General features: G+C 73.5%; 57 protein-coding genes and 1 pseudogene (1 of these 58 cut by a window edge). 22 read left to right on the top strand and 36 right to left on the bottom strand.

Annotation, left to right across the window (positions count from 1 at the left end; translation table 11 throughout):
• On the top strand, window positions 1–549 hold the 3' portion of the coding sequence (locus E1165_RS03110; protein ID WP_132387528.1) for a hypothetical protein. 45 nt of this gene lie to the left of the window's left edge; the window shows 549 of its 594 coding nt (coding positions 46–594); the start codon falls outside the window, past its left edge; the stop codon is at window positions 547–549.
• Between the two features lie 103 nt (window positions 550–652).
• Here the strand turns inward: E1165_RS03110 and E1165_RS03105 are convergent, their stop codons facing one another.
• Window positions 653–1,690 carry an aminotransferase class V-fold PLP-dependent enzyme gene (locus tag E1165_RS03105; protein ID WP_132387480.1) on the bottom strand — a complete coding sequence of 346 codons (1,038 nt, stop codon included), beginning with the start codon at window positions 1,688–1,690 and terminating at the stop codon, window positions 653–655.
• Window positions 1,691–1,777: 87 nt separating this feature from the next.
• Complete coding sequence (gene dnaE, locus E1165_RS03100) at window positions 1,778–5,311, bottom strand: DNA polymerase III subunit alpha (protein WP_132387478.1); 3,534 nt, start codon at window positions 5,309–5,311, stop codon at window positions 1,778–1,780.
• A 261-nt stretch (window positions 5,312–5,572) separates the two neighbouring features.
• Here dnaE and E1165_RS03095 point away from each other — a divergent pair, with 261 nt between their 5' ends.
• The 8 genes from E1165_RS03095 to E1165_RS03060 all read left to right on the top strand — a co-directional run bounded on the left by E1165_RS03095 (window position 5,573) and on the right by E1165_RS03060 (window position 12,482).
• The gene (locus E1165_RS03095; protein ID WP_132387476.1) at window positions 5,573–6,112 is read left to right on the top strand and encodes an RNA polymerase sigma factor; all 540 of its coding nucleotides are present in this window, start codon (window positions 5,573–5,575) and stop codon (window positions 6,110–6,112) included.
• 165 nt (window positions 6,113–6,277) lie between these two features.
• Window positions 6,278–6,940 (top strand): hypothetical protein, encoded by a 663-nt coding sequence (locus E1165_RS03090; protein ID WP_132387474.1) that lies wholly within the window; start codon window positions 6,278–6,280, stop codon window positions 6,938–6,940.
• A 127-nt stretch (window positions 6,941–7,067) separates the two neighbouring features.
• Window positions 7,068–7,409 (top strand): PadR family transcriptional regulator, encoded by a 342-nt coding sequence (locus E1165_RS03085; protein WP_132387472.1) that lies wholly within the window; start codon window positions 7,068–7,070, stop codon window positions 7,407–7,409.
• Complete coding sequence (locus tag E1165_RS03080) at window positions 7,406–8,356, top strand: permease prefix domain 1-containing protein (protein ID WP_132387470.1); 951 nt, start codon at window positions 7,406–7,408, stop codon at window positions 8,354–8,356. Before E1165_RS03085 ends, E1165_RS03080 begins: the two co-directional genes overlap by 4 nt.
• Window positions 8,357–8,463: 107 nt before the next feature.
• On the top strand, window positions 8,464–9,750 hold the full coding sequence (locus E1165_RS03075; RefSeq protein WP_132387468.1) for a sensor histidine kinase: 1,287 nt from the start codon (window positions 8,464–8,466) through the stop codon (window positions 9,748–9,750).
• Entirely contained in the window at window positions 9,747–10,451 is a 705-nt protein-coding gene (locus E1165_RS03070; RefSeq protein ID WP_132387466.1) for a response regulator transcription factor, read from the top strand. The genes E1165_RS03075 and E1165_RS03070 overlap by 4 nt, the downstream gene beginning before the upstream one ends.
• Before the next feature lie 79 nt (window positions 10,452–10,530).
• Window positions 10,531–11,424, top strand: coding sequence for an ABC transporter ATP-binding protein (locus E1165_RS03065; RefSeq protein WP_132387464.1), 894 nt, complete (start codon window positions 10,531–10,533; stop codon window positions 11,422–11,424).
• Window positions 11,421–12,482, top strand: coding sequence for an ABC transporter permease (locus E1165_RS03060; protein ID WP_132387462.1), 1,062 nt, complete (start codon window positions 11,421–11,423; stop codon window positions 12,480–12,482). The genes E1165_RS03065 and E1165_RS03060 overlap by 4 nt, the downstream gene beginning before the upstream one ends.
• Window positions 12,483–12,526: 44 nt before the next feature.
• On the opposite strand, the gene E1165_RS03055 is transcribed toward E1165_RS03060, so the two are convergent.
• Entirely contained in the window at window positions 12,527–13,186 is a 660-nt protein-coding gene (locus tag E1165_RS03055) for a DUF402 domain-containing protein (protein ID WP_132387460.1), read from the bottom strand.
• Window positions 13,187–13,856: 670 nt separating this feature from the next.
• Between E1165_RS03055 and E1165_RS03050 the strand changes: the two genes are divergently transcribed.
• Window positions 13,857–14,624 carry a nucleotidyltransferase domain-containing protein gene (locus E1165_RS03050; RefSeq protein WP_132387458.1) on the top strand — a complete coding sequence of 256 codons (768 nt, stop codon included), beginning with the start codon at window positions 13,857–13,859 and terminating at the stop codon, window positions 14,622–14,624.
• A gap of 203 nt (window positions 14,625–14,827) precedes the next feature.
• On the opposite strand, the gene E1165_RS03045 is transcribed toward E1165_RS03050, so the two are convergent.
• The 7 genes from E1165_RS03045 to pgsA form a co-directional block, all read right to left on the bottom strand.
• On the bottom strand, window positions 14,828–15,577 hold the full coding sequence (locus tag E1165_RS03045) for a YebC/PmpR family DNA-binding transcriptional regulator (protein ID WP_132387456.1): 750 nt from the start codon (window positions 15,575–15,577) through the stop codon (window positions 14,828–14,830).
• Window positions 15,578–15,917: 340 nt separating this feature from the next.
• Entirely contained in the window at window positions 15,918–16,526 is a 609-nt protein-coding gene (gene pdxT, locus E1165_RS03040) for a pyridoxal 5'-phosphate synthase glutaminase subunit PdxT (protein WP_132387454.1), read from the bottom strand.
• An 87-nt stretch (window positions 16,527–16,613) separates the two neighbouring features.
• Window positions 16,614–17,531 (bottom strand): pyridoxal 5'-phosphate synthase lyase subunit PdxS, encoded by a 918-nt coding sequence (gene pdxS / locus E1165_RS03035; protein ID WP_132387452.1) that lies wholly within the window; start codon window positions 17,529–17,531, stop codon window positions 16,614–16,616.
• Window positions 17,532–17,683: 152 nt separating this feature from the next.
• Window positions 17,684–18,199 carry a hypothetical protein gene (locus tag E1165_RS03030; RefSeq protein WP_243704563.1) on the bottom strand — a complete coding sequence of 172 codons (516 nt, stop codon included), beginning with the start codon at window positions 18,197–18,199 and terminating at the stop codon, window positions 17,684–17,686.
• A 17-nt stretch (window positions 18,200–18,216) separates the two neighbouring features.
• Window positions 18,217–19,386 (bottom strand): glycosyltransferase family 4 protein, encoded by a 1,170-nt coding sequence (locus E1165_RS03025; RefSeq protein WP_132387448.1) that lies wholly within the window; start codon window positions 19,384–19,386, stop codon window positions 18,217–18,219.
• 3 nt (window positions 19,387–19,389) lie between these two features.
• Complete coding sequence (locus E1165_RS03020) at window positions 19,390–20,337, bottom strand: phosphatidylinositol mannoside acyltransferase (RefSeq protein ID WP_132387446.1); 948 nt, start codon at window positions 20,335–20,337, stop codon at window positions 19,390–19,392.
• Window positions 20,334–20,954 (bottom strand): phosphatidylinositol phosphate synthase, encoded by a 621-nt coding sequence (gene pgsA, locus E1165_RS03015; RefSeq protein ID WP_132387444.1) that lies wholly within the window; start codon window positions 20,952–20,954, stop codon window positions 20,334–20,336. Before pgsA ends, E1165_RS03020 begins: the two co-directional genes overlap by 4 nt.
• A 250-nt stretch (window positions 20,955–21,204) precedes the next feature.
• Between pgsA and E1165_RS03010 the strand changes: the two genes are divergently transcribed.
• Entirely contained in the window at window positions 21,205–23,367 is a 2,163-nt protein-coding gene (locus E1165_RS03010; protein WP_132387442.1) for an elongation factor G-like protein EF-G2, read from the top strand.
• A 58-nt stretch (window positions 23,368–23,425) separates the two neighbouring features.
• Here E1165_RS03010 and E1165_RS03005 read toward each other — a convergent pair whose 3' ends face one another.
• The 5 genes from E1165_RS03005 to thrS all read right to left on the bottom strand — a co-directional run bounded on the left by E1165_RS03005 (window position 23,426) and on the right by thrS (window position 29,281).
• Complete coding sequence (locus E1165_RS03005) at window positions 23,426–24,484, bottom strand: aldo/keto reductase (RefSeq protein WP_132387440.1); 1,059 nt, start codon at window positions 24,482–24,484, stop codon at window positions 23,426–23,428.
• A gap of 130 nt (window positions 24,485–24,614) precedes the next feature.
• Window positions 24,615–25,247: a hypothetical protein gene (locus E1165_RS03000; RefSeq protein WP_132387438.1), complete on the bottom strand. Its 633-nt coding sequence runs from the start codon at window positions 25,245–25,247 to the stop codon at window positions 24,615–24,617.
• A gap of 115 nt (window positions 25,248–25,362) precedes the next feature.
• Window positions 25,363–25,875, bottom strand: a complete 513-nt coding sequence (locus E1165_RS02995; protein WP_132387526.1) for an HIT domain-containing protein — start codon at window positions 25,873–25,875, stop codon at window positions 25,363–25,365.
• A gap of 72 nt (window positions 25,876–25,947) precedes the next feature.
• Window positions 25,948–26,994, bottom strand: coding sequence for a pectinesterase family protein (locus E1165_RS02990; protein ID WP_132387436.1), 1,047 nt, complete (start codon window positions 26,992–26,994; stop codon window positions 25,948–25,950).
• A gap of 280 nt (window positions 26,995–27,274) precedes the next feature.
• The gene (gene thrS, locus E1165_RS02985) at window positions 27,275–29,281 is read right to left on the bottom strand and encodes a threonine--tRNA ligase (RefSeq protein WP_132387434.1); all 2,007 of its coding nucleotides are present in this window, start codon (window positions 29,279–29,281) and stop codon (window positions 27,275–27,277) included.
• Window positions 29,282–29,477: 196 nt separating this feature from the next.
• Between thrS and E1165_RS02980 the strand changes: the two genes are divergently transcribed.
• Window positions 29,478–30,320, top strand: a complete 843-nt coding sequence (locus tag E1165_RS02980; protein WP_132387432.1) for a DUF1775 domain-containing protein — start codon at window positions 29,478–29,480, stop codon at window positions 30,318–30,320.
• 2 nt (window positions 30,321–30,322) lie between these two features.
• On the opposite strand, the gene E1165_RS02975 is transcribed toward E1165_RS02980, so the two are convergent.
• The gene (locus tag E1165_RS02975) at window positions 30,323–31,243 is read right to left on the bottom strand and encodes an ADP-ribosylglycohydrolase family protein (RefSeq protein ID WP_132387430.1); all 921 of its coding nucleotides are present in this window, start codon (window positions 31,241–31,243) and stop codon (window positions 30,323–30,325) included.
• Between the two features lie 73 nt (window positions 31,244–31,316).
• Between E1165_RS02975 and E1165_RS02970 the strand changes: the two genes are divergently transcribed.
• Together E1165_RS02970 and E1165_RS02965 are read left to right on the top strand one after the other, a co-directional pair.
• Complete coding sequence (locus E1165_RS02970; RefSeq protein ID WP_132387428.1) at window positions 31,317–32,006, top strand: response regulator transcription factor; 690 nt, start codon at window positions 31,317–31,319, stop codon at window positions 32,004–32,006.
• 29 nt (window positions 32,007–32,035) lie between these two features.
• A complete protein-coding gene (locus E1165_RS02965; protein ID WP_132387426.1) occupies window positions 32,036–33,430 on the top strand; it encodes a HAMP domain-containing sensor histidine kinase in 1,395 nt (464 codons plus the stop codon).
• 44 nt (window positions 33,431–33,474) lie between these two features.
• Here E1165_RS02965 and E1165_RS02960 read toward each other — a convergent pair whose 3' ends face one another.
• Together E1165_RS02960 and E1165_RS02955 are read right to left on the bottom strand one after the other, a co-directional pair.
• Window positions 33,475–34,500: an adenosine deaminase gene (locus E1165_RS02960; RefSeq protein WP_132387424.1), complete on the bottom strand. Its 1,026-nt coding sequence runs from the start codon at window positions 34,498–34,500 to the stop codon at window positions 33,475–33,477.
• Entirely contained in the window at window positions 34,497–35,291 is a 795-nt protein-coding gene (locus E1165_RS02955; RefSeq protein WP_132387422.1) for a trans-aconitate 2-methyltransferase, read from the bottom strand. The genes E1165_RS02960 and E1165_RS02955 overlap by 4 nt, the downstream gene beginning before the upstream one ends.
• Before the next feature lie 85 nt (window positions 35,292–35,376).
• On the opposite strand from E1165_RS02955, the gene E1165_RS02950 reads away from it, so the two are divergent.
• Window positions 35,377–36,360, top strand: coding sequence for an aldo/keto reductase (locus E1165_RS02950; protein WP_132387420.1), 984 nt, complete (start codon window positions 35,377–35,379; stop codon window positions 36,358–36,360).
• Window positions 36,361–36,449: 89 nt separating this feature from the next.
• Window positions 36,450–36,644: a hypothetical protein gene (locus E1165_RS02945; RefSeq protein ID WP_132387418.1), complete on the top strand. Its 195-nt coding sequence runs from the start codon at window positions 36,450–36,452 to the stop codon at window positions 36,642–36,644.
• A gap of 126 nt (window positions 36,645–36,770) precedes the next feature.
• Here E1165_RS02945 and E1165_RS02940 read toward each other — a convergent pair whose 3' ends face one another.
• From E1165_RS02940 to E1165_RS02910, 7 genes and pseudogenes are all read right to left on the bottom strand, one after another.
• Window positions 36,771–36,974 carry a cold-shock protein gene (locus tag E1165_RS02940; protein WP_007075740.1) on the bottom strand — a complete coding sequence of 68 codons (204 nt, stop codon included), beginning with the start codon at window positions 36,972–36,974 and terminating at the stop codon, window positions 36,771–36,773.
• Window positions 36,975–37,263: 289 nt separating this feature from the next.
• The gene (locus E1165_RS02935; protein ID WP_132387416.1) at window positions 37,264–37,536 is read right to left on the bottom strand and encodes a DUF4235 domain-containing protein; all 273 of its coding nucleotides are present in this window, start codon (window positions 37,534–37,536) and stop codon (window positions 37,264–37,266) included.
• Complete coding sequence (locus E1165_RS02930) at window positions 37,533–37,868, bottom strand: DUF3618 domain-containing protein (protein ID WP_132387414.1); 336 nt, start codon at window positions 37,866–37,868, stop codon at window positions 37,533–37,535. Before E1165_RS02930 ends, E1165_RS02935 begins: the two co-directional genes overlap by 4 nt.
• Window positions 37,865–38,299, bottom strand: coding sequence for a phage holin family protein (locus E1165_RS02925; protein WP_132387412.1), 435 nt, complete (start codon window positions 38,297–38,299; stop codon window positions 37,865–37,867). Before E1165_RS02925 ends, E1165_RS02930 begins: the two co-directional genes overlap by 4 nt.
• Before the next feature lie 297 nt (window positions 38,300–38,596).
• A pseudogene (locus E1165_RS02920) lies at window positions 38,597–39,787 on the bottom strand (mechanosensitive ion channel family protein); the annotation flags it as partial.
• Between the two features lie 77 nt (window positions 39,788–39,864).
• On the bottom strand, window positions 39,865–40,686 hold the full coding sequence (locus tag E1165_RS02915) for a DUF1206 domain-containing protein (protein ID WP_132387408.1): 822 nt from the start codon (window positions 40,684–40,686) through the stop codon (window positions 39,865–39,867).
• A 56-nt stretch (window positions 40,687–40,742) separates the two neighbouring features.
• Entirely contained in the window at window positions 40,743–41,108 is a 366-nt protein-coding gene (locus E1165_RS02910) for a hypothetical protein (protein ID WP_132387406.1), read from the bottom strand.
• Window positions 41,109–41,275: 167 nt separating this feature from the next.
• Between E1165_RS02910 and E1165_RS02905 the strand changes: the two genes are divergently transcribed.
• Window positions 41,276–41,563 (top strand): GNAT family N-acetyltransferase, encoded by a 288-nt coding sequence (locus E1165_RS02905; protein ID WP_132387404.1) that lies wholly within the window; start codon window positions 41,276–41,278, stop codon window positions 41,561–41,563.
• Window positions 41,564–41,568: 5 nt separating this feature from the next.
• On the opposite strand, the gene E1165_RS02900 is transcribed toward E1165_RS02905, so the two are convergent.
• Both E1165_RS02900 and E1165_RS30320 read right to left on the bottom strand, forming a co-directional pair.
• Window positions 41,569–43,116 (bottom strand): glycoside hydrolase family 3 protein, encoded by a 1,548-nt coding sequence (locus E1165_RS02900; protein ID WP_132387402.1) that lies wholly within the window; start codon window positions 43,114–43,116, stop codon window positions 41,569–41,571.
• Window positions 43,113–43,241 (bottom strand): hypothetical protein, encoded by a 129-nt coding sequence (locus E1165_RS30320; RefSeq protein ID WP_256370636.1) that lies wholly within the window; start codon window positions 43,239–43,241, stop codon window positions 43,113–43,115. The genes E1165_RS02900 and E1165_RS30320 overlap by 4 nt, the downstream gene beginning before the upstream one ends.
• A gap of 83 nt (window positions 43,242–43,324) precedes the next feature.
• Here E1165_RS30320 and E1165_RS30315 point away from each other — a divergent pair, with 83 nt between their 5' ends.
• The 4 genes from E1165_RS30315 to E1165_RS02885 all read left to right on the top strand — a co-directional run bounded on the left by E1165_RS30315 (window position 43,325) and on the right by E1165_RS02885 (window position 46,760).
• Complete coding sequence (locus tag E1165_RS30315) at window positions 43,325–43,450, top strand: hypothetical protein (protein ID WP_256370635.1); 126 nt, start codon at window positions 43,325–43,327, stop codon at window positions 43,448–43,450.
• A 78-nt stretch (window positions 43,451–43,528) separates the two neighbouring features.
• Entirely contained in the window at window positions 43,529–44,479 is a 951-nt protein-coding gene (locus tag E1165_RS02895) for a TIGR03557 family F420-dependent LLM class oxidoreductase (RefSeq protein WP_132387400.1), read from the top strand.
• Between the two features lie 76 nt (window positions 44,480–44,555).
• The gene (locus E1165_RS02890; RefSeq protein ID WP_132387398.1) at window positions 44,556–46,187 is read left to right on the top strand and encodes a RecQ family ATP-dependent DNA helicase; all 1,632 of its coding nucleotides are present in this window, start codon (window positions 44,556–44,558) and stop codon (window positions 46,185–46,187) included.
• A gap of 69 nt (window positions 46,188–46,256) precedes the next feature.
• Complete coding sequence (locus E1165_RS02885) at window positions 46,257–46,760, top strand: hypothetical protein (RefSeq protein ID WP_132387396.1); 504 nt, start codon at window positions 46,257–46,259, stop codon at window positions 46,758–46,760.
• A 62-nt stretch (window positions 46,761–46,822) separates the two neighbouring features.
• On the opposite strand, the gene E1165_RS02880 is transcribed toward E1165_RS02885, so the two are convergent.
• Together E1165_RS02880 and E1165_RS02875 are read right to left on the bottom strand one after the other, a co-directional pair.
• Window positions 46,823–47,587, bottom strand: a complete 765-nt coding sequence (locus E1165_RS02880) for an ABC transporter permease (protein WP_132387394.1) — start codon at window positions 47,585–47,587, stop codon at window positions 46,823–46,825.
• On the bottom strand, window positions 47,580–48,551 hold the full coding sequence (locus E1165_RS02875) for an ATP-binding cassette domain-containing protein (RefSeq protein WP_132387392.1): 972 nt from the start codon (window positions 48,549–48,551) through the stop codon (window positions 47,580–47,582). Before E1165_RS02875 ends, E1165_RS02880 begins: the two co-directional genes overlap by 8 nt.
• Window positions 48,552–48,652: 101 nt before the next feature.
• Between E1165_RS02875 and E1165_RS02870 the strand changes: the two genes are divergently transcribed.
• Entirely contained in the window at window positions 48,653–49,408 is a 756-nt protein-coding gene (locus E1165_RS02870; protein WP_132387390.1) for a TetR/AcrR family transcriptional regulator, read from the top strand.
• 14 nt (window positions 49,409–49,422) lie between these two features.
• On the opposite strand, the gene E1165_RS02865 is transcribed toward E1165_RS02870, so the two are convergent.
• From E1165_RS02865 to E1165_RS02835, 7 genes are all read right to left on the bottom strand, one after another.
• Entirely contained in the window at window positions 49,423–50,406 is a 984-nt protein-coding gene (locus E1165_RS02865) for a DNA topoisomerase IB (protein WP_132387388.1), read from the bottom strand.
• Window positions 50,390–51,331: a glycosyltransferase family 9 protein gene (locus tag E1165_RS02860; RefSeq protein ID WP_132387386.1), complete on the bottom strand. Its 942-nt coding sequence runs from the start codon at window positions 51,329–51,331 to the stop codon at window positions 50,390–50,392. Before E1165_RS02860 ends, E1165_RS02865 begins: the two co-directional genes overlap by 17 nt.
• Window positions 51,328–52,032 carry an SDR family oxidoreductase gene (locus tag E1165_RS02855; RefSeq protein ID WP_132387384.1) on the bottom strand — a complete coding sequence of 235 codons (705 nt, stop codon included), beginning with the start codon at window positions 52,030–52,032 and terminating at the stop codon, window positions 51,328–51,330. Before E1165_RS02855 ends, E1165_RS02860 begins: the two co-directional genes overlap by 4 nt.
• Complete coding sequence (locus tag E1165_RS02850; RefSeq protein WP_371687295.1) at window positions 52,029–53,504, bottom strand: PfkB family carbohydrate kinase; 1,476 nt, start codon at window positions 53,502–53,504, stop codon at window positions 52,029–52,031. The genes E1165_RS02855 and E1165_RS02850 overlap by 4 nt, the downstream gene beginning before the upstream one ends.
• A gap of 11 nt (window positions 53,505–53,515) precedes the next feature.
• The gene (locus E1165_RS02845) at window positions 53,516–54,241 is read right to left on the bottom strand and encodes an SIS domain-containing protein (protein WP_132387380.1); all 726 of its coding nucleotides are present in this window, start codon (window positions 54,239–54,241) and stop codon (window positions 53,516–53,518) included.
• Window positions 54,241–55,458: a glycosyltransferase gene (locus tag E1165_RS02840; protein ID WP_132387378.1), complete on the bottom strand. Its 1,218-nt coding sequence runs from the start codon at window positions 55,456–55,458 to the stop codon at window positions 54,241–54,243. Before E1165_RS02840 ends, E1165_RS02845 begins: the two co-directional genes overlap by 1 nt.
• Window positions 55,443–56,131 (bottom strand): glycosyltransferase (locus E1165_RS02835; RefSeq protein WP_132387376.1); only part of this gene is annotated, 689 nt, incomplete at its 5' end. The genes E1165_RS02840 and E1165_RS02835, both read right to left, overlap by 16 nt.

Here is a 56,131-nt window from a genome sequence, read left to right as displayed (position 1 = left end):
GCGTTCGCCGGCGGCCTGGCCGCCGGCCCGATGAACCACGGCACCACCGTCGAGACCGCCGACAGCAACCCCATCGCCTTCGTGCAGGCCGACAAGCCGGCCGTGGACACCGCCAAGCTGATCCCGCACGGTGCGCAGGGCAAGCAGTCGCGCATCGACCTCTCCGACGAGCAGGTCGCCAACGCCAAGGCGATCATCGCCGCGACCAAGAAGTCCGGCATGGACGAACGCGCCGCCGTGGTCGCGATCGCGACCTCGTTGCAGGAGTCGAAACTGGAGAACCTGGGCCACCTCGGTGACCGCAACGACCACGACTCGCAGGGCCTGTTCCAGCAACGCCCCTCCTCGGGCTGGGGCACCGTGGACCAGATCACCGACCCCGAGTACTCGACCACGGCGTTCCTCAAGGGCCTCAAGCAGGTCGACGGCTGGCAGGACATGCCGCTGACCCGGGCCGCCCAGACCGTCCAGGTCTCGGCCTACCCCGACCACTACGCCCAGTGGGAACAGCAGGCCGCCGACCTCGTCGCGCAGCACTGGAACAGCTGACCCACCGAACAACCGCTGGCCGGCACCCCACCAGGGGCGCCGGCCAGCGCCGTTCTCACCGGATCGGGCACGGCGGCCCCGCCGGTGCCGAACGGGGCCGCGCTCAGCTCGTCAACGCGTCCAGCGCCAGCTCGACGTCCGCCTCGGTGGTGTAGAGGTGGAACGAGGCGCGCACCCGACCGGCGCGCACCGCCGCGCGGACCCCGGCCCGCGCCAGTTTCTCCTGCGCCCCCGGCACCTCCACCGTGACGATGGCGCTGTCCCCGGGCGGCTGGCCCAGCCCGGCGAGGAAGCGGTTGGCCAGCGCCACGTCGTACGCCCGGATCGCCGACGGGCCGATCTCGGCGACCAGTTCCAGGGCGGGCGCGGTGCCGACCCAGCTGAACCAGGCCGGGGAGATGTCGAACCGGCGAGCGTCGTCGGCCAGCCGCAACGGCGGGCCGTAGTAGGAGGTGTGCGGGTCCGCGCCCGCGTACCAGCCGGCGGCGTCCGGGCGCATCCGCTCCCGCAGCGCCGGAGCCAGGTAGGCCAGCGCCGAACCGCGCGGCGCCATCAGCCACTTGTACGCCCCGACCGCGACCGCGTCGACCAGGCTGCCGTCGAAGGGCAGCCAGCCGCAGGCCTGGGTGGCGTCGACCACCACCAGCGCGTCGTGCGCGCGGGCGGCGGCGACGATCTTGTCGTACTCGGCGACCGTGCCGTCGGCGGACTGCACCAGGCTGAACGCGACCAGGTCGGTGCCGGTGTCGATCGCGTCGACCAGCCCGGCCAGCGGCACGGTACGCACCCGCACCCCGCGCGCCTCCTGCACCAGCCACGGGAACAGGTTCGAGGTGAACTCGATTTCCGGGACCACCACGGTCGCCCCGGCCGGCAGGGCCGCGGCGACCGGCGCGAGCAGCTGCGACACGGTGCTGCCGACCGTGACGTCCGCCGCCGGCACACCGACCAGGCCGGCGAAGGCCGCCCGGGACCGTTCGGTCGCCTCCCCCCACACCTCCCAGGAGGTGCGCCCCACCCGCCAGTCGGCGAGGGCGTCCTGCACCGCCGTCCAGACCGGCTCGGGCGGCAGCCCGTAGCTGGCGGTGTTGAGCCAGCCGGGCTCCGGCTGCCAGAGTTTCCGCGTGTCGTCCAGTTCCATGTCAGCGACGCTATCCGGGGCGCGGACCGCCTCGAACGGCCAATCCGGGCCCCGTGGCCCACCGCTCCGCCCGGCGGCCGGGACGGGTCAGCTGACGTTGGCCGGGCCGAGGACGCTCTTGAGGTCACCCATCAGCGCGGTGGTCGGCGCCACCCGGAACGGGCCGAGCCGCAGGGTGGTGGTCTTGCCGCCGTTGAGCAGCTTGACGTGCACCTCGGTGTCGCCCGGGTGCAGCACCAGGGTCTCCTTGAGCTTCTCCACCAGCGGTGGTGTGCAGCGGTGCACCGGGATGGTGAGGGTCACCGGCTTGTTCGCCGGGTTGCTGCTGACGTCCGGCATGGACATGTCCATCGCCATGATCCGTGGGGTGTCGTCGCGGCGGTCCACCCGCCCCTTGACCACCACGATCGCGTCCTCGGCGATGTACTGCCCGATCACCTCGTAGGTGTTGGGGAAGAACAGCGTCTCGACCCCACCGGCCAGATCCTCCAGCGTCGCCGAGGCCCAGGCCCGGCCCTGCTTGGTGACCCGGCGCTGCACCCCGGAGAGGATGCCGGCCAGGGTGACCACCGCCCCGTCCGGGATGGTGCCCTCCTCGGACAGGGCGGCGATGGTGCAGTCCGCCGCCGCGCCGAGCACGTGTTCCAGGCCGAAGAGCGGATGGTCGGAGACGTACAGGCCGAGCATCTCGCGCTCGAAGGCGAGCTTGTCCCGCTTGTCCCACTCGCTCTCGCCGATGGTGGGCATGACGGTGGTGCTGCCCCCGGTGTCGGCGTCGCCGAAGCCGGCGCCGAAGAGGTCGTACTGGCCGACGGCCTCCTTGCGTTTGACGTCGGCGAAGGCGTCGATGGCGTCGGCGTGCACGGCGAGCAGGCCCTTGCGGGTGTGGCCCAGCGAGTCGTAGGCGCCCGCCTTGATCAGGGATTCGATGGTCTTCTTGTTGCAGACCACCGCGTCGACCTTGGACAGGAAGTCGTAGAAGTCGGCGTACTCGCCCTTCTCCTCCCGACACCGCATGATCGCCGCCACCACGTTCGCGCCGACGTTGCGCACCGCCGCCAGACCGAACCGGATGTCCCGCCCGACCGGGGTGAACGGGCCGGCCGAGGTGTTGACGTCCGGCGGCAGGACCTGGATGCGCATCCGGCGGCACTCCGACAGGTAGAGCGCCATCTTGTCCTTGTCGTCACCGACCGAGGTGAGCAGCGCCGCCATGTACTCGGCCGGGTAGTGCGCCTTCAGGTAGGCAGTCCAGTACGACACGAGGCCGTACGCGGCGGAGTGCGCCTTGTTGAAGGCGTACCCGGCGAACGGCACCAGGACGTCCCACACCGCCTGGATCGCCTCGTCGGAGTAGCCACGCTCGCGGCAGCCGTCCCGGAACGGGATGAACTCCTTGTCGAGGATCTCCTTCTTCTTCTTGCCCATCGCCCGGCGCAGCAGGTCGGCCTGACCGAGGGTGTAGCCGGCGAGGATCTGGGCGGCCCGCTGCACCTGCTCCTGGTAGACGATCAGGCCGTGGGTGGGGGCGAGGATCTCCCGCAGCGGCTCCTCCAGCTCGGGGTGGATCGGGGTGATCTCCTGGAGGCCGTTCTTGCGCAGCGCGTAGTTGGTGTGCGAGTCCACGCCCATCGGGCCGGGCCGGTACAACGCCAGGACGGCGGAGATGTCCTCGAAGTTGTCCGGTTTCATCAGCCGCAGCAGCGAGCGCATCGGCCCGCCGTCGAGCTGGAACACGCCGAGGGTGTCGCCCCGGGCGAGCAACTCGTAGGCCGCCTTGTCGTCCAGCGGCAGGCCCAGCAGGTCCAGCTCCTTGCCGTGGTTGAGCCGGATGTTCTTGACCGCGTCGTCGATGATCGTCAGGTTGCGCAGGCCGAGGAAGTCCATCTTCAACAGCCCGAGCGACTCGCACGTCGGGTAGTCGAACTGGGTGATGATGACCCCGTCGGAGTCCCGGCGCATCAGCGGGATGTGCTCGATGATCGGCTCGGCGGACATGATGACGCCGGCGGCGTGCACGCCGGTCTGCCGGATCAGCCCCTCGATGCCCTTCGCGGTGTCGATCACCTTCTTGACGTCCGGGTCGGACTCGTACAGGCCACGGATCTCGCCGGCCTCGGCGTAGCGCGGGTGCTTCGGGTCGAAGATGCCCGACAGCGGGATGTCCTTGCCCATCACCGCCGGCGGCATCGCCTTGGTGATCCGGTCGCCCACCGCGTACGGGAAGCCGAGCACCCGGGCCGAGTCCTTGATGGCGGCCTTCGCCTTGATCGTGCCGAAGGTCGCGATCTGGGCGACCTTGTCCTCACCCCACTTGTCGGTGACGTACTTGATCACCTCACCGCGCCGGCGCTCGTCGAAGTCGATGTCGACATCCGGCATCGATACCCGCTCGGGGTTGAGGAACCGCTCGAAGATCAGCCCGTGCGGGATCGGGTCCAGGTCGGTGATGCCCAGCGCGTACGCGACCAGCGAGCCGGCCGCCGAACCACGCCCCGGCCCCACCGCGATGCCCTGGCTCTTCGCCCACTGGATGAAGTCGGCGACCACGAGGAAGTACGACGGGAAACCCATCTGGACGATGACGCCCAGCTCGTACTCGGCCTGGACGACGTGCCCCTCCGGAATGCCGTTCGGGAAGCGGCGGGCCAGCCCCTTGAAGGTCTCCTTGCGGAACCAGGACTCCTCGGTCTCCCCCTCCGGCACGGGGAACCGGGGCATCAGGTTGTGGAACTCGAACATCCCGGCCGGATCGACCTTCTCGGCCACCAGCAGGGTGTTGCGGCAGCCCCGCTGCCACAGCTCCGAGGAGTCGACCGCGCGCATCTGCTCGGCGCTCTTGACGAAGTAGCCGCCGCCCTCGAAGCGGAACCGGTTCGGGTCGGCGATGTTGCTGCCGGTCTGCACGCAGAGCAGCACGTCGTGCGCCTCGGCCTGCGCCTCGTGGGTGTAGTGCGAGTCGTTGGTGACCACCGGCGGGATGTCGAGCTTGCGGGCGATCTCGGTGAGCCCGTCGCGGACCCGGCGCTCGATCTCCAGGCCGTGGTCCATGATCTCCAGGAAGTAGTTCTCCCTGCCGAAGATGTCCTGGTACGCGGCGGCCACCTTGAGCGCCTCGTCGAACTGGCCCAGCCGCAGCCGGGTCTGCACCGCCCCCGAGGGACAGCCGGTGGTGGCCATGATGCCCTCGGCGTGCTCGGCGATCAGCTCCATGTCCATCCGGGGCCACTTGACGTAGTGGCCCTCCATCGAGGCGCGCGAGTTGAGGGTGAACAGGTTGTGCAGGCCCGTCTTGTTCGCCGCCCACATGGTCATGTGGGTGATCGCGCCGTTGCCGGAGACGTCGTCGCTCTTCTGTTCCGGCCGGCCCCACTTCACCCGCTGCTTGTGGAACCGCGACTCCGGCGCCACGTACGCCTCGACGCCGAGGATGGGTTTGACCCCGGCGGACATCGCCTGGTTGTAGAAGTCGTTCGCGCCGTGCATGTTGCCGTGGTCGGTGATCGCCACCGCCGGCATGCCGAGCCGGTTGGCCTCGGCGAAGAGGTCCTTGAGCCGGGCGGCCCCGTCGAGCATCGAGTACTCCGTGTGCACGTGCAGATGCGCGAACGAATCGCCCATGCGGAAGCGCCCCCCGGGGATCGGATCGTGGGTGGTCGAGGTCGGTCGGCCTACCCTATCCCCGGCCCGACGGGCGTCTCCAGCAGCCGCGCGGGGCGAGCCGCGGCCGGTGGTGCGGATCTCTCACGGTCGGTGTGGATCTTCCTGGTCGGCGGCCCGGCCGGCCGCCGCGAGTCGGCTGCCGGACTCGGATCCGCCCACCGTGGCGGTGTCGTCGTAGCCTGGACACCACCGCGGCATCGGCGAACACGGGACGGCGCAATGGCCCTGGGGTACGGCATCGACGACCTGGCCGGGGCGGCGGCGCGCGGCGAGCCGGGGGCGCTGGACGCGCTGCTGGTCGCAGTACGCCCGGAGGTGCTGCGGCTGTGCGGCCGGCTGCTGCCCAACCGGGAGGACGCCGAGGAGGCCTGCCAGGACGCGCTCCTCGCGCTGGCCCGGGGCATCACCCGGTTCGAGGGCCGGTCGTCGTTCCACACCTGGCTGTACCGGTTGACGGCCAACCGGGCCCGGTCGACGTACCGGGTGCTGCGCCGGCGGTGGCAGGTGGAGGCCGGCGGAGTGCCGCTGCCGGAACCGGCCGACCCCCGGCGGACCAGTGTGGTCGCCGGCACCCGGTTGGACCTGCTCGACGCGCTCGACGGCGTCCGTCCCGAGCTGGCCGAGGTGGTGGTCCTGCGCGACGTGCTCGGGCTGAGCTACCGGGAGATCGCCGACCTGCTCGACCTGCCCGAGGGCACCGTGAAGTCACGCATCCACGAGGCCCGCCGGCAGGTCCGGCACCGGTTGGCCGGCGACTGATCCGGCGTCCGGTTCGTCGGGCCGGCGGCCGACGGCCGACGCAGTGGGTGCGACCCCGCGACGGGCCGGGCCCACGCGAGAACGGTCGGCAACCCGACGAACCGCCACGGCCGACGCGGGGACCAACAGGGCAAGGGACACCCCACCGTCGAAGAGGAGACTCCCGTGCACCGTCTGCCGTACGTCATCGTCGCGGCCGTGCTGGCCCTCGCCGGGCCCGCTCCGGCCGCCGCCCGGATGGCATCGCCCGGCCATCCCCTGCCCGACCGCCCGGTCACGGCCACCGCCGCGCAGCCCGGCGGCGCCGACCCGACCGGCGGGGCCCGCCCCGACACCACCCGGGCCGTGGGTCACCCGGGGCCGGCCGCCGGCCGGGGGGCCGACGAGGTCGACCTGATGAGCGTCTGGGGCGCCGGCCCGTTCCGGATGGGCGCGCGCCTGGACCGCCTGTCGGCCGCCGGCCTGATCGACTGGACGGCGTCCGACTGCGCCGGCGTGGTCCGGGCCGGGGTCACCGGCGCCTGGGCGGGGGTCGTCCTGCTGGCCTTCCGGAACGGACGGCTGGTGGAGATCGGCACGGCCACCGCCCCGCCCCGCTCGCCCGCTGGCGCCGCCGTCGGGATGAGCTTCACGCGCCTGGAGGAGATCTACGGCCCCCGGGGTGCGCTCATCCACAACGACGCCGGGACCGCCAGCGCCTACCTGGTACGGGTGGGTTCCCGGGTGGAGCTGTTCACCGGCCACCCGATCCGTCCCGGAGTCGGCTACTTCCAGGTGGGGCCGGCGTCCTTCGTCGAGCGTGGCTTCCGGCGGGGTGACGCCTGCTGAGGAGGCGGTACGGGCGTCCGGAGCGATCCGGACGCCCGGCCCGTCACACTCGTCCCGATGCGCGGATAGCGCCACACAATGATGTCCCGCACTCCATTACTGTGTGCCGCACAGTATGGTGTGACACATGGTGAGTGACGACCTGCTCCGGACACACCTCCAGGAGCTACGACGGGGCACGGTGGTGGTGGCGAGCCTGATCGCCCTGCGCCGCCCCGACTACGGCTACGCGCTACTGCAACGTCTGACGGCGCACGGCTTCCCGGTCGACGCCAACACGCTCTACCCGCTGCTGCGCCGCCTGGAGGAGCAGGGGTTGCTGGCCAGCGCGTGGAACACCGAGGAGAGCCGGCCCCGCAAGTTCTACCGCACCAGCGACGACGGGGAGACGGTGCTGGGCCGCCTCCTCGACGACCTCGCCGCCGTGCAGACCTCCGTCACCGGGCTGATCGAAGGAGTGGAGCGATGACCTCCCTGACCGACCGTTACCTCGCCGCGACCCTGCGGACCGTGCCCGCGCCGCGCCGCGCCGAGATCGCCGACGAACTGCGCGCCTCGATCGCGGACATGATCGAGGGCCGGACCGCCGCCGGGCAGGACACCGCCGCCGCCGAGCGGGAGGTGCTCACCGAACTGGGCCACCCGGACCGGCTCGCCGCCGGGTACGCCGACCGCCCGCTCCAGCTCATCGGCCCGACGTACTACCTGGTCTGGGCGAGCCTGCTGCGGCGGCTGCTCACCGTCATCCCGGCCCTCGTGGCAGTGGCGGTCGGCGTGCTCAAGGCCACCCTGGAGGAGCAGCCGGACGAGGCGATCGGCGCGGGAATCGGCGCGGGAGTCCAGGCCGCCGTACAGATCACCTTCTGGGTGACGGTCGCCTTCGCGGTGCTGGAACGCACCCGTACGCCGCTGGACCTGCCGGCGTGGAGCGTCGACCAACTCCCGGAGGCGCCGGCCGAACGGGACGTGACGCTGAGCGACACCTGCGCCTCGATCGCCTTCCTGCTGATCATCCTCGCCTACCTGCCCTGGCAGCACTACCGGTCCTGGGTCACCGACGCCGACGGGGCCAACCTGCCGATCCTCGACCCCGCGCTCTGGACGTCCTGGCTGCCGGCGCTCGCCGCCGTGCTGGTCGCCAGCATCGTCGTCGAGATCGTGAAGTACCGCACCGGCCGGTGGACGTGGCCGCTGGTGGGCGTCAACGCCGTGCTCGACCTGGCCTTCGCGCTCCCGCTCGGTTACCTGCTGCTCACCGACCGGCTGCTCAACCCGGCCCTGGTGGACCGGTTCGAGTGGCTGCGCGAGGACGGGAACACGGAGATGCTGACCAACGTCTCGGTCGTGGTCGTCGCCGCCGTCACCATCTGGAGCATCGCCGAGAGCCTGGTCAAGGCCCGACGGCACCGCCGGTGACCGACGTCCGCCCCGGCCGGTCCCCGCGCCCGTCCGCCGACCGGTCCCGCCCGGTTCCCGACGGGCCGGCGCGGAGGCCGGCCGGCGAGGTGGGATCCTCGACCCCGATGAGCACCATGACCGGCGACGAGTGGCGCCGCCCCGGGCCCACCCCCGAGCAACAGCGGATCGACGTCTACGGCGGCCTCACGGTGACCGTGCTGGCCCTGTTCAGCCTCACCCTGGCGCGCAGCACCGGAACGTTCCTGCTGGGTCCGCCGCCGTCCGGCCCGGAGCAGGTCTTCTGGACCGTCGCGGTCACCCTGCCGTTGGTCTGGCGGCGGCGCTTCCCCGCCACGGTCATGCTCGTCGTCGCGGCCACCTTCATCGGTTCCCAGGCCCGGTCCGCCCCCGAAGTGCAGCTCTCCGCCTGGGCGTTGTTCGCCGCCCTCTACACCCTGGGTGCCTGGGGCCGCGACCGCCACACGGCACGGCGGCTGCGCGTCGGGGTGATCGCCGTGATGTTCGTCTGGCTCGGGATCTACCACGCGGTCAGCTACGGCAGCATCCCCGAGGACGCCTTCTCCGACGCGGTCGGGCCGGTGCCCCCGCTGCTCGCCGCGATCATCACCACCGTCCTGGCCAACGTGCTCATCTTCGGTTTCGCGTACTTCGTCGGCGAGACCGCCTGGTTGGCCGCCCGCCGACAACACGAACTCCAGCAGCAGGCCGAGCAGTTGCGCCGCTCGCAGGTCGAGGCCCGCGAGCGGGCGGTGGTCGGCGAACGGGTCCGCATCGCCCGGGAGCTACACGACGTGGTCGCCCACCACGTGTCGGTCATGGGGGTGCAGGCGTCCGCCTGCCGGCGGGTGTTCGACAGGGACCCGGCCAAGGCGCGGACGGCGCTGTCCTCGATCGAGGAGACCGCCCGCACCGCGGTCGACGAGCTGCGCCGCATGCTGGGCGTGCTGCGCGCCTCCGACAACGCGCCGGCCGCGCCGGAGCAGGACCGGCCGGCCGCGCTGGAACAGGTCGCCGCCGTGGTCGACCGGGCGCGCGAGGCCGGGCTGCGGGCCACACTCGGGGTGTACGGTGAGCGTCCGCCGCTGCCGGAGTCGGTCTCGCAGGCCGCGTACCGGACCGTGCAGGAGGCGATCACGAACACGCTCAAGCACGCCACCGGGGCCACCATGCTCGACGTCCGCATCCGCTACCTGGTCCAGGAACTGGAGGTCGACGTGACCGACGACGGGCGCGCCACCCGACCCGCCAACGTCGACGGGCTCGGCCTGATCGGCATGCGGGAACGGGTCGGGGCCCACGGGGGTGTGCTGGAGGCCGGCCCGCGCGCCGGTGGCGGCTGGCGGGTACGCGCCCGATTCCCGGTCGCCGTCACGGCGGAGCACCCCGCGTGAGCGCGACGCATCCGGCGCCTCCCGCCGGCCGGCCCGTGCGGGTGCTGCTCGCCGACGACCAACACCTCGTCCGCACCGGCTTCCGGGTCATCCTGGAGGTGGAGGACGACATCGAGGTGGTCGGTGAGGCGGCGGACGGCGAGCGGGCCGTGGCCATGACCCGGGCGTTGCGTCCCGACGTGGTGCTGATGGACGTCGAGATGCCCGGGGTCGACGGCCTGGCGGCGACCCGGCGGATCACCACGGAGTTCCCCGCCGGCCCCGCCGTGCTGATCCTGACCACCTTCGACCACGACGACTACCTCTTCGCCGCGCTGCGGGCCGGCGCGAGCGGTTTCCTGCTCAAGAACGGCACCCCGGAGGACCTGGTGGAGGCGATCCGGGTGCTGGCCCGCGGCGACGGCCTGCTCGCCCCGGCGCTGACCCGGCGGGTGATCGCCACCTTCACCCGACCCGGCGCCGCCGGCCCGACCGCGGCCGACACCCGGGGGGCGCTGGCCGACCTCACCCCCCGGGAACGGGAGGTGCTGGTGCTGGTCGCCGGCGGAGCCAGCAACGCCGAGATCGCCGCCGCGCTGCACCTGGGCGAGGCCACGGTGAAGACCCACGTCAGCCGGGTCCTGGCCAAGCTGGGGCTGCGCGACCGGGTCCAGGCGGTGGTCTTCGCGTACGAACACGGGGTGGTCCGCCCCCAGGGCTGAGCGGATCCGCCTCGCGGCGGACGCCCACGACCACCGCCGGGCGGACGGCGGCCCAGGGCGGCCGACTTAGCGTGAACGCGTGACCAACGTGCTCCGTCTCGACGGCGTCGACCGCAGCTTCGGCGACCGTCGGGTACTCAGGAACGTGTCGTTCGACGTGGCGGCGGGCCGGATGACCGGCTTCGTCGGCGGCAACGGCGCCGGCAAGACCACCTCCATGCGGATCATCCTCGGGTTGCTCGCCCCCGACGCCGGCCAGGTGAGCTGGCGGAACGCGCCGCTGACCCGGCAGGCCCGCCGGCGCTTCGGCTACCTGCCCGAGGAGCGGGGCCTCTACCCGAAGATGAGCGCCCGGGAGCAGGTGATCTACCTGGGGCGGCTGCACGGGATGGACGCACCCGCGGCCCGGCGCGCCACGGACGCCCTGCTGGACCGGCTCGGTCTGGCCGAACGCGGCGACGACCTGCTGGAGACCCTGTCCCTGGGCAACCAGCAGCGCGCCCAGGTCGCCGCGGCGCTGGTGCACGACCCGGAGGTGCTCATCCTCGACGAGCCGTTCTCCGGGCTCGACCCGCTGGCCGTGGACACGGTCGTCGCGGTGCTGCGGGAGCGGGCCGCCACCGGCGTGCCGGTGCTCTTCTCCAGTCACCAGCTCGACGTCGTCGAGCGGCTCTGCGACGACCTGGTGATCATCGCCGACGGCACGATCCGCGCGGCCGGCTCCCGGGAACAGCTGCGGGCGACGTACACCGTGCCCCGGTACGAGCTGGTGGTGGCGGCCGACGCCGGTTGGCTGCGGGACCAGCCGGAGGTGACCCTGGTCGACCTCGACGGGGCACGGGCCGTGTTCGATCTCGCCCCCGGTGCCGACGAACAGCCGGTGCTGCACGCGGCGCTGGCCCGCGGCCCGGTCCGCGCCTTCCGCCCGGTCACCCCGTCCCTCACCGAGATCTTCCGAGAGGCCACCCAGTGAGCACCACGCAGGCCACCGCCCTGGTCGCCGCCCGGGAGATCCGGGTCAAGCTGCGCGACCGCACCTTCCTGATCAGTACGCTCTTCTTCCTGCTCGTCGCTGCGGCGGCAACGGTGCTGCCGCCGCTGCTCTCCGGCGGCCCGGCCAGCGTGGCGGCCACCGAGGCGACCGCCGGGAAGCTGCGGGCGGCCGGGCTCGACGTCCGGGTGGTGCCCGACGACCGGGCGGCCGAGCAGGCGGTCCGCGACGGCGACGTGGACGCCGCGGTCGTCTCCGGCCCGGCCGTGCTGGCCATGGACGAGGCCCCCGACGACGTGGTGTCGGCGCTGAGCACGGCGCCGCCGGTGCGGCTGCTCGACCCCGACGCCGTGGATCCGGTGGTGGCCTTCCTGGTGCCCTTCGCCTTCGCCTTCGTCTTCTTCGTGACCTCACAGACCTTCGGCGTGCAGATCGCGCAGAGCGTGATCGAGGAGAAGCAGACCCGGGTGGTGGAGATCCTGGTGGCGGCGGTGCCGGTCCGGGCGCTGCTGGCCGGCAAGCTGATCGCCGGCACCCTGCTGGCGTTGGGCCAGATCATCCTGGTCGCCCTCGCCGCGGTGGTGGGGATGCGGTTCACCGACACCGGCGGGCTGCTGGACCTGCTCACCCCGGCGATCGGCTGGTTCCTGCCGTTCTTCCTGTTCGGGTTCGTGCTCGTCGCCGCCATGTGGGTGGCGGCCGGCGCCCTGGTCACCCGACTGGAGGACATCGGCGGCGTGTCGACCCCGGTGCAGCTGGCGGTGATGCTGCCGTTCTTCGCCGTCATCCTCCTCAACGACAACCCGGCGGCCATGACCGCGCTGTCGTACCTGCCGTTCTCCGCCCCGACGGCGATGCCGCTGCGGCTGTTCACCGGCGACGCGGCCGGCTGGGAACCGCTGGTGTCACTCGCCGTGCTGCTGGTGACCGCCGGGGTGGTGCTCGCCGCCGGGGCGCGCGTGTACGAGGGTTCGCTGCTGCGGACCAACGGCCGCACGTCGCTGCGGACCGCCTGGCGGGAACGCGAGACGCTCGGCTGAGCGGCCGGCGGGCGCGAGGCGGCCGGGGGCCGGGTCGCGGCGCGTCAGCGGACCGGGACGGCGGCCCAGCCGGCGGGCAGGGTCGGCAGCGACCAGGTGGGGTCGGGCCGCCACCGGGCCCAGTCCTCGTCCCACCAGCGTTCCCCGGCGTCGAGCAGCGCGGCGATCCGGTCACCCTCGGCCCGGATGGCCGCCGCCATGCCCGGGTAGCGCCCCTCGACCAGGCGCTGCGCGAACATCTCGACGTCCTTCCAGACGTACCGGTCCGCGCCCGTGGGCCACCACAGGTCCAGCTCGTGGTCGAGGGTGTCCACCCCGATCGGGGTACGCCGGAACGGGTCCTGGAGGTTGAAGTACCAGCCGGCGAAGGCGCGGTCGGGACCGGTCCAGAAGACGTCCACCGAGTGCGCCTCACCGGGGCGCTGGAGCATCAGCTTGCCGTGCCCGGACCACGCCGTGTGCCCGGCGACCTGCCAGGGGTGCCGCCCGCTGGGGAAGGCCCCCCACTCCGGAAAGCCGAACTCGGCCCCCGCAGGCAGGTAGAGCGCGAGCAGGTCGGGGGAATCCTCGACACAGATCGTCGGGCAGCCGAACCAGACCTCGCCGCGCAGCACCTCACGCCGGACGACCACGTCACCCGGCGTGAACCGGTGCCCGGCGACCGCCTGACCAGCGCTGTCCCTCGCGCCACCGCTCGGCTGCATCAGCCCAGCCTAGCCACGGCCCGGCGAAGCCCCGGCGGACTGGCCGCACCGTGCGGAGCCGCGACGGCCGGGGGCGTACAGGGCGGTGACCTGCCCGCGCCGCGCCGGATCACGGAGCCGGACGTGGGCAAGGCCGGGGTCGCAAGTCGGACAGAAGTCCCGCGCGGACCATCCCAGAGTGGACCCGGACGGCTAGCATCGGCTCCGCGAGCCCGCCCACGAGTACGGAGGCGAGCAGCTTCCAGGTCGATTCCGAGGCGCCACGCGCCAGCGCGGAATCGCTCGACCGGGAGTTGTGGTTCGGTGACAACTTCGGTGGCGTGGCGGCCAGCTACACCGGGCTGCGCGGCTGGACACGGGGGTCGACGGCGGAACACCAGCCGGCAGGACGCGATCCGGGCACCGGTCGGCCACAGGACCCGCGCCAGACCGTACGGAAAGCCTCCGATGGGCTGGTACTTCACCGGTCAGGTTCGTCGAGCTGCCGAACTGAAACCCCGTCGTCGGCAACCTCCTGCAGGTCTGCCAGGGCCGGTGGAGGGCGGTCGACGCGCCCCATCTGATGGCACTCGTGCGTGCTGGTGCCAGCTTCTGCCTCGGAAAGCTCGTCGAACGCGACGACACCGCCTTGGCTGTGTCGCGCACCACGGCGGGTCGATAGGGTGGCGCGGTGTTCTCCGCCGAGGAACGTGACACGATCCGGCAGCGGCTGCTGGACCTGGCCGCTGCCGACCCCATGATCGTCGGCGCGGCCATCACCGGTTCACAGGCCACCGGCGACGAAGACCGTTGGTCTGACATCGATCTCGCGTTCGCGGTCGACGGCTCACTCGCCGTGACCATGCAAGGCTGGACCGACCGGCTTTATGACGACTTCGACGCGGCGCACCATTGGGACCTGCCGTCCGGCTCGGCCGTGTACCGAGTGTTCCTGCTTCCAGAATGCCTCGAGGTAGACATCGCGTTCACGCCAGCCGCTCACTTCGCCCCGCACGGCCCGAGCTGGCGGACCGTCTTCGGCAACCCCGCCCAGCCGCAACCCGCACCGCTGCCTGCCCCGGACCACCTGGCCGGCCTGGCATGGCACCACGCCCTACACGCCTGGATCAGCATCCAGCGGAATCGACTCTGGCAGGCCGAGTACTGGGTCAGCGCACTGCGCAGCCACGTGATCGCACTGACCAGTCTGCGCCTCGGGCATCCGACCAGCTACGCAAAGGGCGCCCACCTGCTCCCGGCTGACCTGACGGAAGCACTTCAGGCCACCCTCGTCCGTACACTCGACCACGCCGAGCTACACCGCGCCCTCACCGCTGCCATCAATGCCCTGATCGCCGAACTTGAGCGCACCGATCCGGCGCTGGCGAACCGGCTGTTTCCCGCCCTCACAGAACTGGCGGGAGATCAACCTTGTCACGCGCCCATCCACAGGTCCTGACAATCCCTCGCCGCGACATCATGACGGCTACGAGCTGAACGCGGCGGGGGACGCCACCAAGCGACGGAAGATACACGTCCAGGAGGAAGGGACACAGAGGCTTCGCGTCATCCCTCGGCAGTACAGGCGCCAGAAGGAATCATCGACACAAACGCAACAAGGGCCCTACCTCCATCCGAGGTAGCGCCCTTGCGCAGACATGGTCAGCCGACAGCGGCCATGACCTCGTCGGAGACGTCGAAGTTCGCGTAGACGTTCTGCACGTCGTCGCAGTCCTCCAGGACGTCGATCAGCTTGAACACCTTGCGGGCCCCCTCCTCGTCCAGCGGCACGCTGACGCTGGGGATGAGGGAGGACTCGGCGGACTCGTACTCGATGCCGGCGTCCTGCAGCGCGGTGCGGACGGCGATCAGGTCGCCCGGCTCGGAGACCACCTCGTAGGCCTCACCGAGGTCGTTGACCTCCTCGGCGCCGGCGTCCAGGACCGCCATCATCACGTCGTCCTCGGTGGTGCCGGCCTTGGGGACGATCACCACGCCCTTGCGGGAGAACATGTACGACACCGAGCCGGCGTCGGCGAACGAGCCGCCGTTGCGGGTCAGCGCGGTGCGCACCTCGGTCGCGGCGCGGTTGCGGTTGTCGGTGAGGCACTCGATGAGCAGCGCCACGCCGTTCGGGCCGTACCCCTCGTACATGATCGTCTGGTAGTCGGCGCCGCCGGCCTCCAGGCCGGAGCCCCGCTTGACCGCGCGGTCGATGTTGTCGTTCGGGACCGAGTTCTTCTTGGCCTTCTGGATGGCGTCGAAGAGGGTCGGGTTACCGGCCGGGTCGCCGCCACCGGTGCGCGCCGCGACCTCGACGTTCTTGATCAGCTTGGCGAACATCTTGCCGCGCTTGGCGTCGATGACCGCCTTCTTGTGCTTGGTCGTCGCCCACTTTGAGTGGCCGGACATCTGTTACCTCCGTTGCTACCCGCCGTCTGCATCGACCGCACCGCGTACGCCCCGTTCCCGCCGGCGCACGCGGACGGTGCCGGTCAGCCCTGCGGGAAGCCGTGGCGGGCAGATGGCCCTGCCGAATCTCGGCAATCCTACCGACGTCCGCCCGGCCGGTGTCACGCGCCGCGCGTCGCGGCGCCGCCCCGCCCGCCCCTACCGGGACAGACGGGGCGAAAGCGCCGGAGACGGTCAGATGCCGAAGCCGTACGACCCCAGCACGGCATGCTCATCCCACCTGCTCCGGGCTGCCGCCCGCCGGACCGGCTCCCCCGGCCGGAGGAACCCGTCGCCGCACTCAGCGGGCGGTCCGCACCAGCTCCACGAAGTACGCGTGCACCCGCGTGTCACCCGTCAGCTCGGGATGGAACGAGGTGGCCAGCAGGTTGCCCTGCCGGACCGCGACGATCCGCCCGGCGGCGGGGCCATCGGTCACCGTGCCGAGCACCTCCACGCCCGCACCCACCCGCTCGACCCACGGGGCCCGGATGAACACGGCGTGGAACGGCCCGCCCTCGACACCGGTCAGGTCGACCGGCGCCTCGAACGAGTCGACCTGCCGGCCGAACGCGTTACGTCGCACCGTCATCTCGATGCCGGTGAAGCCGCGCTGGTCGGGGCGGCCGTCCAGCACCTGGGTGGCCAGCATGATCATGCCGGCGCAGGATCCGTAGACCGGCATTCCGCCGGCGATCCGCTTGTCGATCGGCTCACGCAACTCGAAGATGTCGGCGAGCTTGCTGATGGTGGTGGACTCGCCGCCGGGGATGACCAGGGCGTCGACCGCGTCCAGTTCCGCCGGCCGGCGCACCGGGCGGGCGTCCGCCCCGGCGCCGGCCAGCGCCGCGACGTGCTCGCGGACGTCACCCTGGAGGGCGAGCACCCCGATGACGGGCGTGTCGCTCATCGCGTCGTGGCTCCTTCGTCGCGTCGTCGTCCCCGCCACCGGCGGCGGCGGGCGCGGGGGCGCGCGGGTGACACGCCCCCACCGGGATCACCAGCCGCGCTCAGCCAACCGGTGCGGCTGCGGGATCTCGTCGACGTTGATGCCGACCATCGCCTCACCGAGGCCCCGGGAGACCTTGGCCAGCACGTCCGGGTCGTCGTGGAAGGTGGTGGCCTTGACGATCGCGGCGGCGCGCTGGGCCGGGTTGCCGGACTTGAAGATGCCGGAACCGACGAAGACGCCCTCGGCGCCGAGCTGCATCATCATCGCCGCGTCGGCCGGGGTGGCGATCCCGCCGGCGGTGAACAGCACCACCGGCAGCTTGCCGGTCTCGGCAACCTCCTTGACCAGCTCGTACGGGGCCTGGAGCTCCTTGGCGGCGACGAACAGCTCGTCGGCCGGCAGCGACTGCAGCCGGCGGATCTCCTGCCGGATACGGCGCATGTGGGTGGTGGCGTTGGAGACGTCACCGGTGCCGGCCTCGCCCTTGGAGCGGATCATGGCGGCACCCTCGGTGATCCGGCGCAGCGCCTCGCCCAGGTTGGTCGCGCCGCAGACGAAGGGGACGGTGAACGCCCACTTGTCGATGTGGTTGGCGTAGTCGGCCGGGGTCAGCACCTCGGACTCGTCGATGTAGTCGACGCCGAGCGACTGGAGGATCTGCGCCTCGACGAAGTGGCCGATCCGCACCTTGGCCATGACCGGGATGGAGACGGCCTCGATGATGCCGTCGATCATGTCCGGGTCGCTCATCCGGGACACGCCGCCCTGCGCGCGGATGTCGGCGGGCACGCGCTCCAGGGCCATCACGGCGACCGCGCCGGCGTCCTCGGCGATCCTGGCCTGCTCGGGGGTGACCACATCCATGATCACGCCGCCCTTGAGCATCTCGGCCATGCCGCGCTTGACACGCGCGGTGCCGACGACCGGAGAGGTGCTGCTGTTCGGGGAGGTGGTTTCGGGCACGGGTCATCGCTCCTCGGACGTGCTCGGGGGGTGGCTACGACTGATGCTACGACGGCGTCAACGCCGACCCGACAGCCAATCAGACCCACGGTGGCCTGCACTGTGGCCCTCATCACCCACCCCGCGCAGGCCAATCCGCGCGCCGGGACCGGTCACCGGGAACGACCGGGCACACCCTGCCCCTCACCGGTGGGCGTCTCGCCGGGGACGGTGAGGGTCGGGTCGTCGACGTCGAAGTACCGGGGCCACTCACGCCCCCGCCCCATCCGCAGCAGCCGCACCAGCGGCCTGCTACGGGCCGCCCGGGCGTCCCGGACGAGGTCGGTGTGCACCTGCCGGGCCAGGGCCAGCCGTCGGCTAGCGGCGATCACCGCCTCGCAGGCCGGGTCGGCGGGATCCAACTCCACCCCGCGCAACTGCCGGGTGAGGTCGTTCTCGGCGGCCTCACGCTCCTCCGGGGCGGCGTCCAGGGCGATCCGCGCCGCGGCGTACAGCTCCACGCCGTAGCGCTGCTCGGCCAGCACCGCCGCGGCGGCCGCGCGGCGCAGCAGGTGGGCGTCGAGCGCCCGGGCCGCCGACTCGGCCCGGGTGTGCAGCCGCTGCACCCGGCCCGCCGTCCAGGCCAGGTACGCGGCGACCAGCGCGACCAGGACCGCGGTACCCAGCACCCACCCCGCCGTCGAGTTCACACCGGCCCGCCCAGTCCGGCCCACTCCTGGTCGATGACCCGGCCGTCGGTGGCCTCGATGGCGGCGGCGTACACCTCCAGGACCCGGCGGGCGACCACCGGCCAGTCGTAGTGGGCGACCACCTGGTCCCCGCAGGCGGTCAGCGCCGCCCGCTGGTCGGCGTCGTCGAGCAGCTCGACCAGGGCGTCCCGCAGCGTCACCGGATCCCCCGTCGTGAAGAGCCGGCCGGCCCGCCCCCCGTCCAGCACCCGGCGGAACGCGTCAAGGTCGCTGGCGACCACGGTGGTGCCCGCCGCCAGGGCCTCGGTGAGGATCATCCCGAAGGACTCCCCGCCGGTGTTCGGGGCGACGTAGAGGTGCAGACTGCGCAGCATCCTGGCCTTGTCGGCCTCGGAGACCATGCCGAGGAAGGTGACCCGGTCGCGCAGCTCGGCCGGGAACCGGCCGAACAGGTCGTCGGGCTCGCCCGGGCCGGCCACCAGCAGGCGCAGCCCCGGCCGGTGCGGCGCCAGCGCGACGAACGCGTCCCGCAGGATCGGGAAACCCTTGCGGGCCTCGGTGAACCGGCCGAGGAAACCGATGGTGCCGCCGCTGCCCGGCGCGCACTCCCCCGGCCAGCCCGGCAACGGCTCCACCCCGGCGAACTTGGTCACGGCCACCCCGTTCGGGATCTCCACCGCGCCGCCGTCCATGTGCTCGACCTGCACCTTGCGGGCCAGCGCGCTGACCGCGATCCGGGCGGTGATCCGCTCCAGCACGATCTGTAGGACACCCTGCGCGGCGGCCAGCACCCGGGACCGGGTCATCGCGGTGTGGAAGGTCGCCACCACCGGGCCCCGGGCGGAGAGCACGGCGAGCATCGACAGGCTCAGCGTCAACGGCTCGTGCACGTGCAGCACGTCGAAGTCGCCCCGGATGATCCACCGGCGTACCCGGGCGGTGGAGACCGGACCGAAGGCGATCCGGGCCACCGAGCCGTTGTACGGCAGCGGCACCGCCCGTCCCGCCGACACCACGTACGGCGGCAGCGGGGAGTCCTCGTCGGCCGGCGCGAGCACACTCACCTCGTGGCCGAGCCCGATCAGTGCCTCGGCGAGATCCATGACATGGTTCTGCACCCCGCCGGGGACGTCGAAGGAGTACGGGCACACGATGCCGATCCGCACGCGTCAACGCCTCTCAGACCTGTCCGGTGGCCGGGCGGGCCGCGACGTGTCGCCGCCCGTGCCCCGCTGGTCCAGCCACATCCGCTGCAACATGTGCCAGTCTTCCGGATGCCGGGCGATACCCGCCGCCAGACTCTCGGCAATCCGCTGGGTCAGCGCGCGGGCCCGCTCGTCCAGCGGCGCGGAGTCCGGGTCGGGCAGCGGCAGCGGGCCCTCGATCGAGGCACACGCGGCGTCCGGCTCGTACCACATCGAGGCGACGTAGAGCGGGGCGCCGGTGCGGATGGCCAGCAGCGCCGGGCCGGCCGGCATCCTGGTCCGCGCGCCGAAGAAGTCGACCTCGACGCCGCGGGCCGAGAGGTCCCGGTCGGCCAGCAGCGGCACCACCGTGCCGGCGCGCAGCCGGTCCACCAGCACGTCGAAGGCGGGACGCGCACCGCCGCTGGTGGGCAGGATCTCCATGCCCAGCCCCTGCCGGAAGGCGAGGAACCGCTCGTAGAGGCCCTCGGGCCGCAGCCGCTCGGCGACGGTGGTGATCGGCCAGCCGGTGGCGGCCACCCAGGCGCCGGCCGCGTCCCAGTTGCCGGCGTGCGGCAACGCCACCACCGCGCCCCGCCCGGTGGCCACGTCGTCGGCGAGCCGGCCGGCGCCCTCCGGATCCAACCGGAACCCGGCGAGGATCTCGTCGCGGCTCAACGCGGGCAGCCGGAACGCCTCCATCCAGTACCGGGCGTACGAGCGCAGGGCACGCCGGACCAGGTCGTCCAGCTCGGCCTCGGGCAGTTCCGGGCCGACCACCCGGCGCAGGTTGGCGCGCAGTCGGGCCGTACCCGGGCCGCCGGCGCGGTAGGCCCGGTCGGCGCCCGCCCGGAACATCGCGGCCACGACGGACCGGGGCAGCGCGCGGACCAGGCGCCAGCCGGTGACGTAGCCGAGCTCGGTGAGGTTCACTCCTGGCCGACCCGCTGGGCCTGCCGGTACACGTGGACCATCCGCTGGCCGACCGTGAAGAGCGAGACCGCGGCGAGCAGCCAGAGCGCGACCTCCAGGGCCCAGTCGACGCCGAGGCCGGTGAGCAGGCCGCCCACCCCGACGATGAGCAGCCGTTCGGTGCGCTCGGCGATGCCCACGTCGCATGTCATGCCGAGGCCTTCGGCGCGGGCCTTGACGTAGGAGACCAGACCACCGGCGGCCAGGCAGAGCAGCGCGGCGGCCACCCCCGAGTGGTCGCCCTCGGTGGCCAGCCAGTACGCGACCGCGCCGAACACGGCGCTGTCGGCGATGCGGTCCATCGACGAGTCCAGGAACGCGCCGAAGCGGGTGGAACCGCCGCTCATCCGGGCCATCGTCCCGTCGAGCAGGTCGGTGAGCGCGAAGACCGTGACGATCAGGGCACCGGCGACCAGCTCGCCCCGCGCGCCGAGACCGAGCGCGCCGACGAGCACGCCGACGGTGCCGGCCACGGTGACCACGTTGGGGGACACACCGGCGCGGAGCAGCCCGCGCGCGACCGGCTCCACGACTCGGGTCATCCCCGCGCGGGCCGTCACTTGGAAGATCTTCGCCATGGCGATCCCACGATAACGGCCGGCAGCGGGCGGCGATACGGCCGGTCGTCCGACCCGCGTGGCGCAGGCTTGTGCCGGGTGGGCGACGGGTGTGAGATCGGGTGGGAAGGTGAGCCAACTCACCGACCGCACCGGCTCAGACCCGTGGTCCAGCAGAGCACCGGAGGATATCGCCGCGGCACCCACCCCGGGTCCGTTTCCCGTCGTGCGCGGCGGTCGCCACCAACCACCGTGAGGGAGGTGCGCCGCGATGGCGCAGAAGAACCAGGAGAAGGGTGTCACCGGCGGCGCGCCGGTGGTGACCGAGCCCGGCAGGGTTCGCAACGTGGTCCTCGTGGGGCACTCCGGTGCCGGCAAGACGACCCTGGTCGAGGCGCTGCTGGCGGCCAGCGGCACGATCGCCCGCGCCGGCACGGTCACCGACGGCACGACGGTCTGCGACCACGACCCCGCGGCGGTACGCCAGCAGCGCTCGGTGAGCCTGGCCTGCGCCCCACTGGTGCACTCCGGGGTGAAGGTCAATCTTCTGGACACCCCCGGTTACGGCGACTTCGTCGGCGAGCTGCGCGCCGGCCTGCGCGCCGCCGACGCCGCGCTCTTCGTGGTCTCCGCCGTCGACGGCATGGACCTGGCCACCGCCGCCCTGTGGGAGGAGTGCGGGGCGGTCGACATGCCGCGTGCCGTGGCGGTCTCCCGGCTGGACCACCCCCGCGCCGACTTCGACGAGGTGGTGGCGCTGTGCCAGCGGGTCTTCGGTGACAACGTGCTGCCGCTGTACCTGCCGATGCTGGGTGACGACGGCGAGTCGGTGGCCGGCCTGATGGGGCTGGTCACCCGGCGGGTCTTCGACTACTCGGCGGGCCTGCCCGCCGCGATCCGCGAGCCGGACCCGGAGCACCTGCCGGCCATCGTGGAGGCCCGCAACGAGCTGATCGAGGGGATCATCGCCGAGAGCGAGGACGAGACCCTCATGGACCGCTACCTCGACGGCGAGGAGATCGACACCGGGGTGCTGGTCACCGACCTGGAGAAGGCCGTCGCCCGGGGCCACTTCTATCCGGTGGTGCCGGTCTGCGCCGCGACCGGCGTCGGCCTCGACGTGCTGCTCGACGGCCTGGTCGCCGCCTTCCCGTCGCCGCTGGAGCACGAGCTGCCGCCGGTCACCGGCGTCGACGGCTCCCCCCGTCCGCCGTTGGCGTGCGACCCGGACGGCCCGCTGGTCGCCGAGGTGGTCAAGACCACCGTCGACCGGCACGTCGGCCGGGTCTCCCTGGTCCGGGTCTTCTCCGGCACGCTCCGCCCCGACCAGGTGGTGCACGTCTCGGGGCACGGCATGGCCGAGCGGGGACACCCCGACCACGACGTCGATGAGCGGGTCGGGCACGTCTACAGCCCGTTGGGGGCGACGCTGCGGGAGGTCCCGGTGGCCGTCGCGGGGGACATCTGCGCGATCACCAAGTCGGGCAGCGCGGAGACCGGCGACACCGTCTCCGCCAAGGACGACCCGCTGCTGGTCGCCCCGTGGGAGATGCCCGAGCCGCTGCTGCCGGTGGCGGTCGTGGCGCGCAGCCGGGCCGACGAGGACGCGCTGGCCCGCAACCTGGGCCGGCTGGTGGCCGGTGACCCCACCCTGCGTCTCGAACGCAACCCGGAGACCCACCAGCTGGTGCTCTGGTGCATGGGCGAGGCGCACGCCGACGTCGTGCTGGACCGGTTGCGCACCGGCGGGGTGGAGCTGGACACCGAACCGGTGCGGGTGCCGCTGCGCGAGACGTTCACCGTGGCCGCCACCGGGCACGGCCGGCATGTCAAACAGTCGGGCGGCCACGGCCAGTACGCCGTCTGCGACATCGAGGTGACGCCGCTGCCGCGCGGCGCCGGCTTCGAGTTCGTCGACCGGGTGGTCGGCGGGGCCGTCCCCCACCAGTACATCCCCTCGGTGGAGAAGGGCGTCCGGGCGCAGGTGGAACGCGGCCTGGTCGCCGGCCACCCGGTGGTGGACCTGCGGGTGACCCTCGTCGACGGCAAGGCACACAGCGTCGACTCCTCCGACGCGGCCTTCCAGACCGCGGGCGCGCTGGCCCTGCGCGACGCCGCCGAGAAGGGGCAGCCGACGCTGCTGGAGCCGGTGGACGAGGTCGTCGTCCGGGTACCCGACGGCTCGGTCGGCGCGGTGATGGGCGACCTGTCCGGCCGGCGCGGCCGGGTGCTCGGCACCGAACCGGACCCGGACGCCGAGGGTCGGACCCTGATCCGCGCCGAGGCGCCCGCCACCGAGCTGCTCCGCTACGCCATCGAGCTGCGCTCGCTCACCTCCGGCACCGGCACCTTCCGCCGGGCCTTCGCGCGGTACGAGCCGATGCCCGCCCACCTGGTCGAGCAGGTCCGCAAGGAATCCGGCACCCGTCCCTGACCGGCGACCGGCCGACGTCACGCGGGCGCGGCGACGACCCGGCGCGGGCGCGGCGAACTCAGGGGCGGGCGGCGGGGACCGGGGGCATCGGCCAGTACGGGCGGTCGGCGTCCCGCAGGGCGGCGGCCCGCAATCCCGCGAGCTGCCGCTCCACCTCGGCGAAGTGGTCCGGGCCGAGCGGGCCGAGACGCAACGCGGCGGCGTTCTCCTCGACCTGCGCGACGGTTCGGCAGCCGGGGATCGGCACGGTCCGGGCGCTGCGCGCCCAGAGCCAGCCCAACGCTCCCTGGGTCAGGGTCCGGCCGTCGGCGGTGAGCGCGCCGCGTACCGCCCGGACCCGGCGCAGCCACTCCGGCGCCGGCCGGCCGCCCCGGAACCACTCCAGCCAGGTCGGTGCGTGGCCACGCACGTCGTCGCGGGGCAGCGTCGACTCGGTGGTGTACTTGCCGGTCAGCAGCCCCATGCCGAGCGGGCCCCGGTTGACGCTGGCCAGGTCGTGCTTGTCGCAGACCGCCAGCATCGTCGGGGTGTCCCGGAGCACCGACAGGCTGTGCTGCACGGCGGTGGCGCGCGGCGCCGCCTCGGCGAACGCGCCGACCCGGTCGGCCCGGTCGGTGCTCCAGCCGTACGACCGGATCAGCCCGTCGGCCACCAGCTCCTCACACGTGCCGACCAGCGCCTCCGCCCGAACCAGCGGAAGATCACCCAGGTGCAGCTGGTACAGGTCGATCCGGTCGGTGTCCAACCGGCGCAGCGAGTCGACCACCGCCCGGCGCAGGTACGCCGGTGAGGCGTCCTCGCCGGTGGCCTGCCGGCTCCGCTCGTCGAAGGTATACCCCCACTTCGTGGCGATCACCGCCTCGTCGCGCCGGCCGGCCAGCGCCGAACCGAGGATCCGCTCGCCGTGTCCGGCCCCGTACGTGTCGGCGGTGTCGAAGAAGGTCACCCCGAGGTCGAGGGCGCGGCGGACCGCCCGCACCGACTCCTCGTCGTCGACCCGGCCCCAGCCCAACGGGCGGGCGCCCTCCGCCCAGGGGCCGCCGATCGCCCAACATCCCATGCCGAGCGCGCTGACCTCGATGCCGCTGCGGCCCAACGTCCGCGTCGCAACTGCCACCGCCGCATCCTGCCATCTTCCGGACCGGCAGGGGCAAGAACGTCACCGAGCGTACTACCGGCTATATGCGACAGTGAGCGGAAGAGCGGACGATCCGGTCTAGCACCGGCGGTTCGGGTCCGGCCCGGGATCAGCGTGGGACGGCGTACGCCAGCGGCACCGGCGTCGGCTGCCCCGGCCAGGTGCCGCTCAACGCGGCGCCCGCCCGCACCGTACCGGTGCCGAGCCGGCGGACGACGGCCAGTTCGACGGCGTCGGTGACGATCAGCGTCGGGTCGCCGTCCACCACCCGCAGCGGCCCGGCCACGGCGGGCGGGTCCGTCCGGTCGGCGGCGTTGCTGGTGATCTCCATGCTCGGCGCGCGGTACTCCCGCACCCCGTCGACCTCGAAGAACTCCTGCGCCTGCGCGGCGCCGCCGAGGATCGCGGCGGTCAGGGCCGCCGCGTAGACCGGGTCGCCGCAGGCGTCGTACGCCCAGCGCGGGCCGAGCACGGAGTGCTGGGTGGTACCGACGAGCCGGTCGTCGGCACCAGCCAGCGGCGCACCCCGATAGGTGAGCGGCACCTGGTACACCGGCCCGTCAGCGACCCGGACCAGCAGCGTCTCGACGCCGACCGCGCCCGCCGGGTCGTCGAACCGGTACGCCGCCACGCGGGCCACCTCGACCGCCGGCCCCCCACCGAACCAGGCCTGCCCGGGCAACCAGGCCGCCAGGAGTTCGAGTTTGCCGGGACGCAGTTCCGCGTGATGCAACAGAGCCATACCCAAGATCGTAAGGTGTCGCGCTCCGGCCCAGACCGAGGGTAGGGCCGGCCCACAGGTCCGGCGGTCACGGGCGGCCGGCGCGAATCCGGTGGCAGCGGTGGACCGGTCGCGGTCAGGCGGGCCAGGCCTCGGCGAAGAGATCCCGGGTGTCGGTGAGCAGTTGCGGCAGTACCTTCGTCCGGCCGATCACCGGCATGAAGTTGGCGTCGCCGCCCCAGCGCGGCACCACGTGCTGGTGCAGGTGCGCGGCGATGCCGGCACCAGCCACACCGCCCTGGTTCATGCCCAGGTTGAAGCCGTGCGCGTTGCTCACCTTCCGGATCATCCGCATCGCCGTCTGGGTGAACACCGCCAGTTCACCGGTCTCCTCCGCGTCCAGGTCGGGGTAGTCGGCGACGTGCCGGTACGGGCAGACGAGCAGGTGACCCGGGTTGTACGGGTAGAGGTTGAGCAAGGCGAAGACGTGCCTGCCCCGCGCGACGACGAGGCTCTGGTCGGCGGGCAGGCCGGGAGCGAGACAGAACGGACAGCCGGCAGGCTTCTCGTAGCCACCCTCGGGGCGGCCCTCACCGGAGATGTAGGTCATCCGGTGGGGCGTCCAGAGCCGCTCCAACCCGTCCGCCAGGCCGGCGTCTCCGGTGGTGCCTCCGCCGTCGTCAGAGTGCCGCGCCGCCCCAGTCACACGCCGATCCTACGGTCACCGCAGCGGGTTCCAGCCATCCGCTCCGGCCAGCCAGGTGCCGGGGGTGAGCCGGTCGGCCTCCTGCGCGGTCAACTGCGGGCGGTCCGGGCCGAGGCCGGCACCCGGACCCCGGTTGGCGTACTCGGCGTAGCGGGCGTCCCGCCAGGACCAGGTGCCGAAGTCGCTCCACGGGGTGGCACGCACGTGCGGGCCGAGCCAGGAGTCGCGGATCACCGTGGAGGGGCGCGCGGCGGGATCGTTGCCCGGGTGCCACGGGCGGCCGAGCGAGACCGTGCCCGCCGCGGCGGTGCCGGTGAGCCGGCTGCGCCAGACCAGGAACCCGTACGGCACCGCCTGGTCGGTGCTGGCCGCGGTGACGTACCCGTTGTTGGTGGTCGAGCCGCGACTGAGCGACCGGAGCTCGCAGCGGTCGAAGACGGCGGTGCCCCGGCCGAAGACGAAGTCGACGTCCCCCTCGATGTAGCACTTGCGGAAGTACGCCCGGCTGGCGACGGTGACGTCCGGGGTGTTGACGTAGAGGGTGTCCTGGTTGCCGAGGAACCGGACGTTGTCGAAGACGAGCCGGTCGGCGCGGGTGAGCACGGCGACCGCCTGCCGGTTGGTGATCTCCGGGTGGGCGGCCTCGTCGAACAGGTTGGCGAAGGTGAGGTTGCGGGCGGCGAACCCCGCCCCGGAGATCGTCACCGAGGCGCTGCCGGAGGTGCCCCAGGTGCCGCCGTCGGGCCGGGGCGTGCCGTTGGCCCGGTCGTCGGCGATCACCACGGCCGACGGGTCGTCACCCTGGCCACGCAGCACGACGTACGGCTTGTCGGCGGGCACCACCACCCGGCCCCGGTAGACCCCCGGGCGGATCTTGATGGTGAACGGGCCCGGGTTGCCGGCCGGGACGGCATCGACGGCGGCCTGGATGTCGGTGACGTCGCCAGTGCCGTCGGCGGCGACGGTGAGGTACGGCCCAGGCCAGGCGTACGCGGGCCGATGCGCGCCCAGCACGCCGGCGGTCACCGCCACGCCAGCACCGAGCAGAGTTCTGCGCCGCATCGCCACCTCCGGTCCCGGCGTGCAGGAAAGGGCTTTCCGCACGGGTACGCGAAGGCTATCCGCCCAGAGTGACGACGGTCAATGCCGGCCCCCGGGCACGCGTCCACCACCCGCGGTGCGGCTTCCGCCGGCTCATCCCCGGCGCCGCCCCGACCCCGGCCAAGATCGACTCCTACCGCGCCGGGTGGGGGCATCCCGGCGGGGGGATACCGCGCCCGCGACACCCGGCGCCGAGCTGTCGACCGGAGCGGCCGGGACGAGGTCGGCGGGCCGGTACTGGTCAGTTCGCCACGGCGGATGGGCCGGAGTTGGTGCGCGACTGGACCACGTCCAGCACGTGCGTGACCGCCTCAGCGATCGGCACCCCGTTGCGCTGGGAACCGTCGCGGTAGCGGAAGGAGACGGTGCCGGCGGACACGTCGTCGTCACCGGCGATCACCATGAAGGGGATCTTCTGCTGCTGCGCGGTACGGATCTTCTTCTGCATCCGGTCGTCTCCGGTGTCCACCTGGGCCCGGATGCCCTCGGCGCGCAGCGCCGCGACGAAGCCGTGCAGGTAGTCGGTGTGATCCTCACGGATCGGGATGCCGACCACCTGCACCGGCGCCAACCAGGCCGGGAACGCGCCCGCGTAGTGCTCGGTGAGCACCCCGAAGAACCGCTCGATCGAACCGAACAACGCCCGGTGGATCATCACCGGCCGCTGCCGGGTGCCGTCGGCGGCCTGGTACTCCAGACCGAAACGCTCCGGCAGGTTGAAGTCGACCTGGATCGTGGACATCTGCCAGGTCCGGCCGATGGCGTCCTTGGCCTGCACGGAGATCTTCGGGCCGTAGAACGCCGCGCCGCCCGGGTCCGGCACCAGGTCCAGGCCGGACTCCTCGGCGGCCGAGCGCAGCGCGGCGGTGGCCCGCTCCCAGTTCTCGTCGGTGCCGACCGACTTCTCCGGGTTCCGGGTGGACAGCTCCAGGTAGAAGTCGTCCAGGCCGTAGTCGCGCAGCAGGTCCAGCACGAACGACAGCAGCGACTTCAGTTCGCCGGCCATCTGCTCCGGCGTGCAGTAGATGTGCGCGTCGTCCTGGGTCATCCCGCGCACCCGGGTCAGGCCGTGCACCACGCCCGACTTCTCGAACCGGTAGACCGACCCGAACTCGAACAGCCGCAGCGGCAGCTCGCGGTAGGACCGCCCGCGCGACCGGAAGATCAGGTTGTGGAACGGGCAGTTCATCGGCTTGAGGTAGTAGTTCGCCCCCTCCATCTCCATGGGCGGGTACATGCCGTCGGCGTACCACTGGAGGTGCCCGGAGGTCTCGAACAGGTGCGCCTTGGTGATGTGCGGGGTGTTGACGAACTCGTACCCGGCGGCCTCGTGCCGGCGGCGGGAGTAGTCCTCCAGCTCCCGGCGGATGATGCCGCCCTTGGGGTGGAACACCGCCAGGCCCGAGCCGATCTCGTCGGGGAAGCTGAACAGGTCCAGGTCCGCGCCGAGCTTGCGGTGGTCGCGGCGGGCGGCCTCCTCCAGCAGCTTCAGGTACGCCTTGAGCTCGTCACGGGTCGGCCAGGCGGTGCCGTACACCCGCTGCAACTGGGGGTTGCGCTCCGAGCCCCGCCAGTAGGCGGCGGCCGAGCGCATCAGCTTGAACGCGCCGATCAGCCGGGTGTTCGGCAGGTGCGGTCCACGGCAGAGATCCGACCAGCAGACCTTGTCCTCGTTCGCGGCGAGGTTGTCGTAGATGGTCAGCTCGCCGCCGCCCACCTCCATCACCTCGGCGGAGTCCAGCCCCTCCCCCTTGACGTCGATCAGTTCCAGCTTGAACGGCTCGGCGGCCAGTTCGGCCTTCGCCTCGTCGAGGCTGCCGAACCGGCGACGGCGGAACCGCTGGCCGGACTTGACGATCTCCTGCATCCGCTTCTCGAGCCGGGAGAGGTCGTCCGGCTGGAACGGCTTGTCGACGGCGAAGTCGTAGTAGAAGCCGTTCTCGATCGGCGGGCCGATGCCCAGCCTGGCCTCCGGGAAAACGTCCTGCACCGCCTGGGCCAGTACGTGCGCGGTCGAGTGACGCAGCACCTTGAGGCCGTCCGGGGTGTCGATGGCGACCGGCTCGACCTCGGTCTCCTCGGCCGGCGACCAGTCCAGGTCGCGCAGCTGGCCCTGCGGGTCGCGGACCACCACGATCGCCTTCGGGCCACTGGTGGGCAGCCCGGCCGCGGCCACCGCGTCGGCCGCCGTCGTCCCGGCGGCGACGACGACGGGGTCGGCCACTGCGGGGGTACGAGGTGCGGACACGGTGACTCCTCAACTGCAGGCGGTAAGGGTGTGCCGGTTGCCGGCTCCTGCGATGCTATCGGTCGCCCCGGGCCGCCCGGTCGCCGGGAAAGGACGACCTCGCCGCCCCCGCGTTGAACCTTTCCGGCCTCCCGTCCGAACTACCGGGTGTGGCCGGAGTCGGTACCGGCCTGACGAACACGGGATGGGGGCACGGATGACGACGACCCGCAGCGGAAGCCGTCGGCACCGGGCCGGGCTCGCGCTGGCCGCGGCGGTGGCCGGCGTGCTGGGCTGGCCGGGAGCGGCGCTGGCGGCGGAGGTGACGACCACGCCGACCCAGGCGACGCAGGGCGACGCGGTGACGTGGCACCTGGTGGTGCCGGAGGAGCGGCCGGGCGCGCGCACCGAGAAGATCGAGTTGAGGCTGCCGGAGGCGACCCCGATCGGCGAGGTCTACCCGCTGTCGGTGGACGGCTGGGCCCCGCTGATCACCTTCCGCGACCTGGACCAGCCGGTGGCCGGCATGCACGCCCCCGGGGTCACCCAGGTGACCGCGGCGGTGACGTGGACCCGGGCCGCCGGCAAGCCGGTGCCGGGTCCGGCCCGGCTCTCACTGGCCATGGGTCCGCTGCCGCTGGTCGACCGGATGAGCGTCGAGCTGGTCCAGACGTACTCGGACGGCACGGTGGTGCGCTGGGCCGACCCGTCCGGCGGCGCCCGCCCCGCCCCGACGCTGGCGCTGGTGCCGCCGGCTCCCGGCACGGTGGTCGGGCACGAGCACGGCGGCGCGACGCCAGCGGTCGCCGGCCAGGGCGGGGCGGGCCACACCCCGCCCGCTGCCGACGCCGGCGGGCCGAGCGCCGACGTGCTGCTCGGCGGTGGCCTGGTGGTGGGTCTCGGCGGCGGCGCGCTGATCGGCTGGATGGTGAGCCGGGCCCGGCACCGCGCCGAGCCGGACGACGACGAGCCGCAGGAGGAGCCGTCGACCGGGCGACCCGACGACGGGCGGCCGGCCGGGGAGGTCCGGCCGCTGACCGAGCCGATGGGTTCCCGCTGAGATCAGCCCGCCCACTCCGGCAGCGGCTCCCGGGCCGCCAGCCAGCGGTCCGGCACCCCACCCGGGGTGCCCACCCCGGTGTACGCGGCGACCACCGCACCGGCGATCGCAGCGGTCGTGTCGACGTCCCCGCCGGCCTCCACGCAGACCCGGACCGCGCCCGGATAGTCGGACAGGTGGGTGACGGCCACCCAGAGGGTGAAGGCCACGGTGTCCTGGGCGGTGACCCGGGAGCCGTTGCCGAGCGCCGCCACGGCCTCCGGCAGCGGCCGACCGAGCAGGGTGGCGGCCCGCCGTATCCCTGCGGCGACCGCGCTCGCCGGGTCGAGCGCGCCGGCGACGGCGGCCAGCAACCGGACCGGGTCGGGTCGGTCGCCGTCGAGCCGGGCACGGGCGGCGAGCGAGGCGGCGACGGCCACCGCGACCGCGCCGGCGATCCCCTCCGGGTGGGCGTGGGTGACCTCGGCGCTGGCGCGGGCCTGGGCGGCGGCGCGGGTGGTGGAGTCGGCGAACCAGGCGCCCAGCGGCCCGACCCGCATCGCCGCCCCGTTGCCGCAGGAGCCCTGCCCGTCGAAGGCCGAGGCGGCGGCCACCGGCCAGGGCGTGCCGGTACGGATCAGGCGCAGGATCGCCACCGCACCCGGCCCGTAGCCTCGGTACGGCTCGCACCGCTCGGCGAAGGCGAGGGCCAGCCGGTCCCGGTCGACGCCGCCGTGGGCGGCGAGTTCGGCCAGCACGGAGCAGGCCATCTCGGTGTCGTCGGTCCACCGCCAGGGCGGCGGGGGGAGCCGGTCGGCGGCCAGGTCCGCCGCGTGCCGGCCGGGCACGAGGAACTGCGAACCGAGGGCGTCGCCCACGGAGAGGCCGGCCAGGCTGTCCCGGGCCAGCGCCAGCCGGGCGTCGGGGAACAGGGTGAACGTCATCGTCGTGCCAGCTTGCCTGGTTCGGGGGAACGCCGCAACGTGATCAACTTGCCACCGGCAGTACGGTGCTGACGTGGCAACCGTGCTCCTGGTCGAAGACGACCACGTCGTACGCGGCGCGATGCTGCGTTCCCTGACGGAGCGGGGGCACGCGGTGCACGCCGTCGGCACGGCGCTGGACGCGTTGCGTCGGGTCGCCGCCGAGGCCCCCGATCTCGTCGTGCTCGACCTCGGCCTGCCCGACCTGGACGGCTCGGACGCCTTGCGGATGCTGCGCGGTATCACCGACGTGCCGGTCATCATCGCCACCGCCCGCGACGACGAGCAGTCGGTGGTCCGGCTGCTGCGTGCCGGCGCCGACGACTACATGGTCAAGCCCTTCACCGGCGCCCATCTGGACGCCCGGATCACCACGGTGCTGCGCCGGGTCGGCCGGGCCAGCCGGGCGGTGCCGCCGGCGGTGCACACCGTCGGCGGGCTGCGGGTGAGCGTGGGCGAGCGCAGCGCGGTGCTCGACGGGGAGCCGCTGGCGCTGACCCGCAAGGAGTTCGACCTGCTGGCGTATCTCGCCGCACGACCCGGCCGGGTAGTGTCCCGGCGGGAACTCTTGGAGGAGGTATGGCGGCAGCCGTCGGTCGGCGAGGACCAGACCATCGACGTTCACCTCTACTGGCTGCGCCGAAAGATGGGCGAGTCCGCGGCGAAGCCCCGCTACCTGCGCACCGTGCGGGGGGTGGGCTTCCGGTTGGTGGCCCCGGACTGAGGCTGGCGCTGGCGTACCTCACCGCCGGCATGTGCGCGCTCGTCGCACTCGCGTTCCTGGTGCCGTTCGGGTTGACCCTACGTGCCGAGGCCCGCGACGCGGCGCTGGCCGACGCGGCGCGGCGCGCCGCCCTGGTCACCGGCGCGCTCGCGGTGAGCACCGATCCGGCGGCGGTACGTCGGGCCGTGGCGGCCAGCGGCGACGACCCGGCCACCCGGCCGGTGGTGCACGGGCTGGGCGGCGCGGAGCCGGCCGGCCGGGCCACCGAGGATGACCTGGACCGGGCCCGTACCCGGCGGCGGACGGTGGTCAGCGACGTCGACGGTGGGCTGCTGCGGCTCGATCCGGTGGTGCTCGACGACCGGGTCGCCGTGGTGGAGACCTTCGTTCCCGACGCCGAGTGGAGCGCGGGCGTCGGCGGGACGTGGCTGCTGTTGGCCGGGGTCGCCGTGGCGCTGGTCGGCGCGGCGGTGATCGTGGTGGACCGGGTGGCGACGCGGGCGGTCGACGCCACGAAGGGCCTGGTCCGGGCCGCCCTGGCGGTCGGCGACGGCGACCTGGGTGTCCGGGTGGAGCCCAGCGGGCCCCGGGAGCTGGCCGAGGCGGGGTACGCCTTCAACCGGATGGCGGACCGGCTGGTCGCCGCCCGCACGGACGAGCGGGAACTGGTGGCGGACCTGTCGCACCGGCTACGTACCCCGCTGACCGTGCTGCGGCTCGACGCCGAGGGGCTCGACTCGGACGACACCGGCGTCGGTTCGTTCAGCCCGGCGGAGCTGGACCGGCGGCGGACGATCCGGCGGATCCGGCAGGCCATCGTCACCCTCGAGGGTGAGATCGACGTGCTGATCAAGACCACCCGCAGGGCGGTCGCCCGCGACACCGGGCCGGCGGAGTGCGACGTCAGCGAGGTGGTCCGGGACCGGATGGTGTTCTGGGCGGCGCTGGCGGGCGACCAGAACCGCCCGCACCGGGTGGTCGGAGCCCAGCTGCGCATCCCTGCCCCGGTCCCCCGGGCCGAGCTGGCCGCCGCGTTGGACGCCGTGATCGGCAACGTCTTCCGTTACACCCCCCAGGGGACCGCCTTCGAGGTGGCGGTCTCCCGCCGGGACGGGTACGTGGCGATCCGCGTCGACGACGCCGGCCCGGGCATCGCCGACCCGGACCGGGCGCTGCGCCGCGGCGCCAGCGACCAGGGGTCGACCGGGCTGGGGCTGGACATCGCCAAGCGGGTGGCGTTGCAGGCCAATGGCTCGGTGAGCATCGACCGGGCCCGGCTCGGTGGGGCGAGCGTGGTGATGCTGCTGGCGGACCCGGAGGCGACGCCCCGGCAGGTCAGCCGGTTCGGGCTGGTCGGCCGGATGGCGCGGGAGGTCCGCGAGCAGAAGACCAACGGCCGCCGCTGGCCCCGCCGGCGTTCCTAACCACCGTCGGCGACACGCCACCACCGGGTGCCCGGGCCGCTCGCTCAGCGCGGCCCGGTCGCCGCGTACGCGTCGATCTCGGCGCTGATCCGGGCCTTCTCGCCCGGCGCCAGGAACGAGGCGGTCACCGCGTCCTTCGCCAGCGCGGCCACCCGGTCCGTACCGGCGTCGAGCAGCCGGGCGGCCACGGCGTACTCGTCGTTGAGGGTGGTGCCGAACATCGGCGGGTCGTCGGAGTTGACGGTGACCAGCACGCCCGCGTCGACCAGCCGCCGCAGGGGGTGGGCGGAGATGTCGGGGACCGCCCGGGTCCGCACGTTGGAGGTCGGGCAGACCTCCAGCGCGATCCGGTGTTCGGCCAGGTACGCCAGCAGCTCCGGGTCGTCGGCGGCGGAGATGCCGTGGCCGATCCGCTCCGCGCCGAGTTCGCGCAGCGCGTCCCAGACCGTCTGCGGGCCGGTGGTCTCCCCGGCGTGCGGCACCGACCGCAACCCGGCCGCCCGGGCCTGGTCGAAGTACGGCTTGAACTGCGGTCGGGGCACGCCGATCTCCGGGCCGCCCAGGCCGAAGCTGATCAGCCCGTCGGGCCGCTCCTCCAGCGCGATGCGCAGGGTCTCCTCGGCCGCCGGCAGCCCGGCCTCGCCGGGGATGTCGAAGCACCAGCGCAGGGCGATGCCGAAGTCGGCCTCGGCCCGCTTGCGGGCGTCCTCGATCGCCTCGCAGAACGCCGGGGCGGGGATGCCCCGGCGCACGTGCGAGTACGGGGTGACGGTCAGCTCGGCGTACCGGACCTGCTGCCGGGCCAGCTCGCGGGCGACCTCGTGGGTGAGGATCCAGACGTCCTCCGGGTCGCGGATCAGGTCCACGACGCTCAGGTAGATCTCGATGAAGTGGGCGAAGTCGCGGAAGGCGAAGTAGTCGGCCAACGCCTGCGGGTCGGCCGGGACCGGGCTGCGCCCCTCGTGCCGCGCGGCGAGCTCGGCCACGATGCGGGGCGAGGCGGAGCCGACGTGGTGCACGTGCAGCTCCACCTTGGGCAAACCGGCGATGAAGGTGGGCAGGTCGGTCACAAGTTCTCCTCTGCACGGGCGCCGGTGCGGGCGACCACGAAGATCCGGCGGAACGGGAAGCACACCTGACCATGCCGCACCGGGTACGCCTCGGCGAGGCGTACCCCCAGTTCGGCCCGGAAGTCGGCCCAGCCGGCGGCGTCCAGCGCGGCCCGTACGGGGCGCAGCGCCGTGCCCTCCATCCAGCGCAGCACCGGGTGGTCGGCGGCGGGTTCGGCCGGCAGCAGGTGCACGTACACAGTCTCCCAGGCGTCGACGGCGCACCCGGCGCCGGTCAGGGACGCGGCGTAGTCGACGGCGTCGTCGACCGGGGCGTCCCGCAGCAGCGGGCCGAGGGTGCCCGCCCACCGGTCCCGGCGGGCGACCTCGCGCAGGGCCCGGTGCGACGGGGCGGCGAAGTTGCCGGGCACCTGGAACGCCAGCCAGGCGCCGGTGGGCAGTTCGTGGGCCCAGCGGGCCAACAGCTCCCGGTGCCCGGGCACCCACTGGAGCACCGCGTTGGCGACGAGCACGTCCACGTCGGGGCCGGGTCGCCAGTCGGCGACGTCGCCGACGCGGAACTCGGCCCGGGTGTCGAGGGTGGCGGCGCGGGCGATCATCTCCGGGGAGGCGTCCAGGCCGGCGACGCGGGCGGCCGGCCAGCGGGCGGCCAGGGCCGCGGTCAGGGTTCCGGGACCACAGCCGAGGTCGACCACGGCGCGCGGCCGGTCCGCCGGGACCCGGGCGACGAGGTCGTGGAACGGGCGGGACCGCTCGCCGCCGTAACGGAGGTACGTGTGTGGATCCCACATCGCCAGCTCCAAACCGTACGTACGTATTGCTGCGAGCGTACGGCCCGCGGCACGGGCCGGCAAGCCGGTCACTAGGCTCGGGCGAATGGAACAACGCAGCTTCGACCGGCTCGGCCGGCAGGTGGGTGTGGTCGGCCTCGGCGCCTGGCAGCTCGGGGCGGACTGGGGGCAGGTCGGCGAGGACGACGCCCTGGCCGTCCTGGCCGCCGCCGTGGACTCCGGAGTCACCTTCCTCGACACCGCGGACGTCTACGGCGACGGCCGCAGCGAACAGCTCATCGGCCGCTTCCTGCGGGAACGGCCCGGACACGGGCTGACCGTGGCGACCAAGATGGGCCGCCGGGTGCCGCAGACGCCGCAGGCGTACACCCTGGACAACTTCCGGGCCTGGACCGACCGGTCCCGGGCCAACCTCGGCGTGGACACCCTGGACCTGGTCCAGCTGCACTGCCCGCCGACGCCCGTCTTCGCCGACGACCGGGTCTTCGACGCCCTGGACACCCTGGTGCAGGAGAAGCGGATCGCCGGGTACGGCGTCAGTGTCGAGACCTGCGACCAGGCGCTCACCGCGATCGCCCGGCCCGGGGTGGCCAGCGTGCAGATCATCCTCAACGCCGTCCGGCTCAAGCCCCTGGAGCGGGTGCTGCCCGCCGCCGCCTCCGCCGGCGTCGGGATCATCGCCCGGGTGCCGCTCGCCAGCGGTCTGCTCTCCGGTCGGTACGACGAGCGCACCACCTTCGCCGCCGACGACCACCGGAACTACAACCGGCACGGGGAGAGCTTCGACGTCGGGGAGACCTTCTCCGGCGTCGACTACGACCTCGGCCTGGAGGTCGTCCGCCGGCTCGCCCCGCTGGTCGGCCCCGACCGCACCATGGCGCAGTTCGCGCTCCGCTGGATCATCGACCAGCCCGGCGTCACCGTCGTCATCCCCGGTGCCCGCAATCCGGAGCAGGCGCGGGGCAACGCCACCGCCGCGGCGCTGCCGCCGTTGAGCGACCCGGAGCGCGACACCGTACGCGCCGTCTACGACGAGTTGGTCAGGCCCCGGGTGCACGACCGGTGGTGAGCCGTGCCGGCAGGGTGCTCGCGGCCGGCCCCGCCAGCCCGGATGCTGGGGGTGGGGCCGGCGCGGCCGGCGCACTGGAGGTGGCACGGATGAGAGGTTGGTTCACGCTCACCCTCGGCCTGCTGGCCGTGGTGACCGGCGCCGTCTGGACGGTGCAGGGGCTCGGCTACGTCAGTGACAGTGTCATGACCGGCCAGCGGGTCTGGGCCGTGCTCGGCCCGGCGCTGGCGGCGGTCGGGCTCGGCCTGCTCTGGCGTGGCATGCGGTCCCGGCGGGGCGGCTGAGCCGACGGCGGCGACCGCCCGGACGGCCCGGGAACGCGGAAAGCCCCGCGTCCGAAACAGACACGGGGCTTCTCGTCGATCCGGCTGGCCGGATCACCCGGGCCGGCGGCTGCCGACCGGCACTGATCAGATGGGGCGGACCTGCTCGGCCTGCGGACCCTTCTGACCCTGGGCGATCTCGAACTCCACCCGCTGGTTCTCCTCCAGCGTGCGGTAGCCGCTGGTCTGGATGGCCGAGAAGTGGACGAACACGTCAGCACCCCCGCCGTCGACGGTGATGAAGCCGAAGCCCTTGTCAGCGTTGAACCACTTCACGGTTCCCTGCGCCATGTGTATCTCCTTCTAAAACTGGCGGCCGAGCACGCCGTGCGGCCGATTGGCCGTTTTCGAGCAGCGGCGCCTGAGACGGCCTCCACGAAGGAGACTTCTCTCAACCCACGCCATCTCTCAACAGCGGGGATCAGCAAACCACGTACGCAAAAACTCTGCACAGCCTACCCGACGAAGTTCTCCGACATGTGACCTGACGGATGCCGGATCTCTGCTCGGCGGCCCCTTTGGATCATGCGAGAGGCCCCCGCCGCCGGGTGCGGGACCAGGCCCTGTCCGCCCGTCGCGGTCAGTCCGGCCAGCTGCCGGTCAGTCGCCGTACGCCGACCGCCCCGCCCCGGTCCACCGCCGCCCGGACCACCGAGAAGATCGCCCCCTGCAACGCCGCCGCGGCGAGAATCTCGCCCCAGCCCCGGTCCTCGTCGGTCGCGCTGGGCGCCTCGCCGTCCCCGGCGGTCATCTTCCAGACCTGCCGGAAGATGACCCCGGCGACCGTGCCGGCGGCCAGACCGAGCAGCACCCCGACGGGCCGGTACGCGGTCTTGCCGATGCCCTTGCTCACCTACGCCTCCCCCGCACGATCAGCAGCACGACCACCGTCGCCAGCGCTCCGGCCGCGATCGCCGCCCAGGGCGCCGGTCCGCGCCCGAGCGCCTCCCGGTAGTCCCGCGACCGCAGTTCGCCGGTCTTCTGCGCCGCCTGCCCGCGAACCCGGGCCACGGTGAGCGTCGCCTGCTCGCGCATCCGCTCCCTCGCCTGGCCGGCGGACTCCCGCAGCCGGGCCTTGACGTCGGCCTTCGCGGCCAACAGCTCCATCGTCTCGCCCAGTTCCACCCGGGTTCGCCGGATCTCCTCGCGGAGAGCCTCGGTGTCGCCGGTCCCGTTGCCCGTCATGCCCGTCCCCTGTCCTTCACGGCCGCGGTGACGACGTCCATGTCCGCCCGCAGGCTCTGGACCGTCGACGCCGGGACCGGGGGGACCGCACGGCTGACCTGCTTCTTCCCGACCAGGGCGAGGACGCCGGCGATCAGGAACAGCACCACCGCCACGATCAGGGCGGCCGCCCACGCGGGCAGCGCCAGGTCCAGCAGCAGGATCGCCGTGGCGACCAGCGCGCCGAGCCCGTAGAGGGCGAGCGCCCCGCCACCGCCGAAGAGGCCGATGCCGATCCCGGCGTGCTTGCCCTTCTGGGTCAACTCCGCCCGGGCCAGCGCCAGCTCGTCCCGCACCAGCCGGGAGACCTGCTCGGTGGCCCGCTGCACCAGTTCGGCGGTGGACGGCTCACTCCCGTTCGGGGACGTGCGGTGGTTCGCGACGTCAGCCATGCTGTCCTCCTTTCGTCGTCACCGCGCTGAATGCCCGGAGTCGCCGTCCGTCAATCCTGCGTACGGTGACCAACCACATCTGACCTCAGGTCAGGCCGTACCGTCCGGCGAAACGCGGAAGCGGATCCGACAAAGCCCCCGTGACCCGGGGCCACGGGGGCTTCGGGTGATCGGTCAGCGGCGACCGTCGAGGGACTCCTCGGCGCCGACGAGCGTCCCGCCGCGCCCGTCCGCACCGGCGTCGGTCCGGCCGTCGGGGGACTCCCGGCGGTCGTCCGCCCGGGCCTCGGTCCGGTCGCGGGGCTCGGCGTCGTTGTCGGGGCCGACGAAGGCCTCGCTGCGGGCCTCACCGTCGTCGCTGCCGCCGAAGACCCGGGCGTCGTCCGGCACGTCGGTCTCCGGCCGGCGGCGCCCCGGCCGGCGCGGCTGCACCCACTGCCAGGGCAGGCTGCCGGAGGAGTCGCCGATCTCGGTCCGCGTGCGCGGCAGCGCGGTCGGCCGCTGGTCGCGGATCCAGCAGACCAGGTGCTCACGGACCAGGCAGCGCAGGTCCCAGAGGCTGCCCGCGTCGGCGGCGCTGACCAGCGCCCGGAGCTTGACCAGACCGCCGGTCGCGTCGGTCACCTGCAGCACGCACACCCGGCCGTCCCACAGGTCTGTGCTCTCCACCAGCCGGCGCAGCTCCTCGCGCATCGCCTGTACCGGGATCGACCAGTCGACGTCGAACTCGGCGGTGCCGAGCACGGCCGCCTCGGTACGGGTCCAGTTCTGGAACGGCGTGCTGGTGAAGTAGGAGGTGGGCAGGATCAGGCGCCGGTCGTCCCAGATCTGCACCACCACGTAGCTGAGCGTGAGTTCCTCGATCCGGCCCCACTCCCCCTCGACGACCACCACGTCGTCGAGGCGCACGGCGTCGCTGAAGGCGAGCTGGAGGCCGGCGATGACGTTGCCGAGCAGGCTCTGGGCAGCCAGCGCGGCGACCACACCGGCCACACCGGCACTGGTCAGCAGGCCCGCGCCGATGCCGCGTACGGCGGGGAAGGTCATCAGCATCACGCCGATGGCCAACACCACGATCACCGCGATGGTGAGCCGGCGCAGCAGGACCACCTGGGTACGCACCCGGCGGGCATGGCGGTTGTTCGGCACGTCCACCCGGAACCGGGCCAGTGCGGTGTCCTCCACCACCACCAGCAGCGCGGCCACCAGCCAGGCGGTGGCGGCGACCACGCCCAACACCAGGGTGTGCAGCACCACCTGCCGCCACGGGGTGCCCACGGCGTACCCGGTGCTGAACCGCACCGCGAGCTGCGCGGCCAGCACCGTCGCGGCGACCTGGAACGGCCGGTGGACGTGCTCGGTGAGCTCGGTCATCAGCAGCGAACGCCGGCCCAGCCGGCGGATCGTCCGATGCACCACCGCGGCGACGAACAGGGCGATCGCCGCCGCGGCTGCCGCGGCGGCGATCGTCACGAGGTAGTTGCGCACTGAGTCTCCCTCCGACCGGGCGGATCAGCTCCGGGCAAAAGCCCTATGGTGCCCGGCGCGCCCGGGAATCAACCAACTCAGACGCGGCGGTAGCGGGACTGCAGGAAGCAGTAGACGCCGAAGGCGGCGATACCGAGGGCCATCAGCACCAGCAGGATCTGGCCGTAGGGCTGGTCACGCAGGGTGCGCAGGGCGCCGTCCAGGCCCCGCGACTTCTCCGGGTCGTAGTTCACGGCGGCCACCATGATCAGCAGACCGGCGACCGCGAACACGCTGCCGCGGGCGATGTAGCCCGCCATCCCCAGCCGGCGGCTCAGCGTCCGGGTCTTCGGGCTCATCTCGCCGATCTTCAGGTTGCGCTCGAACTTCTTCCTGAGACCGTAGATCACCATGCCGACGCCGACGGCGGCGAGCGCCAGGCCGGCGATCCCGACCAGCCAGCGACCGCCGGTGGACGCCATCAGTCTCGCGGAGAACGCCTCCTGCTGGTCGGCGCTGTCGGCGCTGGCGTTCTGGACGACGGTGAGCGCGGTCCAGGCGAGCCAGAGGAAGACCACGGTACGCACGACCGAGGCGACCCGCTCGAAGAGCCGCTCCCTGCCCCGCTTGGCGTGGTGGCCGACGGCCGCCTCCAGCGCCTGCCAGATGGCCATGGCGACCAGGCCGACGGCGATCGCGATCAACAGGAACTTACCCAGGGGCTGCGCGCCCAGGGTACGCAGCGCGCCGTTCTGGTTGGCCTCCTCGCCGGAGTTGCCGAAGGCGACCTGGAGGGCGAGCCAGGCGAAGAGCAGGTGCACGATCCCGTAGCCGATGAAGCCGGCCCGGGCGAGGAGTTCCAGCCAGCGGCTGTCGGCGGTGCGGGCGGCGGTGGCTTCGGCGTTCCGGGTGAGAGACATAGGCCCGTCTATTGCCGAACGGGTTGATCCCCAAACGTGGGCCGCCGCCGGCCCGGTCAGCCGTTGGCGTTGCGCGCCACGCGGATCTTGACCTCCTGGTCGGTGACGCTGTCCAGCGTCACCGCGAAGCCGCCCACCTCGGCGGCCTGCTGGCCGGTGGTGAGGGAGACCCGCTCGCCGGCGACCTCGACGGTGACCTGGTCACCCTCGGCGCCGATCAACTTGGCCTTGACCCCGAGGATGTTGGCCTGCGCGTCGACGCCCCGGTCGAAGGTGACCGTGCAGGCGTCCAGACCACAGTCGGTGCGGGCGCCCTCGGAACTGCATCCGGCCAGCAGTGCCGCGCCGAGGGCGAGGGAGGCCAGCAGGCCGGCCGTCCGACGGATGGGGGTGCGGGGGTGGGTACCGGTTCGGGTCGTCACCCGTCCAAGGGTACGAGACGCGGGCCACGCGGCACCGCCCGAGGCACGGCCGCGATGCCGGGACGGCGTACCACGGGCCGCGTCCACCACTACACCATCGTCGCCGAGGTGAACCGGTTGCTCGCCGAACCGGACCGGCCGGCCCGGCGGGGGGAGACAATGACCGGGTGAGCCTGCTGGTCGAGGAGAACCCCGCCAAGCGCCGCTTCGAGATCCTGGTCGACGACGCGCTGGCCGGCTTCACCGCGTACCTGCCCCGGGGCGGGGTGCGGGTGTTCACCCACACCGAGATACGCCCGGAGTACCAGGACATGGGCGTCGGCGCGGCGCTGGTCCGGGCCACCCTGGACCAGGTGCGCGCGGAGGGCGGCCGGATCGTGCCGCAGTGCCCGTTCGTGCGGGCCTTCATCACGCGCCATCCCGAGTACGCCGACCTGGTGGTCATGCCCACCTGAAGGGGTCAGCGCCGCCCGGCGAGCAACTCGGCGGCGGCGCGGGCCCCGGCCCTGGTCGCGCCGTGGGTGGCCACGTGCACCCGCCCGACCACCAGCTCGGGCACGCCCAGCTCCACCACCACCGCGTCGGGACGGGCGGACAGGGCCCGGGTGACGGCCGCTAGCATCCAGCCGTGCCGGTGCAGGTCCCGGACCACCAGCACCACCGGACGCGCCCCGGCTCCCGCGGTCGGATCGGCCAACGAGGCGGCCCCGCCGGCCGCCCTCGCCGCGGCGGCGGCCCTGGTGGCCGGGACGGTGGCCGTGGGGGTCTCGGCCAGCCGGACGGTGCGGGTGCCGGGCAGCAGCACGGCCAGGGGCTCGCCGATCCCCCACGGGGTCTCCGGGCCGATGGCGATGTTGCGAGGGGGGACGAACTCCACCACGTGCGCGGGCCCGGGCAGCGGCAGCCGGGAGTGTGGGTCGCCGGTGACCCGCACGGCCCGGCGCGCGGCGGCCAGCCCGATCCGGGAACCGTCGGTGCACGGCAGCGCCCGCGTCGGCCCGGCGGCCCGGGTGGCCAGCGTCCAGGCGGCGAGCTGGCCGACCCGCTTGGCGGCCTCGGCGAGCCGCTCCTCCGGCAGCTCACCGGTGACGACGGCGGCGACGACGGCGTCGCGCAGATGCCGGGCCACCGCCTCGTCGGCGTGCTCACCGCCGACGCAGACCGCGTCCGCCCCGGCGGCCAGGGCCCGCACGGCCGCGCCGGCCGGGCCGTACCGGTCGGCGACGGCGCGCATCTCCACCGCGTCGGTGACCACCACCCCGGAGAAACCCAGCTCGCCGCGGAGCAGGTCGCCGAGGACGCGGGGACTGAGGGTGGCCGGCAGTTCGGCGTCGAGAGCGGGGACGAGCAGGTGGCCGGTCATCACCGCCTGCACCCCGGCGGCGACGGCGGCCCGGAACGGGACCAGCTCGACGGCGTCCAGCCGGGACCGGCTGGCGCCGATGCGGGGCAGGTCGTGGTGCGAGTCGACCCGGGTGTCGCCGTGACCGGGGAAGTGCTTGGCGCAGGCCGCCACCCCGGCGGACTGGAGGCCGCGTACCCAGGCGGCGGTGTGCCGGGCGACCAGGTGCGGCTCGGCGCCGAAGGCGCGTACGCCGATCACCGGGTTGTGCGGGTTGTCGTTGACGTCGGCGTCGGGCGCGTAGTTGAGGGTGACGCCGAGCGCGGCGAGGTCGGCGCCGAGGTCGCGAGCGACCTCCTCGGTCAGCGCCGGGTCGTCGACCGCGCCGAGCGCGAGGTTGCCCGGGCGGGAGCTGCCCCGGGTGGATTCGATCCGGGTGACGTCACCGGCCTCCTCGTCGATGGCGACCAGCACGTCGGGGCGTTCGCCGCGCAGGGCGGCGGTGAGCGCGGCGAGCTGGGCCGGGTCGACGACGTTGCGGGCGAAGAGCACCACCCCGCCGAGCCCCTCGCCCAGCCAGCGGCACACCCAGTCGGGCGGCGTGGTGCCGACGAAGCCCGGCTGGAGGACGGCCGCCGCGAGCCGGACCAGGTCGCGCTCGCTCATGCCGTCGCCACCCGGTCGGCGACCCGGCGGGCCACCCGCGACCCCACCCTGACGATCCGCTGGCTCATGCCGCCTCGTACCCCCCGGTCGCGGTCGACGGCCCGTCGCCGTCGCGGTGCTGCCATGGTCACACCGCACCGTTAAATAGTCAATAAACCTTACTGTTAGGACCTGGCGTCCGCCCCGGGCCGCGTGCGACAGTGCCGGCATGGATCCGCTGCCGCTCGCCGACGCCACCTCACCGGCCGACATCCCCGGCATACGCCTGCTCGGCGTGGTGGTCGGCGGTCTGCTGCTGGTCGCCGCCATCCGGGCGATGTTCCGGCGACGCTGACTGATCTCCCGCCGCCGGGGTACCGATCCCCCGCGTCAGCCCGGCACATCCCGGGCCGGACGTCGGCGAGGAGGAGACATGAGGATCGGCTACTTCCTGTCCAGCGAGGAGTACACCCCGGCGGAGCTGCTGGACCAGGCACGCGGTGCGGAACGGGCCGGGTTCGAGGCGCTGTGGATCTCCGACCACTACCACCCGTGGGTCGACGCGCAGGGCCAGAGCCCCTTCGTCTGGTCGACCATCGGCGCGCTGAGCCAGGTCTGCGCGCTGCCCGTCACCACCGCGGTCACCTGCCCGACGGTACGCATCCACCCGGCGGTGATCGCCCAGGCGGCGGCGACCAGCGCCGTGCTGCTCCAGGGCCGGTTCGTGCTCGGTGTGGGCAGCGGCGAGGCGCTCAACGAGCACATCCTCGGCGACGCCTGGCCGCAGACCGACGTCCGGCTGGAGATGCTGGAGGAGGCGGTCGGGGTGATGCGGGAACTGTGGCGGGGCGGCTTCGTCAACCACCACGGCAAGCACTACACGGTCGAACACGCGCGGATCTACACGTTGCCGGAGCAGCGGGTGCCCATCTACGTCTCGGGCTTCGGACCGAAGGCGGTCGACCTGGCCGCCCGGATCGGCGACGGTTACGTCAGCACCATGCCCGACGGGGAGCTGGTCCGCCGGTTCCGGGACAACGGCGGCGGTGACAAGCCGTGCCAGGCCGGCTTCAAGGCGGCGTACGCCGGCAGCGAGGACGAGGGCATGCGCATCGCGTACGAGCGGTGGCCCAACGCCGGGGTGCCGGGCGAACTGTCCCAGGTGCTCCCGTCGCCGCGCCACTTCGAACAGGCCGCGCAGCTGGTGAAGCCGGAGATGATGAAGGAGGCGTTCGTCTGCGGCAACCGCGCCGACGCGCACCTGGAGATGATCGACCGGTACGCGAAGGCCGGCTTCGACGAGGTCTACGTGGCCAACACCGGCCCGAACTGGCAGGGCCTGTTCGACCTCTACCAGCGCGAGGTGCTGCCCCGCCTGCGGTGACCGCCGGCGGACGGCCGTGGCCCGCGCCCCGGTCGACGGTTTCGGCGATGATCGGCACGGGTACCTCCGGCCCCTGATGAAACTGTCCACGAACACCACGACGTTGCGCCGCGCGGCGCGCAGCCTCTTCGGCTGGACCACCCTGCGGCCGCCCCAGCTCGCCGCCATGCGCGCGGTGATGAAGCGGCGCGACGCGCTGGTGGTGCTGCCCACCGGTGCCGGCAAGTCGGCGATCTACCAGATCCCGGCCAGTCTGATCCCCGGGCCGACGGTGGTGATCTCCCCACTGCTGGCCCTCCAGCAGGACCAGATCGCCGCGCTCAACGAACGGCAACGCCCGGAGCTGCGGGCGGTGCGGATCAGCTCCGCCGAGAGCCCGTCCCAGCAGATTGAGGCGATCACCGAGCTCCGCGAGGGGCGGGCGGAGTTTCTCTTCATCACCCCGGAGCAGCTCAGCGACCCCGACCGGATGGCCGAGGTGCGGTCGCTGAAGCCGGCCCTGGTCGCGGTCGACGAGGCGCACTGCATCTCCGCCTGGGGCCACGACTTCCGCCCGGACTACCTGGCGCTGGGCCACCTCGTCGACGGCCTCGGCCGGCCGCCGGTGGTCGCCCTGACCGCCACCGCGTCACCCCCGGTACGCGACGACATCATCGCCCGGCTGCGGCTGCGCGACCCGGAGGTGGTGATCTCCGGGCTGGACCGGCCGAACCTCTTCGTCGAGGTCGCCCACTGCCCCACCGACGACTACCGGTGGCGGCGGCTGACCACGCTGCTGCGCGACGACGAACGCCCGGGCATCATCTACGTGCCCACCCGTCGCGCCGCCGAGGACCTGGCCGCACGGCTCACCGAAGCCGGCCTCCCGGCGCAGCACTACCACGGCGGGATGCCCACCGGCGCCCGCCACGAACTGCACGAGGCGTTCCTCGCCGACCGGGTGCCGATCATGGTGGCCACCTCGGCCTTCGGCATGGGCATCGACAAGCCGAACATCGCCTGGGTGGTGCACATGGCGCTGCCCGACTCCCCGGACAGCTACTTCCAGGAGATCGGCCGGGCCGGCCGGGACGGCGAGCCGGCCCGGGTGCTGCTGCTGTGGCGGGCCGAGGACGTCTCCCTCCAGCGCTACTTCAGCGGCGGCCTGCCGGATCCCACGGAGCTGCGGGACCTGGCCGCGCTGCTGCGCAAGCAGCCCCGCACCAGGAAGGAGCTGCGCGAGCTGACCGGCCTCGGCGCGCGCAAGCTGGGCCAGTACCTGGCGCTGCTGGAACAGGTCGGGGCGGCGCGGCCACGCGCGAGGCAGCAGATCGGCACGCCCCGGTACTCCCCGACGCCGGTGGACGCCGCCGCGGCCGCCCTGGCCGAGGCGGAACGCCAGCGGACCGTCACCCGCTCGCGCACCGACATGATGCGCGCCTTCGCGGAGACGACCGCCTGCCGGGGGCAGACCCTGCTGGCGTACTTCGGGGAGCGGATGTCCGCCGTGTGCGGGCATTGCGACAACTGCCACGCGGGCAGCAGCAGCGCCGACGACGGCGCGGTCGGCCCGTTCCCGGTACACAGCCAGGTCCGGCACCCGGAGTGGGGGGCCGGCCTGGTGCTCAACTACGTCGACGACCGGATGACGGTGCTCTTCGACGAGGTCGGCTACAAGACGCTTTCCGTGCCCGTGGTGTCGGAGCAGGGTCTGCTGACGCTGGACTAGCCTGACCGGGCACCCGCGCGGGTGCCACGCACGTGTGAGAAGTGACCCAGGGCGAGAGGGGCTCAAGTCGTGATCGAACAGCCGGCGTACACCGGTTTCGGGTTCTCCGACGAGGAGTGGGGGCTGCTGGTCGGCCTGCCGCAGGCGGTGCTCACCGCCGCCAGCGCCGCCGAGTCCGACGGCACCCGGCGCACCCGTGCGGAGACCGCCGCCGGTCTGGAGACCATCGCCACCGGCCGGGAGTCGGCCAGTCCGCTGGTCGCGGCCGTGGCCGGGGAACTCGTGTCGCGGGTGGGCGACCCGGAGGCCGGCGAGGAACTGCCGGTCATCGAGCCGGCCGACCCGCAGGGCCTGATCGACGACGTGCTGGCCCGCGCAGGCCAGGCGTCCGCCCTGCTCGGCGCGAAGGTCGACGAGGGCGAGGCCGGGGCGTACCGGCACTGGCTGGTGGAGATCGCCGAGCAGGTGGTGGGCGCGGTCCCGACGGGCGGCCTCCTCGGCATCGGCGGCGACCAGGTCAGCGACTCGGAGCGGCGCTTCCGGGACCGGCTCTCGCACGTCCTCAACGACTGAGGCGCGCGACGACGGCGGCGTCCCCGTGGAGCGCCGCCGTCGTCGCGGGTCGGCGGGCCGCGTCAGGCGATCCGGCGTCGGAACAGCACGGCGGCGAGCACCACGGACACCAGCAGGATGCCGAGGCACCAGGCCGCCGCGAGGGCCGGCGCCGACCCGGGCGGTGTGCCGAGCAGCAGCGCCCGCAGGGTCTCGATGACCGGGGTGACCGGCTGGTGGTCGGCGAAGCCGCGCAGCCAGCTCGGCATGGTCTGCACCGGGACGAACGCGCTGCTGGGGTAGGGCAGGAACATGACCAGGAAGGTGAAGCCGTTGGCCGCCTCCGGGGTCCGGGCGAGCAGCCCGAACGCGGCGGACAGCCAGGACACCGCCAGCAGGAACAGCAGCAGCACCCCGGCCGCGGCGAGCCAGCCCAGGGGGTCGACGGCCGGACGGAACCCGATCGCCACGGCCACGCCGAGGACGAGCACCGTCGAGACCAGGTTGCGCACGACGCTCGCGACGACGTGGCCGCCGAGGATCGCGGTGCCGGCGACGTCCATCGTGCGCAGCCGTTCGACCAGGCCGTTGCCGAGGTCGGTGGTGACGCTCATCGCGGTGCCCGCCGCCCCGAACCCGGCGCAGAGCAGGAGCACCCCGGGGACGACGTAGGTGACGTACGCGCCACCGGTGTCGATGGCGCCCCCGAAGAGGTAGACGAAGATCAGCATCAGGATCACCGGCAGCAGCAGCGAGGTGAGCAGCGCGTCGACGTTGCGGCGGGACAGCCGCACGCACCGTTGCACCAGGACGGACAGCTCGGTCCCTCGGGCGGTCAGCTCAGACACCGGCCACCTCCCGCTCGGTGGCGGGCACCGCCCGCCCGGTCAGGGTGAGGAAGACGTCGTCGAGGCTCGCGGTACGCAGGTGAAAGCGCTCGACGCCCTGCCGGTCGGGGTCGACCTCGTCGAGCAGTCGGCGGACCTGCGGCGCGTCGCCGTCGATGGGGACGGCCAGTTCGCGCCGGCCGGCGTCGGCGTGGGCCACCCGGCCGCCGAGCCGGCGGACCGCGGCGGCGAACCGGTCGTCGTCGCGCATGGTGAGTTCCAGTCGGTGGGCGCCGAAGCGCCGCTTCAGCTCCTCGGCGGTCCCCTCGGCCGCGAGCCGGCCTCCGTGCAGGACCGCCACCCGGTCGGCGAGCCGGTCGGCCTCCTCCAGGTACTGCGTGGTCAGCAGCACCGTGACGCCTCCGGCGGCCAGCTCCGCGACGACCTCCCACAACGCCTGCCGGCTGCGCGGGTCGAGCCCGGTGGTCGGCTCGTCGAGGAAGATGACCGACGGCGAGCCGACCAGGCTGGCGGCGAGGTCGAGCCGGCGGCGCATCCCGCCGGAGTACGTCGACACCCGGCGGCCGGCCGCCGCCGCCAGGTCGAAGCGCTCCAGCAGGTCGGCGGTGCGTCGGCGGGCCGCCGGGCGGGACAGCCCGGCGAGCCGGGCCATCATCGTCAGGTTCTCCACCCCGGTCTGCGTCTCGTCGAGGGCCGCTTGCTGGCCGGCGAGGCTGATCCGCCGGCGCACCCGGCGCCGGTCGCGGACCACGTCGAGACCGTCCACTTGGGCGCTTCCGCGGTCGGGGGTGGTCAGCGTCGACAGGATCCGCACCGTGGTGGTCTTGCCCGCGCCGTTGGGCCCGAGCAGGGCGTACACGCTGCCCCGGGCCACCCGCAGCGTCAGCCCGTCGAGCACCGCCACCGCGCCGAAGGACTTGCGCAACCCGACGGCCTCCACCGCCGGAGTTGTCCACTCCCCCATGGTTCCTCACTCTCCGTGTTCTGCGTATGCCATACGCTTTACTGCGTAAATGATACGCAGAAGGTAGGATGGCGCGTCAACACCGCGAACGAGAGGCGAGGATGAGCGAGCCGGACGACGACCTGCCCGAGAGCGTGGTGATCGCCTGGGGCCTGCGGGAGCGTCCTGGCAAGGGCCCACAGCGCAGCCTCACCCTGGACCAGATCGTGGCCGCCGCCGTCCGGGTGGCCGAGGCCGACGGGCTGGCCGCCGTCTCGATGAGCCGGGTCGCCGGCGAGCTGGGCGTGGCCACCATGTCGCTGTACCGCTACGTGTCGGCGAAGAACGACCTGGTGGATCTGATGACCGACGCCGCCTACGGCGATCCTCCGCCGCCACGCGGCCCGGACGAGGGGTGGCGGTCGGCGCTCACCCGCTGGGCCGAGGCCAACGTGGCGGCCATCCGCCGCCACCCGTGGCTGCGGCACGTCCCGGTCAGCGGCCCGCCGATCCGCCCCAACCAGGTGCGCTGGATGGAACGAGGGCTCGACTCCCTGCGCGGCACCGGCCTGCTCCCGAGCGAGCGCCTGTCGACGGTCCTGCTGGTCAGCGGGTACGCCCGCCACTGGGCGACGCTGACCGCCGACCTCGCCGAGGCGGCTGCCCGTGCCAAGCTCACCGCCGAAGAGGTCGGCGTCCGCTACTGGCGGCACCTCGAACGGCTCACCCGGGCCGGCGCCTTCCCGGCGATCCGGGAACTGCTCGCCGAGTGGGTCGGGGAGGAGGACGACGAGGAGTTCGACGCGGAGTGGCAGTTCGGCCTCGACCGCGTGCTCGACGGTGTCGATGCCCTGATCCGCAGCCGGTCGCCCGCCTGAGCCGGCGAAGCCGGTCAGGCCTCCTCCAGCAGCTCGAGGACCGCCCGCTCCGCCTCCTCGCGCGGTGTCCGCGGGCCGATCGGCACCAGCACACCGTCGTGGTAGCGGTCCACCACCCGCGGGTCCACGTACGACGTGCGCGCCACCGTCGGCGTGTTGCCCAGCAGCTCCGCCACCTCACGCATCACCGCGGCGACCGCCCTCCGGCGCGCGGTCACCGAGCGCTGCCGGCCCACGGTGGCCAGCTCGGTGGCCGCCAGGACGGTGGCGTGCCAGGTACGGAAGTCCTTCGCGGTCATCTCCCCGCCGCTGGCGTCGCGCAGGTAGTCGTTGACCTCGTCGCTGCGCACGTCGCGCCAGGCGCGGCCGTCCCAGTAGCCGAAGAGCCGCTCCTCGGCGCGGCGGCGGCGACGCAGGGTGGCCAGCACCCGGCACAGCTCCGGATCCTCGATCCGGCGGACCTGCTCGACGCCACCCTTGGCGGGAAACTCGAAGACCACGCAACCGCCCCGGGACCGGGCGTGCTCCGGGCGCAGGGTGGACACGCCGAAGGTGGCGTCCTCGCCGACGGCGTACTGGTCGTTGCCGACCCGGAACATGCCCATGTCGAGCAGTCGGGCGACGGTGGCCAGCACCCGCTCCCGGTGCAGGCCGCGCCCGTCCAGGTCGTGCGCGATCCGGGTACGCAGAACCGGCAACCGGTGGGCGACCTCCAGCACGTGGTCGAACTTCGCCTCGTCCCGCTTGCGCCGCCACTGCGGGTGGTAGAGGTACTGCTTGCGGCCGGCCGCGTCGATGCCGGTGGCCTGGATGTGCCCGTTCGGGTACGGCGAGATCCACACGTCCTGCCAGGCGGGCGGGATCACCAGATCCCGCAGCCGGGCCCGTTCGGCGGGATCGCGAACCGGCTCGCCCCTCGGGTCCAGGAACACCCAGCCCCGCCCGGCCCGGCGGCGCCCGTAGCCCGCCCGGCCCGGATCACTACGCCGCAACCGCACCGGAGATCCGTACCGCCTCTTCGGCCTCGTCCACGGCGGCCAGCACCCGGTCCACCGGCAGGGCCGCCAACGTCGGATGGGTTCCTACCCCGGCCGTACCCGGCCAATCCTGTCCCCCACACCACAGCACCCGGTGCCGGAGGCGGCCCGGCGGCGGCCCCCACTGGGCAGGGGGCACCGGGCCGAAGAGCAGCACCGACGGGGTGGCGTACGCGGTGGCCAGATGCCCGATGCCGGTGTCGCCGCTGACCACGAGGCGGGCGTGGGCGACCAGCGCGGCCAGTTCGCCCAGGTCGGTGCGGCCGGCCAGGACGACGTCGGGCGGCAGCCCGGCGGCGGCGGCCACCCGCCCGGCCAGATCACGCTCGGCCGTGGAGCCGGTCACCACCACCCGGTGGCCCCGGCCCGCCAGTTCCCGGGCCAGCGCGGCGAACCGCCCGGCCGGCCACCGCTTCTCCGGCGCCTTGCTGCCGGGGTGAACGACCGTAACGCCGACCGGCGTCGCACCCGACGCGGGCCGCCGCAGGGCCAGATCGGCCGGGTCGGCGGGGATGCCGTACCAGGCGAGCAGCCGGCACCAGCGGTCGACCTCGTGCTCCCCGGCCCGCCAGCGCGGGCCGTCGAGGTGCCCGGCCGGTGGGCACCGGAAGGCGAGCAGCCGTCCCGCGCCGGAGAGCATCCGGTGCGACTGCGGGCCGCGCCCGTGCAGGTTGACCGCGACCGGCGGCGACGGCCACGGCGGCGGGCCCAGCCCGTCGATGGGCAGCACCCGGTCCACCGCGTCGACCAGGTCGGCCAGCGGCGCGAGCCAGGCCGGCGCCGCCAGCGCCAGCTCCTGGTCGGGGTACGCGGCCCGCAGCGCGCGCAGCGCCGGCACCGCCGTCGCCAGATCGCCCACCCCCAGGGCGCGGAGCACGAGGATCACGGCCAGGACGTTTCCCGCTGGGCGCAGACCACCAGTTCGCGCACGGCGCAGCCGGGCGGCTGGGACAGCGCGAACATGACCGCCGCGGCGGTGTCGGCGGGGTCGTTGAGGTTGGCGTCCGGGCCCGGCTTGTACTGCTCGTCGCGGTCGTCGAAGAACGCCGTGCGCATCCCGCCGGGGATCAGCAGGGTCACGCCGACCCGGCCGGCCAGCTCGGCGGCGAGGGCACGGGTGAAGCCGACCACCCCGAACTTCGCCGCGCAGTACGCGGTGGCGTCGCTGACCGCCTTGATCCCGAGCGTCGAGGCGACCGTGACGACGTTGCCGTGGGCCGCCTCCAGGTAGGGCAGGGCGGCGCGGACCACCGCGGCGGTGCCGAGCAGGTCGACGGTGACGATCCGCTCCCAGGTCTCCCGGGGCACGTCGGCAAGCCTGCCGGGCACGTCCATGCCGGCGGCGGTCACCACCGCGTCCAGGCCGCCGTGGCGTTCGGCGAGGTCCCGGGTGGCCTCCTCGGCGGCCCGGGTGTCGGCCAGGTCGCACTCGACCCACGGCACCCCGTCCGCCGGCGCCTGCCGGTCCAGCACCAGGGGCCGCCCGCCGGCCCGGGCCACCGCGGTCACCACGGCCGCGCCGAGGCCCCTCGATCCGCCGGTGACCAGGACGGTCGGCCCGGCACCCGGCGCTGCGCTGCTGGTCATCGTGCTCCTTCCGCGGTGGGACGAGCGGCACGGCCCGGACCGGTGCGGGCGACCAGGCGCCGCTCGCCACGCGCCGCCGCGATCATGTCGGTGGTGGAGCGACCGTGCAGGTAGGGCACCACCACGGTCTGCCCGCCCCAGCGACGCAGCAGCTCCGCCTCCGGCAGGGAGGAGGTGTCGCCGCCACCGGTGGCGTAGTCGCCGCCCTTGACCCAGATGTCCGGACGCAACCAGCTCAGCGCGGCGTGCGGGGTGGGCTCGTCGAAGACCATCACCGCGTCCACGCAGCTCAACGCCGCCAGCAGTCGGCTGCGGTCGCCCTGGGACACCACCGGGCGGTCCGGTCCCTTCAGCCCGGCCACGCTGGCGTCGGAGTTGAGGCAGACGACCAGGCAGTCGCCGAGCTGCCGGGCTGCCTGGAGGGTGGCGACGTGCCCGGCGTGCAGCAGGTCGAAGCAGCCGCCGGTGGCGACCACCGTCCCGCCGGCCGCGCGTACCTCGGCCACCACCGCGCCGGCCGCCGCCGCCCCGATCCGCTCCCCGTCGCCGGTGAGCACCACCGGCGGGGCGGCGTGCACCGCCCGGGGCAGCGCGGCAGCCACTCCCCCGCCGGCCACGTACGCCGACGCCTCCGCCACCGCCTCCTGCACCGCCTCGGAGACCAGCGCGCCACGGGCCAGGGCGAGGGTGGCGGCCGAGGCGAACCGGTCGCCGGCCCCGCAGGTGTCGCCCTCGGCCGTGACCGGGGCGGAGACGACCAGCGGGGTCGACCCGGCGTGGCAGAGCAGCGCCCCGTCCCCGCCGAGGGTGACCGCCACCGCGCCGGCCCGCCACCGCTCACGCAACCCCTGCGCGCCCCGGGCGGCGGTGGCCAACCGGGACTCCCCGGCGGGGACCTTGGTCAGTTCCCGGGCCTCCGGCTCGTTCGGAGTGGCCAGGGTGACCCCGGGCACTGCCGCCGGCCCCCGGGGATGCGGGTCCCACACCACCGGGGCACGGGTCGAGGCGAGGGCGGCGCGCAGCGCCGGCTGCCGGGCCACGCCCCGGCCGTAGTCGCTGACCAGCACGGCCGACGCGTCGGCGAGCAACCGCAGCACCGCCTCGTGCGGCTCCCCGGGCTCGCCGGCCGGGCCACCCCGGTCGTGGCGCAGCAGCACCCGGCCCCGCGCCCGCAGCCGGATCTTCTCCGGCGTGGCCCCGGGCAGCGGCAACGCGTACACCCGCACCCCGGCGGCGGTCAGCAGCGCGGCGAGCCGGGCCCCGGCGGCGTCGTCGGCGAGGGCGGTCACCAGGGCCACCTCGGCGCCCTGGGCGGCGGCGAAGACGGCTGCCAGGCCGGCCCCGCCGGGCCGGTCGGCGTGCGCGGTCTCGTCCAGCACGGGGACCGGGGAGTCCGGGCAGAGCCGGTTCACCACGCCCTCCACGTCGCGGTCCAACAGGGTGTCGCCGACGACCACCAGGGGTCCGGTCACGCTGGCCCTCCTCATCCCTCCACCACCCGTCGCCCACCCCCGTCGAGCAGCACCTCCACTCCGGCCCGGACCGGTCCGGCGCTGGTCGGGGCGCCCTCGAGTCCGGCGTCGACGGTGCCGTCCCCACCGGCGGTCGCCAGGGGCGCCGGCTCCACCGGGGTACGGCACGCGGCCGGCAGCTCCCGTTCGACGTACTCGCAGAGCACGTGCGTGGAGACCAGGTGCAGTTCCTGCACCACCTGGCTGTCCGGCGAGGCGACGGAGAGCACGTCGTGGCAGGCCTCGGCGAGCGGGTTCGGGGTCGGGCCGGTGAACGCCCAGCAGCGCAGGCCGGTCTGGCGGGCGGCGTCCACCGCGCGTAGCAGGTTGGTGCTGGCGCCGCTGGTCGACATCAGCAGCAGGATGTCGTTCTTCCGGCCGTGTGCGCGGACCTGCCGGGCGAAGACCTCGTCGTAGCCGTAGTCGTTGCCGATCGCGGTCACCGCCGAGGTCTCGGCGTGCAGGGCGATCGCCGACAGGGGCTGCCGGTCGTCGCGGAGCTTGCCGACCAGTTCGGCGGTGAGGTGCTGGGCCTCGGCGGCGCTGCCGCCGTTGCCGGCCACCAGCAGCCGTCCACCGTTGGCCAGCGTCCGGGCCAGCTCGGCGCCCCAACGGGCCAGCAACTCCTCGCTGTCCCGGTACGGCAGCAACGCCTCGGCCAGCAACGTCAGGTGCGCGTCGAGCAGCCCGGCCGCCATCAGGCGACCACCCGGGTCGGCCGGCGGACCGTGGTGACCTCGCCGTACAGTTCCGCGATCCGCTCGGCGGCGGTGGCCCAGGAGTAGCTGCTCCGGGCCCGTCGCAGCGCCGCGGTGGCGTACCCGAACCGACGGATCCGGTCGTCGAGCAGGCGCCGGACCGCGGTGCCCAGTGCCTTCGGGTCCCGGGCCGGGACCAGGTCGCCGGTGACCCCGTCCACGACGGTGTCCTTGATCCCGCCGACGGCGGTGCCGACCACCGGCACGCCGCACGCCATCGCCTCCAGCGGGGTGAGCCCGAACGGCTCGTACCAGGGGGCGGCGACGAGCAGGTCGGCGGAGCGGTACCACGCCCCCATCTCCTCCCGGGGTACCGCGCCGACCAGCCGGACCCGGTCGGCGACCCCGCAGGTCTCGGCGAGGGCACGCAGCCGGCGGGCGTACGGGTCGGTCTCCAGCAGCCCGGCGGGCGGACCGCCGACGATCACGCACTCGGCCCGGGGGGCCAGCTCCATCGCCCGGATCACCGTCTGGAAGCCCTTGCGTTCGACCAGCCGGCCGACGGTGAGCACCCGGGGCGTGTCGGGCTCCCGCTCGGCGGCCGGGCCGAGGGGGGCGAAGGTGGTCAGGTTGACCCCGGACGGGATCACCGTCATCTTCGACCGGGGCACGCCGAGGCGGACCAGTTCGCCGACCTCGTCCTGGCACTGGGCGATCACCCGGTCCACCGAGCGGCCCAGTTCCCGCTCGTAGCCGATCCGCCGGGCCGGGCTGGTGTCCTGTACGCCCTGGTGCCGCCTCTTGACCGTGCCGAGCGCGTGGTACGTCTGCACCACCGGCACCCCGGTCTGCCGGCCGGCGGCCAGCGCGGCGAGCCCGCTCATCCAGAAGTGCGCGTGGATCACCTCGGGCGCCCAGTCGCCGCCGCGCCACCGCGCCACCAGCCAGTGGCTGAACTCCTTCATGTGCGGCAGCAGGGCGTCCTTGGCCACCGGCTCGGCCGGTCCGGCCGGTACGTGCACCACGTCGTACCCGCCCGGGGCACGGACGGCGACCGGCAGGTCGACGGCGTCGCGGCGGGTGTAGACGCGCACGTCGTGGCCGGCGGCCACCAACGCGGCGGAGAGCTCCGCGACGTGGGTGTTCTGCCCGCCGGCGTCCTCACCGCCCAGCACGGCGAGCGGGCTGGCGTGCTCGGAGATCATCGCGATGCGCATACTTCCTCCTCCAGCAGGCGGTCCCAGTCGGCGAGGAATCGGTCCAGGCCGTAGCGGCCCAGGGCGGCGGCGCGGGCCCGCTCGCCCGCCCGGCGGGCCTCGGCGGGTTCGCCGACGAACCGCCGAGCGGCCTCCACCAGCACGTCCATCCGGGTGGAGATGACTCCGGCGTCGGGTGGGACGGCGTCGACGGCTTCGGTGGTGGCGAGGGCGATGATGGGCATGCCGATGTGCATGGCTTCGATGAGGCTGAGTCCGAGTGAGGTCCAGCGGCAGAGGTGCAGGTAGGCGCGGCGTTGGGCGAGTTCGGTGTGCATCTGGTGTTGTGGCACGTCGTCGTGGCTGGTGAGGCGGTCGGTGGGTAGGCCGAGGTGGTGGGCGAGGCCGGTCACTTTCATGCCGAAGACGTCGAGGGGGGCGATCTGGGCGAAGTGGGTGAGTAGGTCGGTGCCGGTGGTGCGCCAGCGGCGGATGGGTTCGTTGATGACGACGGCGAGGCGGTTGAGTTGTCCGGTCCATGGGGTGGTGGGTGGTACGACGCCGTGTTCGATGACGGTGGTGCGGGTGGTGCCGTTGTCGTAGAAGAGTTGGTTGAAGTGGGTGACGTGGGTGAGGAGGAGGTCGTCGCGGTCGGCCATGGGGTGGCGGGTGTGGGGGACGTCGCCTTTGGGGG

This window comes from Micromonospora sp. KC723 (genome assembly GCF_004348595.1).
Classification (GTDB): Bacteria; Actinomycetota; Actinomycetes; order Mycobacteriales; family Micromonosporaceae; genus Micromonospora.
The sequence above is the reverse complement of the archived record's forward strand: the minus strand, read 5'-3'. Positions and strand labels throughout refer to the sequence as shown.

Bases quoted from the DNA above. Each gene is read 5' to 3' on its own strand.
- E1165_RS02890 (WP_132387398.1), top strand. From the start codon at position 44,556: ATGAAACTGTCCACGAACACCACGACGTTGCGCCGCGCGGCGCGCAGC.
- E1165_RS30320 (WP_256370636.1), bottom strand. From the start codon at position 43,241: ATGGCAGCACCGCGACGGCGACGGGCCGTCGACCGCGACCGGGGGGTA.
- pgsA (WP_132387444.1), bottom strand. From the start codon at position 20,954: ATGGCGAAGATCTTCCAAGTGACGGCCCGCGCGGGGATGACCCGAGTC.
- E1165_RS03045 (WP_132387456.1), bottom strand. From the start codon at position 15,577: ATGTCCGGCCACTCAAAGTGGGCGACGACCAAGCACAAGAAGGCGGTC.
- E1165_RS02855 (WP_132387384.1), bottom strand. From the start codon at position 52,032: ATGACCAGCAGCGCAGCGCCGGGTGCCGGGCCGACCGTCCTGGTCACC.
- E1165_RS03080 (WP_132387470.1), top strand. From the start codon at position 7,406: ATGACCTCCCTGACCGACCGTTACCTCGCCGCGACCCTGCGGACCGTG.
- E1165_RS03055 (WP_132387460.1), bottom strand. From the start codon at position 13,186: ATGCAGCCGAGCGGTGGCGCGAGGGACAGCGCTGGTCAGGCGGTCGCC.
- E1165_RS03075 (WP_132387468.1), top strand. From the start codon at position 8,464: ATGAGCACCATGACCGGCGACGAGTGGCGCCGCCCCGGGCCCACCCCC.
- E1165_RS03085 (WP_132387472.1), top strand. From the start codon at position 7,068: ATGGTGAGTGACGACCTGCTCCGGACACACCTCCAGGAGCTACGACGG.
- E1165_RS30315 (WP_256370635.1), top strand. From the start codon at position 43,325: ATGGATCCGCTGCCGCTCGCCGACGCCACCTCACCGGCCGACATCCCC.
- E1165_RS02925 (WP_132387412.1), bottom strand. From the start codon at position 38,299: ATGGCTGACGTCGCGAACCACCGCACGTCCCCGAACGGGAGTGAGCCG.
- E1165_RS02945 (WP_132387418.1), top strand. From the start codon at position 36,450: ATGAGAGGTTGGTTCACGCTCACCCTCGGCCTGCTGGCCGTGGTGACC.
- E1165_RS03000 (WP_132387438.1), bottom strand. From the start codon at position 25,247: ATGGCTCTGTTGCATCACGCGGAACTGCGTCCCGGCAAACTCGAACTC.
- E1165_RS02900 (WP_132387402.1), bottom strand. From the start codon at position 43,116: ATGAGCGAGCGCGACCTGGTCCGGCTCGCGGCGGCCGTCCTCCAGCCG.
- E1165_RS02875 (WP_132387392.1), bottom strand. From the start codon at position 48,551: ATGGGGGAGTGGACAACTCCGGCGGTGGAGGCCGTCGGGTTGCGCAAG.
- E1165_RS02950 (WP_132387420.1), top strand. From the start codon at position 35,377: ATGGAACAACGCAGCTTCGACCGGCTCGGCCGGCAGGTGGGTGTGGTC.
- pdxT (WP_132387454.1), bottom strand. From the start codon at position 16,526: ATGAGCGACACGCCCGTCATCGGGGTGCTCGCCCTCCAGGGTGACGTC.
- E1165_RS02980 (WP_132387432.1), top strand. From the start codon at position 29,478: ATGACGACGACCCGCAGCGGAAGCCGTCGGCACCGGGCCGGGCTCGCG.
- E1165_RS02965 (WP_132387426.1), top strand. From the start codon at position 32,036: ATGTGCGCGCTCGTCGCACTCGCGTTCCTGGTGCCGTTCGGGTTGACC.
- E1165_RS02895 (WP_132387400.1), top strand. From the start codon at position 43,529: ATGAGGATCGGCTACTTCCTGTCCAGCGAGGAGTACACCCCGGCGGAG.
- E1165_RS02975 (WP_132387430.1), bottom strand. From the start codon at position 31,243: ATGACGTTCACCCTGTTCCCCGACGCCCGGCTGGCGCTGGCCCGGGAC.
- E1165_RS02955 (WP_132387422.1), bottom strand. From the start codon at position 35,291: ATGTGGGATCCACACACGTACCTCCGTTACGGCGGCGAGCGGTCCCGC.
- E1165_RS02840 (WP_132387378.1), bottom strand. From the start codon at position 55,458: ATGCGCATCGCGATGATCTCCGAGCACGCCAGCCCGCTCGCCGTGCTG.
- E1165_RS02915 (WP_132387408.1), bottom strand. From the start codon at position 40,686: ATGTCTCTCACCCGGAACGCCGAAGCCACCGCCGCCCGCACCGCCGAC.
- E1165_RS02845 (WP_132387380.1), bottom strand. From the start codon at position 54,241: ATGGCGGCCGGGCTGCTCGACGCGCACCTGACGTTGCTGGCCGAGGCG.
- E1165_RS02870 (WP_132387390.1), top strand. From the start codon at position 48,653: ATGAGCGAGCCGGACGACGACCTGCCCGAGAGCGTGGTGATCGCCTGG.
- E1165_RS02930 (WP_132387414.1), bottom strand. From the start codon at position 37,868: ATGACGGGCAACGGGACCGGCGACACCGAGGCTCTCCGCGAGGAGATC.
- E1165_RS03105 (WP_132387480.1), bottom strand. From the start codon at position 1,690: ATGGAACTGGACGACACGCGGAAACTCTGGCAGCCGGAGCCCGGCTGG.
- dnaE (WP_132387478.1), bottom strand. From the start codon at position 5,311: ATGGGCGATTCGTTCGCGCATCTGCACGTGCACACGGAGTACTCGATG.
- E1165_RS02990 (WP_132387436.1), bottom strand. From the start codon at position 26,994: ATGCGGCGCAGAACTCTGCTCGGTGCTGGCGTGGCGGTGACCGCCGGC.
- E1165_RS02940 (WP_007075740.1), bottom strand. From the start codon at position 36,974: ATGGCGCAGGGAACCGTGAAGTGGTTCAACGCTGACAAGGGCTTCGGC.
- E1165_RS03095 (WP_132387476.1), top strand. From the start codon at position 5,573: ATGGCCCTGGGGTACGGCATCGACGACCTGGCCGGGGCGGCGGCGCGC.
- E1165_RS03010 (WP_132387442.1), top strand. From the start codon at position 21,205: ATGGCGCAGAAGAACCAGGAGAAGGGTGTCACCGGCGGCGCGCCGGTG.